The organism is Mesorhizobium sp. M1066 (genome assembly GCF_040318635.1).
Classification (GTDB): domain Bacteria; phylum Pseudomonadota; class Alphaproteobacteria; order Rhizobiales; family Rhizobiaceae; genus Mesorhizobium.
The window spans coordinates 55,476-112,358 of sequence record NZ_JAMYMR010000016.1; the positions used below are offsets into that span (position 1 = coordinate 55,476).

The following is a 56,883-nucleotide window of genomic DNA, read 5'->3' on the forward strand; positions in this document are numbered from 1 at the left end:
TGGCAGCTCGCGCAGACGGGGCGCCTCGGCGACTTCGACCGGGCTGCGGTCGAAACGCTCGACACGCTGTTCACGGCGCCGGTCTTGCCTCATTCCGGAACAATGTTTTGACAGGCGGAGCTAACATAAAATGTATTTTGAAAGTCTGTTTGAAAAATGGGTAATTTTATCTCAAAATTATGCTCGCTAAATGCAATGGTATTTTGAAGAATTATTTATAATCGGAGAGAAGTAATGACAACACATGTTGCGCGTAAGTTATTATTGGGAATTGCAGGCGGCATTCTGTCGATTTCTGTTCTTGGTTCATCAGCGCAAGCGGAGGATCTGAAACATGGCGGGGTCCTGCGGATTGCTTCGATCCAGTCCGATCTCGATGCGTTCGATCCACTCACCGGCTACAGCATCGATTCCTGGGAAATCCTGCGCGCAACAACGCGCCAGTTGGTGACCTATCCCGGCTCGCCAGCCGGCCTCAAGGAGGACACCACGCTCGTGCCGGATCTCGCCAAGTCCTGGGACATCAGCGACGACGGCAAGGTATATACCTTCCATTTGAAGGACGACGTGTTCTTCTCCGGCAGCCTCGAGCGCAAGATCGTCGCCAGTGATTTCGTCTATGGCGTCAAGCGCTTCTGCGATCCCAACAAGCAGGTCGCCGCCATCAACTATTTCAACCTCGTGATCTCCGGCTTCGTCGACTATTGCAAGGAATTCGCGAAAGTGCCGACAGGCGATCTCGCTGCGACCAAGGCTTTCACCGACACGCATGAGATTGCCGGCGTCTCGGCTCCCGACGAGCACACGCTGGTCATCAAGTCGGACACCAAGAACTACGACTTCCTCAACATCCTTTCGATGAATTTCGTGTCGCCGGTGGCGCCCGAGATCGCGTCCAAATATTTCCCGGACTCGCTGGAGTCGCGCAAGAACCTGCCGTCCAGCGGCCCTTACTATGTCGACACCTACGAGCAGGGTCAGAAGCTGGTTCTGAAGAAGGCAAAGAATTTCAAGCCGGAGTCCGACCAGGCGCGCAAGGCCTATGCCGATGAGATCGACATCGATTTCACCGCCAACAGCGAGGACAGCGTCGTCCAGAAGATCATCGCCGGTGAGGCCGATCTGTCGCTGTATCTCGACATCCCGCCCATTCCGACGATCCAGCGCTTCCTGTCGCAGAAGAGCCCCGACATCCATGTGACGAACAGTGGATCGGCGAACTTCATCACCTTCAACCAGCGGCCGGAGGTCAAGAGCGACGGGGCCGAGGCGCTGCGCAAGCTAAAGGTCCGGCAGGCGCTGACCTATGCGGTGAACCGCGAGCATCTGGCGCAGACGCAGGCCGGTTCGATCGGCGCTGTGCCGCTCACCCAGATCATCACCTCGACCATCCTTGGTTTCGAGAAGTTCGATCCGTACCCAACCGAGAGCTACAGGGGCGATCCGGCCAAGGCCAAGCAATTGCTTGCCGAGGCAGGCTATCCGAACGGCATCGCCTTCGACGCCATCTATCGCGGCAACGCGCAGTTCGAAGCGATTGCGGTGACGCTGAAGGAGGATCTGGAAGCAGCGGGTATCACGCTCAACCTGATCCCGATCCCGCCGACGCAGTGGTACGCTTTCATCCAGGATCCGAAGAGCCGCTGGGACGTGTCCCTCGGCGGCACATTCTCCCCGGACTGGCAGGGACCGAGCACGCGCATGCTGCTTGGCGGCTGGCTGAATTCGGACGCGGCACCTTGCGGCACCGGCAACGTCCACGCCATTTGCTACAGCAATCCGGAACTCAACAAGCTAGCGGCGCAGGCTTATCCGTCGGACGATCCGGGGCCGATCTGGACCAAGGCCGACAAGCTCGTCTCCGCCGACCTGCCATGGATCCCGTTGTTCGAGAAGCGCAAGGTCGTGGTCACTTCCGATCGCCTCGCCAACTGGGTGTGGTCGTCGCTGGCGGTCAATGCCGACATCACCAACATCGCTCTCAAGCAGTAGCAAGGCCGGACCGGCAAAAGGAGGCGCGCGTGCCCATCTTCTCTGTCGCCGATCTGCGCGTCGCGTTCGGCGGCGTGGACGTGGTGCATGGCGTCTCGTTTTCCGTCGAGTCGGGCAGGACGCTTGCCATCGTCGGTGAATCGGGCTCGGGCAAGAGCGTGTCGCTGCTCGGCGCCACCGGCCTTCTGCCACCGGCGGCGAGTGTTCGCGGCAGCGTGCTGCACAAGGGCGATGAGATACTGGGCCTCTCCGCCGGCGACCTGCGCCGGCGGAGAGGCGCCGATATCGGCTTCATCTTCCAGGACCCGCTCAGCAACCTTCATCCGCTAAAGACCATCGGCCAGCAGATCGCCGAAGCGATCACCGCCCACCGCAAGGTGGGACGCGGGGAGCTGCGTCAGCGCGTTCTCGATCTTCTGGCCGATGTCGGCATCCCCGACCCTTCGGCCCGCGTGAACGACTATCCCAGGCAGTTCTCGGGCGGCATGCGCCAGCGCGTGATGATCGCAGCGGCGATCGCGCTCAATCCCGGTCTGATCATCGCCGACGAACCGACGACGGCGCTCGACGTGACCGTGCAGGCGTCGATCCTTGATCTGCTGAAACGAATCCAGCAGGACCACGGCACGGCAATGATCTTCGTCAGCCACGATCTGGCCGTCGTTTCGGACATTGCCGACGATGTCCTGGTGATGCGCGCGGGGCACGTCGTGGAGCAGGCGCCGGCCGAGCTGATTTACAGGGCACCGCGCCAGGCTTACACCAGGGAGTTGCTCGGTGCGGCGCGGCTTGGCGGCCTTGTTGCACGCGCGGCGCGATCATCGCTACTCCCGGCGCTGCCGTCGATGCCCGATTTGCTCTCCGTCTCGGCAATCGCGCGTTCGTTCGCAGGCCGCTCCGCCGCAGGCGGTCTGATCAGGCCGGTGCTCACGGATATCTCGTTCACCGTCCGCGAAAACGAGATCGTCGGCCTCGTCGGCGAATCCGGTTCCGGCAAGTCGACAATCGGCCGGCTGATCGCCGGGCTCGACCGGCCGGACGAGGGCAGCATCTCCCTGCGGGAGCGTATCTATTCGCGTCCGGGTGTCGGCGGCATCGCCATCGACCGGCAATTGCGGTCGGACATACAGGTTATCTTTCAAGACCCCTATGCAAGCCTCAACCCGCGGCGGCGCATCCGGTCCATTCTGGCGGAACCCTTCATCATCGGCACCAGACTGGACGCCGCGGCGATACGCCGGCGCGTGCAGGATCTGGTGCGCGACGTGGAACTTCCCGACGACGTGCTGGATCGTTTCCCGGCCCAGCTTTCAGGTGGCCAGCGGCAGCGTGTCGCCATTGCGCGCGCCATCGCGCTCGAACCCTCGTTGATCGTCGCCGACGAGCCGGTATCGGCACTCGACATCACGACGCAGGCGAAGATCATCAGGCTGCTGCAGACCATTCGCCGGCAGCGAGGCCTGTCGCTGCTCTTCATCTCGCATGATCTCGGCGTCGTGTCGGAACTGTGCGACCGCGTCATCGTGCTGGAGAAGGGCGTCATCGTGGAAGCCGGCGAGACAGGCCGTGTCTTCGGCGCTCCCCGGCATCCCTACACGGTCAGGCTGATAGACGCGATCCCCGGCAAGGTCCTGCGGCGCAACCCGGTTCCCGAGCGGATCGCCGCGCATGCCTGAGATCCGTGCCCTGGCGTCCGTCCAGGACCACGTCCTGCTGGGGCACGGCGAGGTGGTGAATTCCTACAGGTCGCTGCTTGTGCGAGCGCTGCTGCGCGAACGGTCCTTTCGCATCGGCGCGCTGATCATAGGCTTCGTCACCGCCGGTGCGCTGCTGGCGCCAGTGGTCGCATGGCTGCTGGGGCACGGGGTGACGGAGCAGTTCCGCGATACGGCGTTGACCGAGATGGGACTGCCGACTGGCCCCACGTTCGAATTTCCACTTGGCGCCGACGGCAACGGCCGCGACGTGCTGGTCAGAACGCTCTACGGCGCGCGCGTATCGCTGGCCATCGCCATCCCGGCGACCACGCTTGCCATGATCATCGGCACCGCCATCGGCCTCGTCAGCGGATTTCTTGCCGGTCGCGTCGACCGCGTCATTTCGCAGGCGGTGGACGTCGCTTTGTCGTTCCCGTTCATCGTCACCGCGCTCAGCCTCCTGTCGCTGAACCGGGGCGTCGATGGCAAGCCGTTTGTTGCGCCCTCCCTGGTTGTGGTGCTGATCATAACCCTGTTTTCCTGGACCTACTTTGCCCGGCTGACGCGCGGCCTGGTGTTTGTCCTGCGCCGCAGCCCGCTGGTGGAAGCCGCGCAGACGATCGGCGCCTCGAAGGCCAGGATCATCATGCGCGAGATCCTGCCCAACATCGCGCCGGTCATCCTGGTCTACTGGGCGGTACAACTGCCGACCAACATCATCGCCGAAGCGACGCTCTCCTTCCTCGGCGTCGGCGTGCAGGCGCCGCAGCCGAGCTGGGGCAATATGATCGCCGAGGCGCAGCGCTCATCCCTCTACCAGTTGCAGCCATGGTTCCTGCTCGGACCCGGCATCGCGCTGTTTCTGACCGTGGCCGGCTTCAACACGCTGAGCGCTGGCCTGCGCAACGTCCTCGATCCCCATCGCCGCAGCGGGTGATGCCATGATCCGGCATACAGGCAGGCTGATCTTCCGGGCGCTCTCGACGCTGCTGATCGTGCTGGTGATTGCATTCTTCATCACCCGCATAGCCTACCGCAATCCGGCCGCCATGCTGGCGCCGCGCAACGCCAGCCAGCAGGCGATCGATGCCATAGCGCACGCGCTTCGGCTCAACGAGCCATGGTATCTGCAGTTGTGGTACTATCTCTACCGCGGCCCCGACATCCAGGGCGCGCCGATGGGGATCGCTCACTGGCCGCCGGCGCTGGGCTACTCCTTCCGCAAGCAGACACCGGTGACAGACCTCATCCTGTCCAAGGTGCCGGTGACGCTTTCGCTCGCCCTTGGTGCCGTCGTCATCTGGATGACGCTGTCGATCCTGCTTGGCGTGATTGCCGCGCGCCGGCAGGGCTCCTGGCTGGACAGGCTGATATCGGGCTTCGCCTATGCGAGCCTGTCGGTGCCGACGTTCCTCTCCGGCATCCTGATCTCCTATTTCCTGTTCTTCCAGCTCTCCAACTATGGGGTCTTCTGGTTTCCAAGCAGCGGTTATGTGCCGCTGACGAAAGATCCGTTCGAATGGGCCCGGCATCTGGCCCTGCCGTGGCTGACGCTGGCACTTGCCGAGATCGGCATTTTCCAGCAGCTGATCCGCGCAAGCATGCTTGAGGTTCTGGGCGAGGACTACATAAGGACGGCGCGCGCCAAGGGTGTTCCGGAATGGCGGGTCTATTACGATCATGCGTTGAAGGCCGCGCTCAATCCGGTGATCACGCTGGGTGGCCTGGAGCTTGCCGTCATCATGGGTGGGGCGATCGTCACGGAGACGATCTTCGGATTGGACGGCGTCGGCCGGCTGGCGATCAACTCGGCGCTTGAAGGCGATTTTCCGGTCGTCATCGGGACGACGATCTTCGCCGCGGCATCGTTCGTGTTCTGCACCTTCGCCGTCGACATCACAACCAGATGGCGCGATCCGGCGAGCCAGTCGTGACCGGTCGCCATCGGGCAATTCGCTCTCATTTCAGCACGGATATTGGGAAAAATATCCGCTCTTGCTGAAATCGATGAAGCACGTTCCCTTATCATAACCCCTTTTGTCTATAATCTTAGTACACAATTCGCACCGCAATTCGCAAGCAGATCGGCCGCGTCATTCGGTGGAGCCACACTCTCCTGCGGAGCGACATCTCAGGCTCCGCGATCAATTACTCGACAAGGTGAATTCACGATGATCTCCCGCCTGTTGCGAACCATCGTGCTGTCTCTGGCAGCCACGCTTCTGACGCTGACCGGACTTGCGGCACAGGAGGCGGGCGGGACGCTCAACCTGATCGTCCAGCCTGAGCCGCCGACGGTCAATATCGGCGTCAACCGTCTCGGGCCGACGACCTATGTCGGCAACAAGATCTACGAGAGCCTGTTGACCTATTCGGCCGATCTGAAGCCGCTGCCGCGCCTGGCGCAAAGCTGGTCGATTTCGGATGACGGCCTCGTCTACACCTTCAACCTGCGCCGCGATGTGAAATGGCATGACGGCCAGCCGTTCACGGCCAAGGACGTGGTGTTCAGCTTCCAGAAGTTTCTGCCGGCACTTCAGGCCCGCTCGCGACTCAACCTGGCGGAGGTGAAGGACATCGCCACGCCGGACGACCACACCGTGGTGTTCACGCTCAAGGCGCCGTACCCAGCCTTCATCTACGTCCACAACACCGCCGTGCTGCCGGCCCATCTCTATGAAGGGGTGAGCGACTTTCGCACCGCCGAGGCAAACAGCAAGTTCATCGGCACCGGGCCGTTCAAATTCGCCGAGTGGAAGAAGGGGTCCTTCATCCACCTTGTCCGCAACCCTGACTATTGGGATGCCGGCAAGCCCCATCTGAACGACATCTTCTTCCACGTCATCCCTGACGCCAACAGCCGCGCCATCGCTTTCGAAACCGGTCAGGTGGATGTGCTGCGCGCAGGCGACGTCGAGAACTTCGACATCACGCGGTTGGCCGGGCTCGATGCCGTGCAACTGACCGAGGCAGGCTGGGAATTTCTTCAACCGGTCGGCTACATCCACCTCAACAACCGCCACAAGCCGCTCGACGATGCGCGGGTGCGCCGGGCGATCGCGCATGCGATCGACCGCCAGTTCATCATCGACACGATCTTTGGTGGATTCGGCCACGAGACCAACGGCCCGCTGTCGCGCCTGTCGCGGTTCAAGGACACATCGGTCGAAACGAAATATGAATTCGACCTGACCAAGGCGAACGCCATCCTCGACGAGGCCGGCCTGAAGCCCGACGCCAACGGCGTGCGCTTCGAACTGCAGTTCGTTCCGCTGCCCTATGGCGAGCTGTGGCAGCGCGAGGCGGAATATATCCGGGAGGCGCTGGCGTCTGTCGGCATCAAGGTCAACATCGTGGCGACCGACGTGCCGGGCTGGTTCAAGCGGCTGACCACCTTCGACTATGATCTTGCCGAAAACTTTGTCTACACCACCCCCGACCCGGCAATCGGCATCAGCTATGCCTACACCACGCTCGAAGGCGACAATGCGGGCACGACCGGCGGCAATGTGCATGGCTATTCCAACCCCGAGGTCGACAGACTGCTGGCCGACGCCGCCCATGAGAACGACTTCGACAAGCGCAAGGCGCTCTATTCGCAAGCCCAGAAGATCATCTCCGCCGACGTGCCGCTGATCTGGACGCACGACATCGTCTTTCCGACGCTCTACCGAACCAAGGTTCACAATCTGATCGCGACCGGTCTCGGCACAGATGAAAACTTCGCCGATGTCTGGCTGGCGAAATAGCTGGCGGGCTGGGTAGGATGGATCGTCTTGGCTTCCTGACGGGACGGGCCGCCCGCGCGGTTCTCATCCTGTTTGGGGTTATCGTGCTCAACTTCGTGCTGCTGCGCCTCGCACCGGGAGATGCGGCATCCCTCCTGGCCGGGGATCAGGGCGCGGCCGACCCGGCCTTTGTCGCGGAACTGCGCCACGATCTCGGGCTTGATCGCTCCGTGCCCGAGCAATTGTGGATCTACACCAAGTCGCTGGCGCGTCTCGACTTCGGCCAATCCTACCGCGACCAGCGTCCTGTTATCGATATCATCGCGGAAAGGCTGCCGGCCACACTGCTTCTGACATTGACCGCCTTTGGCTTTGCGTTGGGGACCGGCATTGCGCTCGGGTCTATCGCCGCCCGGCACGCCGGCAGTCTGCTCGACACCGTGCTGACCGGCATTTCGGTGATGTTCTTTGCCATGCCGCTGTTCTGGACCGGCCTGATGGCGATCCTGCTGTTTTCGGTCTGGCTGAACTGGCTGCCGTCCTACGGCATGCAGACGGTAGGCGAGGGCGGGTCGGATCTCTCGCTTATCGGGGATGTCGCCGTTCATCTCATTCTTCCGGCTCTGACGCTCGGCCTGTTCTACATGGCCATCTACATGCGCGTGACGCGCGCCTCGGTGCTCGACGTGCTCGATCGCGATTTTGTCCGTACCGCCAGGGCCAAGGGCCTGAAACCGGGATTGATCTGGCGCCAGCATGTGCTGAGGAACGCGCTGCTGCCGATCATCACCTTCGCCTCCTTGCAGGCCGGACAACTGATCGGCGGGTCGATCCTGATCGAGACGGTGTTCGCCTGGCCGGGCGTCGGGCGTCTCGCCTTCGATGCCCTCATGCAGCGGGACTACAACCTCTTGCTGGCGATCTTCTTCATCACCTCGACAATCGTGGTCGTCATCAACCTGGCCGCGGATTTTCTCTACGTTGCCGCCGATCCGCGCATCGAAATGGGAGCTTGAGGCGATGGCCTTGCCGCGAACCCCGTTCCTCAGGCATCCGGGCGCCGTCGCCGGCGCGCTGATCCTGATCGCGATCCTCCTGATGGCGATCTTCGCCGGTATCCTCTTTCCGGGCGATCCCTGGCGCATGGTTGCGCGCCCGAACCTGCCGCCCTTCAGCCCGGGTCATCTGTTCGGCACCGACATGCTCGGCCGTGATCTTGCGGCCGGCATCGCCCACGGGGCGCAGGTCACGCTGCTGATCGCTCTGGCGGTGACGCTGCTCGCCGTCGCCTTCGGCACGGCGATAGGTGCTGTCGCCGGCTATTTCGGCGGCTGGGTCGACGACGTCGCCATGCGGTTCACCGAGTTCTTCCAGACCATCCCGAGCTTCCTGCTGACGGTCGTCATCGTTGCGATCGTCGCGCCTTCGCTGGCTTCGATCATCCTGGCCATCGCAATCGTCAGCTGGCCGCAGATCGCCCGGCTGGTCCGGGCCGAGGTGCTGAGCCTCGTCAACCAGGACTTCGTGCGGGCGGCACGGGTTGGCGGGCTGTCGACTGCCCGGATCATCTGGGGGCACATCCTTCCCAACGTGCTGTCGCCGGTGATCGTTGCCGCTTCGTTGATGACGGCGACCGTCATCCTGATCGAATCGGGCATCAGCTTCCTTGGTCTGGGCAATCGCGAGTTCGTCTCCTGGGGCTATCTGCTCGGCACCGGCAGGACCGCCTTTCGCGTCAACTGGTGGCTGTCGACCATTCCGGGCCTGGCGATCTTCCTCACCGTTCTTTCCCTGAACCTCGTCGGCGACGGCCTGAACCATTGGCTCAACCCTCGCAACAGCAATCGCGGTGGGCGCGCATGACGGCTCTGGTCGAGATCGCGGGTCTCTCCATCGCCTTGCCGGAGCACGCCGATCGAGCATTGGCCGTCGAAGACGTGTCGTTGCGTATCGATCGTGGCGAAGTGCTCTGCCTGGTCGGCGAATCCGGGTCCGGCAAATCGGTATTGGCCGCGGCCATTGCCGGCCTGTTGCCTGCCAAGCAGCTCCGGATCGCCGCCGGTACGATCCGTTTCGATGGCCGCGACATTGCCGGGATCAGCGAGGCTTCGTTCCGCCTGCTGCGCGGCAAGCGCATTGGCTTCATCTTCCAGGAACCGATGAGTGCGCTCAATCCGGTGCTGACCATCGGCCGCCAGATCGAGGAAGCGCTCGCCGCGCATGATGGCGGCGACCGCAAGGCGCGCACCGCTCGCGTGCTGGAACTGGCGCGGGCAACCAGGCTTCCGGATCCCGAGACGATCATTCACCGCTACCCGCACCAGCTCTCGGGCGGACAGCGGCAACGGGTGATGATCGCCATGGCGATCGCCAACGATCCGGACCTGCTGATCGCCGATGAACCCACCACCGCGCTCGACGTCACGACGCAAGCGGAAATCCTGCGGCTGATCCTCGAAATCCGCGAAAGGCTAGGCCTCGCCGTTCTGTTCATCACCCATGATATCGGCGTGGTCGCCGATATCGCCGATCGCGTCATGGTGATGAAGGAGGGCCGGGTGATTGAGAGCGGCAGAGCAGACGACGTCCTCGAAGCGCCATCGCAGCCCTACACACGCCGCCTGATCGAAGCCGTTCCGGTTCTTCATACCAGTGCAATTCAAAGACGGGACGCAGGGGATCCGTTTCTCGTTGTCCGCGGGCTGAGCAAGACCTATCGTGATCGCCGCGCCCCTTGGCGGCGGCAGGCCTCCGCCACCAGGGCGCTGGACGGTGTCAATTTGACGATTGGGCGCGGCGAGACGGTTGCCCTCGTCGGTGAATCCGGTTCGGGCAAGACGACGCTCGGCCAATGCGTCGTCGGACTGGCCGACTGGGATGAAGGCAGCCTGAACTTCGACGGTGGCGATCTCGCCGGCACGACACGGGAGCGCACTTTACGTCCGCGTATCCAGATGGTGTTTCAGGATCCGTTCGCCTCCCTCAATCCGCGCCATCGCGTCCGCCGCATCCTTACCGAAGCCGCCATAGTCAACGGCCTTTCACGCGAGAGGGCGGAGGAGAGCATGTCCCGCCTCCTTGTCCGCGTCGGACTTGACCCCGGTGCGGCCGATCGTTTCCCGCATGCCTTTTCAGGCGGCCAAAGGCAGCGTATTGGCCTGGCGCGAGCACTCATGCTTGAGCCCGACCTGCTCGTCGCCGACGAACCGGTCTCGGCCCTGGATGTCTCGATACAGGCGCAGATTCTCGACCTTCTGGCGGAAATCAAACGCGATCTTGGCCTGTCGATGCTGTTCATCACGCACGATCTTCGTGTCGCCTCGGCGATCGCCGACCGCATCGTCGTCATGCAGAGCGGCAAGATCGTCGAGGACGGTCCCGCCGAACAGGTTTTGACACGTCCCGGATCCGACTATGCGCGTGCGTTGCTGGCGGCGGTCCCAGGCCTGTCCTGGGAGCGGAGCCGCAGCCAGATCGACCGGGCCGCCGCGGAATAGAGGCGTGATACCGGTCGCAGGGCAAAATCTACCAATCTTGTAGAATTAACAAAAACGCGCTGTCCGTCTTGCCCGAGCGATACTGGAATTTCCCCACCTGCCACCGAAAGGGATGGCGTTTTCTTTGTTTCCATCGCCTGCGGTGCGACGCTTCGATCACCAAACAAGAGGTCGAAATGAGCAGTTCTGCTGGCAAACAAACGATTCCGGTGCTGGATTTTTCCCGCTATGAAGCCGATCCGGCATCTCGCAAAGAATTCATCGAGGGACTGCGGCGCGCTGCACGCGATGTTGGCTTTTTTTACCTGACCGGACATGGCATCGCACAATCGCTGATTGACGATGTGCTTGGCGCGTCACGACGTTTCTTTGCCTTGCCGGACAAGGACAAGCTCCAGATAGAGATGGTCAACTCGCCGCATTTCCGCGGCTATAACCGGATTGGACAGGAACTGACGAAAGGCCAGAGGGACTGGCGCGAGCAGGTCGACATCGGCTCGGAGGCACCGGCGCTGCCGCGCAATGCCTCGCTGCCGGCCTGGACGCGCCTGCAGGGACCAAACCAATGGCCGACCGCCTTGCCCGAGCTGAAGCCGCTTCTGCTGGAGTGGCAGGATCGCCTCACCGATCTTTCGACGCGCCTGCTGAAAGCCTTTGCCGTTGTCCTGGAGCAGGATGAGGGTGCTTTCGAAGCCATTTATGCCGGCACGCCGAACCACCTCATCAAGATCATCCGCTATCCCGGCCGTGACGCGACCGAAAGCGAGCAAGGCGTCGGTGCGCACAAGGACAGCGGCTTCCTGACGCTCCTGCTGCAGGAAAGGCAGAAGGGGCTGCAGGTCGAAAGCGCCGATGGCGATTGGATCGACGCCGAGCCGCGCGCCGGCACCTTTGTCGTCAACATCGGCGAACTGCTGGAAATGGCGACCGATGGCTACCTGAAGGCCACCGTGCACCGGGTCGTAACGCCGCCAGCCGGCACCGACCGGCTGTCGGTCGCCTTCTTCCTCGGCGCTCCGTTCGATGCCGAGATTCCGCTCCTGGATCTGGCGCCGCACCTGAAGGCGCAGGCGAACGGGGTCACCCGCGATCCGCAGAATCCGCTCTACCGCAATTCCGGGCAAAACGCGCTGAAGAGCCGGTTGCGCTCGCATCCCGACGTCGCGCGGCGCCATCACGCCGATCTGCTGGCCGCCCAGGCACGCGCCGAAGCTGTCCCGGTCGCTTGACCGCCACAACCATCAGGAAGGAACGATAAATGACCCTGGAAAATCTTTCTCCCGAGACCCTTGCCCTTCACGGCGGCTCCTGGCGCGCCGATCCCGCCACCGGCGCCGTTGCCGTACCTATTTACCAGACCACGTCTTACCAGTTCCAGGACACCGGCCATGCCGACCGGCTGTTCGCCCTCGATGAGATCGGCCATATCTACACGCGCGTCTCGAACCCGACGCAGGATGCGCTGGAGACCCGCATCGCGGCGCTGGAAGGGGGTGCTGCTGCCCTTCTTGTGTCCTCCGGCCAGGCGGCCTCAGCCTATTCGGTGCTGAACCTTGCCGGCGCCGGCGACAACATCGTCTCCGCCACCGATCTCTATGGCGGCACCTGGGCCCTTTTTGCCGCGACCCTGAAGCACCTGGGCGTGGAAGTACGGTTCGTCGATCCGTCCGACCCTGAGAATTTCCGCCGTGCCACCGATGCGCGGACACGCGCCTACTATGCGGAATCGCTGCCCAATCCGAAGCTGCAAGTCTTCCCGATCAAAGAGGTCGCCGACATCGGTCGGTCGCTCGGCGTGCCGTTGATTATCGACAACACAGCCGCACCACTGATCATCAGGCCGTTCGACCATGGCGCGGCGGTCGTGATCTATTCGGCGACGAAATACATTGGCGGCCACGGAACCTCGATCGGCGGCATCGTCATCGATGGCGGCAACTTCCCATGGGAAGACCATGCCGAACGCTTCCCGACGCTGAACCAGCCCGATCCAAGCTATCACGGCAAGGTTTGGGTTGAGGCGGCCAAAGCGCTTGGACCGGTGGCGTATGTACTGCGCATCCGCACCGTGCTTCTGCGCGACGTCGGTGCCGCGATCAGCCCGTTCAATGCCTTCCAGCTGCTGCAGGGCCTGGAGACGCTGCCCTTGCGCATCCGTCAACACAATGAGAACGCCATCAAAGTGGCGGAGTTTCTGCGCGGTCATCCAAAGGTAAGCAACGTCATCTTCCCACGCTACCAAAGCGGCGAGAGCAAGCGCCGGGCCGACGCCTATTTCCGTCAGGGCAGCTACGGCGCGTTGGTCGGGTTCGAACTCAAGGATGGCCGCGAGGCTGGACGTTCCTTCATCAACGGGTTGAAGCTGCTCTATCACGTCGCCAACATCGGCGATGCGCGCTCGCTGGCTATCCATCCATCGACCACGACCCACTCGCAGCTTTCGCCGGAAGAGCAGCTCGCGACCGGCGTGACGCCCGGCTATGTCAGGCTTTCCGTCGGCATCGAGCATCCCGACGACATCATTCGCGATCTTGAACAGGCGCTCGATCAGGCCGTCGGCGATCGCGAATTGAAGGCCGCCTGAGGCATTTCTGCTGACGAACAAATCGTCGGCTCCACATCGATCCGGTCACAGGAGGGTACAATGACTTCCAGCAGGAAAATCGGGGCAACATCGAAGATCTCGCGGCGCGGCGTGTTGCGCGCCGCCGGCACACTCGGTGTTGGCGCCGCGGCTGTGGCCCTGCTCGCCAGGCCGACCAGCTACGCCATAGCCGGCAATGCGACCAAGGTGCGGTTATCATGGACCGAGTTCGCGGCCTGCCATTCGCCGATCGCCTTCGCCCTTTCGAAGGGCATCTATGCCAGGCATGATCTCGACATCGAACTCTACTATCAAGGTGCCAGCGGCCAGACGCTGATCCAGTCGATCGCCACCAACAAGACGGATGCCGGCGCCGGCTTGCTCTATGACTGGGTCAAGCCGCTGGAGCAGGGGCTGGACGTCAAGCTGTTCGTCGGCTCACATGGCGGCTGTACAAGGCTGCTGGCGTCCAAGGCCTCCGGCGTCACCACGCTCGAAGGTCTGAAGGGCAAGACCATCGTCTCCTACGACGTCGCCAGCCCGCCAAAGCACTCCTTCCAGGTTGCGCTGGCCAAGGCAGGCCTCGATCCCGAAAATGATGTGAACTGGCTCAACGTGCCGTTCGATCTGGTCGGCGAAACGGTTGGTAAGGGTCAGGCCGATGCGCTGGCGCATCTCGATCCGTGGGCCTATTCCCACAAGAAGAAGTTCGACCTTGTGGAAGTCGCCAACACGCAAACCGGCTCGTTCGAAGGTGCAGTCTGCTGTGTGCTTGGCGTCAATTCGGCTTTCCTGGATGCCAACAAGGATGCCATCCGGCGGTTGGCCGAGGCCGACATCGAGATCCACGAATATGCCGCGGCGCATCCAGATGAGGTGGCAAAGTGGTTCGTCGACAATCTCAACCCGGGCTTCCCCTTTGAAGATATCCGCGACGAGATTGCGTCATGGGTGTTGCACAACCATCCGGTCGGCAAGGACCTGCAGGATCAGGTGAAGCATGCGGCCGCTGATCTGTCGCTGATCAAGGTGCTCGATCCCACCACCGACCCGGCGGAACTCGCGCAGCGGGTGACGGTCGACATTCTGGCCTGACGGTTGCGGTGATGAGCGCAGCGATCGACGAGGACGCAGGCGAAAAGAGTGTTTCTTCCGCTTCTGCCGGGCCCGTGTGGAAGCACGGGCTCTATGCCGCCTCGGCTTGGCTGCTCGCTGCCGTTGTCACGATTGCCTTCCCCGATGTCGTTCCGTGGGGTAGCCGCGATGTCTTCGTCGCCCTGCTGGTCGCCGGAGCGATGATCCTGGCCGGTCTTGCATTCAGCGTCGAAAAGCTTGGCGGATTTGGCCGCGGGCTGATGCACTACGGTCCATGGCTGATTGTGCTGGGCCTTTGGTTCGCGGTCTGGGAGTTGATCACCGCCAAGCTCGGCTGGATGCCGAAACCATTCTTCACGCCGCCGCACGGCCTCCTGCATGTCTATATCGTCGACTGGCAACGCATCCTCATCTGCATCGCTTACACCGCGCGGCTGTGGACCATCGGCTTCTTCAGCGGCATCATTGTCGGCTTCATCGGCGGCGTGGCGCTAGGCTGGTCCAAAAACTTCGCCTATTGGGGCATGCCGGTGCTGAAGCTGATCGGCCCCGTGCCGGCGAGCGCCTGGATCCCGGCAACCTTCTTCCTGTTCCCGACGACGTTCCAGGCCAGCCTGTTCCTGGTCGCGCTTGCATCCGGCATACCGGTCGCGATCCTGACCGCGTCGGGCGTCAACTCGGTCAACCGCTCCTTCTACGACGTGGCGCGTACGCTTGGCGCCAGCAGCCGCTATCTGGTTCTTCGCGTGGCGATACCGGCCGCTCTGCCGCATGTCTTCGTCGGGCTGTTCATGGGGCTGTATTATTCCTTTGCCGTGCTGGTGGTCGCCGAAATGCTCGGCGCGAAATACGGTCTGGGCTGGTATCTGCAGTTCCAGACGGCCTATTCGGCCTACGCCAACGTCTACGCGATGCTGATCGTCATGGCATTGCTCTGCTCGGGTCTGGTCAAGCTGCTGTTCGTCGCGCGCGACCGGCTGCTCGGTTGGCAGAAGGGTGTCGTACAATGGTAGCCTTCGGCACCACTCGCGTCGCGGTCGATAACTCTGCCGGTCTTTCCGTCGACTTTCACGGCGTCTCGCATCAGTACGATCTGGATGGGCAACCCTTGCCGGTGCTGCGCCAGATCGACCTGGCCGTGGCGCCAGGCGAGTTCGTGGCGCTGCTCGGTCCGTCCGGCTGCGGCAAGTCGACCCTGCTGCGGCTGGCGGCAGGGCTGGAACGGCCAAGCAGCGGTGAGGTGCTGGCAAACGGGACAATCGTCACCAGACCGGATCCGTCGCGCGTCCTGGTATTTCAGGACCCGACGCTGTTTCCGTGGCGGACCGTTCGCGACAATGTCGCCATCGGGCCTGAAGCGCGCGGCGTTCTGGCCGGCAGTCAGAAGCGGATCGATGGTGCGCTTCGCCTGGTCAAGCTCGAGGCTTTCGCCTCCGCCTTTCCGCACCAGCTGTCCGGCGGCATGGCGCAACGCGCCGCGCTGGCGCGTGCCCTGATCAACGACCCGCGCCTGCTGTTGCTCGATGAGCCGCTGGGCCGGCTGGACTCACTCACCCGGCTGACCATGCAGGAGGAGCTTTTGGCGCTCTGGCGGCAGGCCGGATACACGGTCATTCTGGTCACCCACGATGTCGAAGAGGCGCTGCTGTTGTCCGGGCGCGTCATCGTGCTGACCGAGCGCCCGGCATGCATCAAGGCCGAGGTCGCGGTCGATCTGCCCTACCCCCGTCGGCGTGACGATCCGCGCATCGTAGCCCAACGCCAGCACATCCTCGAGATTCTCGGGTTCTCGGCATGACCGAAAATACGTCGGCATCGGTCAGAAAACTGTTTTCGCCGCGCTGGCTGGAAGCGGCGGGAATTGTCCTGACGCTCATTGCTCTCGTCTGGTGGGCGATCGTCTACGCACAGGTCATGTGGAACACCGGATTTCCAATCGAGCGCACCCTGCCATGTCTGCTGCAGACGTCTGACCGCTGCTCGCTAGCCATGTCGTTGTGCAAGACTTGGCATTTCCTCGGCATCCGGCGCTATTCGCCCGAACTGTTGTGGGCCGGAGCGATCATTTCCAGCTTCGCGCTTCTGTGGGGGAGCTTCATGCAAGATCCAAAGCAGAAAAAAGAAGGAACCTGACCATGCCCAGAATTGTGCCGGTGCTCGATCTGAGCCGTCTCGAACAAGGTGCCTCCGAATATCGTACCTTTCTCCTGGACCTGCGCACGGCGGCGCGAGACGTTGGCTTCTTCTACCTCAGCGGCCACGGAATTTCCGCCTCGGAGATCGACGACGTGCTCGATGCCTCGCGCCGGTTCTTCGCGCTGCCGGAGGCCGACAAGCTGGCGATCGAAATGGTCAAATCCCAGCAGTTCCGCGGCTACACCCGCGCCGGCGGCGAACTGACCAGGGGCGCGGCCGATTGGCGTGAGCAACTCGATTTAGGCGTCGAGCGCCAGCCCATAGCGCAGGGACCTGGAATTGCACCATGGACAAGGTTGCAAGGACCCAACCAATGGCCGTCGGCATTGCCGGAACTCAAGCCGGCACTGCTTGCATGGCAGGCCAATGCGACCGCGGTGGCGATTCGGCTGTTGAAAGCCTTCGCACTATCGCTCGATCAGCCCGAGGACGCTTTCGACGCGATCTACCGGGACTCGCCCAACCATCGCATGAAGATCGTGCGTTATCCCGGCCGTGACGCGACAGAAGGCGACCAGGGCGTCGGCGCGCACAAGGATGGCGGTTTCCTGACACTGCTGCTGCAGGACGACAACAAGGGGCTGCAGGTCGAATATGACGGAAGCTGGGTGAATGTGGATCCGCTGGCGGGAACGCTGGTCGTCAACATCGGCGAACTGCTCGAACTGGCATCGAATGGATATCTGCGGGCCACCGTGCACCGCGTCGTGACGCCGCCTGCCGGCGTCGAGCGGATTTCCGTCCCGTTCTTCTTCAGCGCGCGGCTCGATGCGACCATCCCGCTTCTCGGCCTTTCCGAGGAACTGGCGGCGCAGGCGCGCGGTCCGGCAAGCGATCCCGACAACCCATTGTTCCGCGATGTCGGCACCAATGTGCTCAAAAGCCGGCTGCGTTCCCATCCCGACGTGGCGCGCCGCCACTATGCCGATATTCTTGAGATCGGAACGGCGGGTTCGTAACGGTCGCGTAGCACGAATTTTTGCCGTTTGGGATGTTTTTGGAATGCCATTTGTCGCAAAGGCTTGGAAATAAGCTCAAAAAGGTAAAATCGTTCGGCGGTTTCCTCCCATTTCGCCGAACGGTGTTCCCCTCTGAAGGTTTTGACCTTCTTTTTGGCCGGGCCGTATTCGAGCCCGGCCATTTTTTGCCGCGCGATCTCCATCTTCAGCGGTGCGAACACATCCTTCGCATAAGCAATCCATTCGGGAACAGCGCGGTTCGCATTCGCCGCCAATGTGCATTTTCGAAGCAATCTGCTTTCCGGACAGGCAAAAAAATGGATTGCCGTTCCTTAGTATACAAAAATTATAGAGTTAACTTCGGGGCAGTCGAACAGAGCGGGGGACGTTCCGCGATCGGCTGACAACAATGAACCTCAGGAGTTGACTGACATGACGATTGCAATGCGGCTTGGCGCCGGTTGGAGGACGGCACTGGCGACGACGCTGGTGGTGGCGGCGGGATTGTTTTCGACCGCGACCTATGCAGGCCCGACGCTCGACAAGATCAAGGAGCGCGGCTCCATCAAGGTCGGCGTCGGCACGACACCCGGTTTCTTCTCGCCGGACAGCAACGGTCGCTGGCAAGGCTTCTTCGCCGACTATGGACGCGCCTTGGCGATCACTGTCTTTGGCGACCCGGACAAGGTGGAGTTCACCAACTCTTCGCCGCAGCAGCGCCTGCCGGCGCTCCAGGCCGGCGAGTTCGACATTCTGCTGTCGGGCGTGACGGTAACGATCACGCGTGCCTTCCAGCTCGGCTTCCATTTCGGTCCGACGGTTTTCTACGACGGCCAGGGCATCCTTGTGCGCAAGGACCTCGGCGTCACCAAGGCTGCCGACCTGGACGGTGCCACGATCGGCGTTCAGAGCGGTACGACCGGCGAGTTGAACATCGCCGATTTCTTCCGCAAGACCGGCAAGAAGTTCACACCGGTGACGATCGAGGATACCGGCGAATTCATCAACGCGCTGGAGACAGGGCGCGTCGACGCCATCACGCAGGACTCGTCCGATCTCGTTGGCAAGCGCACCCAGCTGAAGAAGCCCGATGACTACATTATCCTGCCCGAGCGGCTGTCGAAGGAGCCGCTCGCACCGGCAATCGCCGGTGGCGACGACCGCTGGCTCGAAATCGTCAACTGGACGGTCAACGCAACCATCCAGGCCGAGGAATGGGGCATCACCAGCAAGAATGTCGACGAGTTCCTGAAATCGCCGGATCCGGCCATCCAGCGCTTTCTCGGCGTCGACCCGTCGCTCGCCCAGGCGATCGGCCTCGATCCGAAGTGGGCCTATAATATCGTCAAGACCGTCGGCAATTACGGCGAAATCTATGACCGGAACCTGAAACCGCTCGGTTGGGAGCGCGGCTACAACAGCCTGTGGACCAACGGTGGTCTGCTGTACTCACCGCCGTTCCGCTGAGACCCTTCAGCCAATGTCATTGACGGACGAAACCGTGCCGGGTCCAGACGGACCCGGCATGTTACGCAAGTTGTCCAGGTGGTGGGGCGACTGGCCGCTGACCCAGATCGCGGTGATCGCGGCTGTCATCGCCCTGTTCTGGCTGCTCGGCCACAACACCGCCGCGACCATGGCGCGTATCGGCATCACGCCGGGGTTCGACTTCCTCGGCAGGCCGGCGAATTTCGAGATCGGCGAGGCGCCGATCGCCTTCAGGGCGGGCGACCCCTATGCGCGCGCGATCCTGGCCGGTCTTCTGAACACGCTGACGGTGGCAGCGCTTGGATGTCTGCTCGCCACGATCCTCGGCGTTGCTCTCGGTGTTGCCGGCCTCTCAGGCAATCTGTTGCTGGCCGCGCTCGTGCGCTGGTATGTCGAGATCGTCCGCAACACGCCGCTTCTGCTTCAGCTGTTCTTCTGGATTTCGCTGGCAAAATCGTTTCCCTCGCCACGCCAGGCGCTCTCGGTCTTCGGCAGTTTCTTCCTCACCAACCGGGGCGTGTTCGTTCCTGGGCTCGCCTTTCATAGTGTGTCGGCGCCGACGCTCTGGCTGCTTGTCGGCCTCGCCTTGGCCTATATGGCTTTCCTTTGGAGGGCGCGGCGCGAGGGCAGCTTGCCTGCCAGGCGGCTGGGCATCGCAACCGCGGGGCTGCTGGCTGGCGTTGTGCTGACCTTTCCTCTAACCGGAGCCGGTGCGAGCTGGGAGATACCGGCGCTGGCTGGCTTCAACATTCGCGGCGGCTACAATCTGACGCCGGAATTCACGGCACTGTTGACGGGCCTGGTGGTCAAGTTTTCGGCGGCAATCGCCGAGATCGTGCGAGCCGGCATCCAGTCGGTCGACCGTGGCCAATGGGAAGCGTCCCGGGCGCTTGGCCTGCACAGCGGCCAGATCATGCGGCTCGTCGTGCTGCCGCAGGCCTTGCGCGTCATCACGCCGCTGACAACGTCCAGCTACCTGGACCTGACCAAGGATTCCAGCCTTGCGGTTGCCATCGGCTACCCTGATCTCGTCAGCATCATCAACACCACCGCCAACACGACCGGGCAGTCGCTGGAAGCGCTGACACTGCTGATAGGCATCTATCTGGCGATCAACCTGTCCGTATCGGCCGCCATGAACCACTACAACCGGCGTGTCGCTCTCAGAGGAATTGCGAGGACATGAGCATCTCCGACGCTGTTTACCTACGACCGTGGCGATCGTCGGCAACGCTGCGGACGTTGAAGATCGGGCTTTTCGGCACCCCGCTCAATTCAGTCATCACCCTGGTTACGGTGGCGTTGCTGGGCTGGATCGTACCGCCACTGCTGCGCTGGGGCGTATTCGACGCGACATGGACCGGAACCTCAGCCGACTGTGCACTCGCCAACGGCGCATGCTGGGCGTTCGTGGGGGCGAAATTCCGCTTCATCCTGTTCGCCTTCTATCCGCCGGCGCTGCAATGGCGCCCGCTCGTCGTCATGGTGCTGCTGCTGGGGCTCCTCGTCATCACCGCTCAGCCGCGATTTTGGCGCAAGGGATTGCTCGTCGCCTGGCCTGTCGTCGTCGTCGCCAGCTGGATCTTGATGTCCGGCACGCTGGTGCCTCCCGCCGTCCCATCGAACCAGTGGGGCGGGCTGGCCGTGACGCTGTTCGTATGGTCGGTCTGCTTTGGACTGGCGACGCCGCTGGCGATCCTGCTTGCCCTGGCGCGGCGTTCCGGCATGGGCGGGCTGCGCACGCTTGCGATCGCCTTTATCGAACTTATGCGTGGCACGCCGATGGTGGCCATCCTCTATGTGGCGATGCTCATCCTGCCAATGGCCATCCCGAATGGCCAGCTGATCGACAAGAATGTCCGGGCGATGATCATGATCACGCTGTTCTGGTCGGCCTATGTCGCCGAAGTCGTTCGCGCCGGCCTCCAGGCGATCCCGGCGGGCCAGCACGAAGCCGCGACCGCACTTGGCCTCGGCTATTGGCGCACGATGCAGCTCGTTGTCCTGCCGCAGGCGCTGCGTCTGGTCATTCCCGGCATGGTCAATCTGGCGATCGGCTTCCTGCTGGCGACATCGCTGCTTGCCGTCATCGGCATTTTCGACCTGCTCAATGCGGCCCGATCCTCGGCGGCCGATCCGCAGTGGCTCGGCTACTACGACGAGGCCTATCTGTTCGCTGCGCTGATCTATTTCGTGCTGTGCTTCGGCGGCTCACGCTACAGCCTCTGGCTGGAGACATATCTGCGCCGGTCGCAGCGACACTGAGCCCATAAAGCTCGCCGGCGGAGCGCTGTGCCATTTTGCGCTGGCGGCGGGGAAGCGAATGCTGCGGAAGCGCGTGGCGGGGGAACGCAATACCTTCCCCGTGCCTTGATGGAGGTCGATCCTCGTCGAGATTTGTTCAATCTCCAACGTCCGAGATATCCGCCACATGACACGAAAACAATTGCGCCTCGGCGCCTTCATGCGCCCCGTTAGTCTGCACACCGGCGCCTGGCGTTACCCGGGCGCCTATCCCGATGCCAATTTCAATTTCGCGCATCTGAAACGCTTCGCCCAGACGCTGGAGGCGGCGAAATTCGACGCGTTCTTCATGGCCGACCATCTGGCCGTTCTCAACATGCCGATCGAGGCGCTGCGGCGCAGCCACACTGTCACGTCGTTCGAGCCGTTCACGCTGCTGTCGGCGCTGGCCGCCGTCACCGACCATATCGGGCTGGTCGCTACCGCATCGACGACGTTCGACGCGCCCTATCATGTTGCCCGCCGCTTCGCCTCGCTGGACCATATCAGCGGCGGACGCGCCGGCTGGAACATCGTCACCACGTCCAACCCTGACGCGGCGCTGAACTTCGGCCTCGACGAGCATGTCGAGCATGACGAGCGTTACCGGCGGGCGCGGGAATTCTATGATGTCGTCACCGGCCTGTGGGACAGCTTCGCCGACGATGCCTTCATCCGCGACGCCGAAAGCGGGTTCTATTTCGACCCGGCCAGGCTGCATGTGCTCGACCATAAGGGCGAACATCTCTCGGTGCGTGGGCCGCTCAACATTGCCCGGCCAATCCAGGGCTGGCCGGTCGTCGTCCAGGCCGGTGCGTCGGAGGCAGGACGCCAGCTGGCGGCGGAGACAGCGGAGGTCATTTTCGCCGCCCATGCCGATCTCGCGGCGGGGCAGCGCTTCTTCGCCGATGTCAAAGGCCGTGCGGAGAGGCTTGGCCGATCGCGTGACGATATCAAGATCCTGCCCGGCGCCTTTGTCGTTGTCGGCGACAGCGTCGAGGACGCGCAGGCCAGGCGGGCGAAGCTCGACAGCCTCGTCTATTACGAGAGCGGCATCGCCTCGCTGTCGATCGCGATCGGACATGATGCGTCCGGTTTTGATCCCGACGCGCCCTTGCCGGAGATTCCCGAAACCAATGCCAGCAAGAGCGGCCGCGAGCGCGTCATCGAGCTGGCGCGCCAGGAGAACCTGACCGTCAGGCAGCTTGCGCAAAGGCTGGGCGGCTATTCCGGCCTTGCTTTTGTCGGCACGCCTGAAACAATCGCCGACGAAATGGAGGAATGGCTGGTTGCCGAGGGCTCCGACGGGTTCAACATCATGTTTCCCTACCTGCCGGCAGGGCTCGATGATTTTGCCGAGAAAGTGGTGCCGGAATTGCAACGGCGAGGCATCTTCAGGCGGCAATATGAGGGGTCGACACTGCGCGAGAATCTCGGCCTGAAGCGGCCGCCCAACCGGTTTTTCGAGTAGAACATCCTTCGCGGAGAGGTCTCCATGTCAATCCAGTCCAACACCCGCATCGTGCTCGCGGCGCGACCGCAAGGCCGGCCGAAGCCGGATCATTTCCGCATCGAGACGGTCGACCTTGACCAGCCGGGAGAGGGTGAATTGCTGCTGCAGATCCTTTATCTGTCGCTCGATCCCTATATGCGCGGGCGCATGAACGCCACGAAATCCTATGCCAAGCCGGTCGATGTCGACGGCGTGATGGAAGGCGGTACCGTTGCGCGCGTCGTTAGGTCCCGCCACGCCGACTTCGCTGAAGGCGACATCGTCCTGTCCCACTCCGGATGGCAGAGTTTCGCCCTGTCCGACGGTGTCGGGCTGCGCAAGCTCGATCCCGCGGCGGCGCCCATCACGACCGCACTGGGTGTGTTCGGAATGCCGGGCTTCACGGCCTATGCCGGTCTGCTCACCATCGGACAGCCGAAGCCTGGGGAAACGGTCGTCGTGGCGGCCGCCAGCGGTGCGGTCGGGTCGGCCGTCGGCCAGATCGCGCGCATCAAGGGAGCGCGTGCCGTCGGCATTGCCGGCGGTGCCGAAAAGTGCGCCTTCGTGCGAGACGAGCTGGGCTTTGACGCGGTCGTCGATCACCGGGCCGACGATTTTGCCGAGCAGTTGAAGGCAGCTTGCCCCGGCGGCATCGACATCTATTTCGAGAATGTCGGCGGTCCTGTCTGGGACGCGGTGTTTCCGCTGCTGAACGAGTTTGCGCGTGTGCCGGTCTGCGGGCTGATCGCGCAGTACAACGTCATCGCGGATGCCGGCACCGACCGGTTGCCGACATTGATGCAGCAAGTGCTGCACCGCAGCCTGACGATCAGAGGTTTCATCCAGCGCGAATTTGTCGACCAGCGCCCGGCCTTCTACCGCGAGATGGCCGACTGGATAGCATCCGGCCGGGTTCGATACAGGGAAGATATCGTGGATGGCATCGAAAATGCGCCACAGGCCTTTCTTGGCCTTCTCGAAGGCAGGAATTTCGGCAAGCTGATCGTGCGTATCGCGGAATAGTTGCTGCGTAACAATCAGTCGGGGCTGCCTCGAGCAATCTCAGGAAAAGTGTGAAACGCTTTTCCGTCCGGAATTGCGTAAAAACAAGGAGTTAGAGCGGGTCGCCGTTTCCGTGAAACGGTGAACTGCTCTAGGCAATTTCTGCCGCAGCCGTGGCTGCGCCTTTCTGTTCACCACATCATGAAGGAGGCGACGTCCGCGTCCGAGACCTCGCCGGCGTTGACGTCGGCGATCGCCTGGTCGACGATCGCCACGCCCTCCGCCACTTCGTCTTCCGTCAGCGTCAGCGGTGGCATGAACTCCAGCACATTGGCCTTCAACCCGACATAGGTGAAGGCTGCACCCAGCTCATAGCCGCGATAGATGATCTTGGCCGTGGTCGCCGCCGCAACCGGCTCACGTGTCGTGCGGTCCTTGACCAGGTCGACGCCGATGGCAAGGCCGCGCCCGCGCACATCACCGATGATCTCATGCCTGGCGGCAAGGGCTCGCAGCGCGTCGGAAAACAGCATGCCGATCCGCGCCGAGCGCTCGACCAGGCCGTCCGTCTCGATCGTCTTCAGCACCGCGTTGCCGGCCGATGTCGCCACCGGATTGCCGGCGGTTGTCTGCAGCGCGAAGGCCGGCGCATGGTCCATGATCTCCTTAGGGCCGATCACGGCCGACAACGGCAAGCCACCGCCGATGCCTTTGCCGAAGACGACGAGGTCCGGCGTCAGTCCTTCATGCTGGAAGCAGTGCATCATGCCGCTGCGAGCGAGCCCGACCTTGACCTCGTCGACGACAATCTTGATGTCGTGCCTGCGGCAACGCTCCTGCAATGCCTTGAGAAAGCCAGGCGGCGGCACGATCAGCCCGCCATCCGACATCAACGGCTCGATGAACACCGCCGCGACCTGATGCGGCGGGCAGGTGGTCTCGAACTGGTAGTCGAGCAGGGTAAACACGTCCTCGCTGCTGAAATTCGGGCGGTACGGATCGGGATAGGGCAGCAGAAGCACGCCCGGCCGGGGTAGCGTGTGGGTCATGGCGGTATGGCCGCTGATGCCCATCGAGCCGGAGAGATTTCCGTGATAGGAGCCGATGAACGAGATGAAGCGCGAACGGCCGGTGGCCGCCTGCAGCACGCGCACCGCGCAGTCGTTGGCATCCGACCCGGAATGGCCGAACCAGACGCGCCGTTCGCCTTCTCCGGGCGTAATCGCCAGCAGCCGCTCCGCCAGCGATACGGCGGGCTCGTTCGGGTAGAGCAGCAGGCTGGCGCCGGCCATGTTGCGGATCGACGTCTCGACCGCCTCGACGACAGCCGGATGGCCGTAGCCGAGCACCGCCGGACCGGCCGATCCCGATAGGTCGAGCAAGGAGCGGCCGCCTTCCTCGATCAGCCGGTTGCCCTGGCCGCCGACGACGCTGAGCGGCGAGAACCGCAGCTTGCCGATCTGAGCGATGGTCGCGGCATCACGTTCGCGCAGGCTGAGATTGCTCACGGCACTGCTTCCGTCTCGAGGGCCGGCAGTGCCGCCGCCAGGCGGTCGGCCCATTTCTCGATGCCGGACCGGGTCGACAGCAAATCCTGCCGGATCTCGACGAGGACGGCGGGGATACCGCGATCGTCGCCGTGGATGGGCACGGCGTAGTCGGCGTCGCGGCTGATCACATAGGGCACGTTGGCCGCGACATTGAGCGCCGCGTCGGTGCGCAGGCCCGAAAGGATCGCTTCGGCGAGATCTCTTGCTTGGTCGTGCAGCACGCCGGCATGCCAGGGCCTGCTGACACCGAGGAAGACCGGCGTGAAGGAATGGATCGTCACGATCCGCGTCTGCCGGCCTGCTTGCGCCCGTTGGTCGAGATACGCGGCCACCCGGGCATGAAACGGCGAAAACATGATCTCGGCGCGCCGGGCGCGTTCGGCTGCATCGATGCCGACATTGCCGGGAATGTCGGTGTCTTCCGACAGAACCGGAATGCTGCCTTGGCTATGAAGCGGTCGGTTGAGGTCGATCAGCAGCCGGGAATAGCCGCTGAGGAAGGCTGGTGCATCGAGCTTCGACGACAGCAGGCGGGTCACCTCGGCGGCGCCGATATCCCAGGCGATGTGGCGCTGCAGATGCATGGCATCGAGGCCGAGCTGCCGATACTCGGCCGGCATGAAGTTGGAGGCATGCTCGCACAACAGCACGATATCGGAACGGCCGTGCTCGTTGAGGACCTCGACGGCCTCCGGCCAATCTTTTCCGGTCTGTGCGGTCATCAATAGAGCGTCCGGTAGAGATCGCAGATGGAGGCCGGATCGAGACCGGCAAGACGCTCGGCTTCATGTCGTTTAAGGCCGAGGAAGGTTTCGATGAAGACAGGCGCGAACCACCCCATCACGGTGCCGTCCGCCAGCAGAGCGTCTAGCGCCGCCGGCAGGGTTTCGGGCAGGCGCACCAGACCGAGACTTGCGCGCTCCGCCTCGCTCATCAGTGTCGGGTCGCCGGTGACCAAAGGTGGCGACGGCAAGCCCGCCTTCAGCCCTTCCAGCCCGGCGCGGATGATCGCCGCCAGCGACAGATAGGGATTGCCGGTGGCGTCCGCCGCCCGGTACTCGATATTGTACTGCCGCGCCGGATCGCGCCCCCCCATCGTCACCGTCGGGCAGATGCGCAACGACGCCTCGCGGTCGCGGTCGGCAAGCCAGGTGTAGGACGAACTCCAACTGTGCGGCTTCAGCCGGTAGTAAGACGACACGCTCGACGCCGTCATGGCGGTCATCCCAGGCAGGTGACGCAGCACGCCGGCGCAGAAGGCGCCGGCTTTGGCGGAAAGGCCGCCGGGCTGCGCCGGGTCGTAAGTTGCCGGCTTGCCGGCCTCGTCGACGAAGCTGAAATGGATGTGGACGCCGTTGCCGACGGCAGTTGGCGCGGTTTTGGGCGCGAAGCTCGCACGCCAGCCGGCATTGCGCGCCAGTTCGCGCGTGATTTCGCGGATGGCGACGGCGCGGTCGGCTGCCGTCAGCGCGTCCGCCGGCTCGTGCGTCACCTCGAACTGTTCGTCGCCGAATTCGGCGATGACCACTTCGGGTGCGACGCCGGCCTCCTCGAGCGCCGCCATCAGGTTGGGCGCGAAGGGGTCCGTGCGGCGCAATGCGGCGAAAGACATCGAATGCGCCGGCGCGAAGCCGCCGTCGGCGACATTGAATTCATGCTCGAAGGCGGCGATGACCGACAGGCCGGTTGCGGCTTTCAAATCGGCCGACGCCTCTTTGAGCATCGTGCGGGTGCAGCCGAGCCATGGGCTGCCGTCGAGCTCGACGATGTCGCCGGCGACCATGTCGAACGGCGTCGCCGATCCGGTGCGTGTCGTGCGAAAGCGCGCCTTGAGATCGGGGATCAGCCGCAGGTCGCCCGACGAGCCCCAGGGGTTGGGATCGACGATCGAGTTGAACGGCGTCAGCGACAGATTGGCCTGCAGCCAGCCGACACCGGTCGTGGCGGTCTTCTGCAGCTTGCTTTCGGCAACGAAACGGCCCCGCGTGACGGCGGAGAGATCCGTGGTGACGACGGCAACCAGGGGCTCGACGGGCGATGTCATGCCGTTTTTCCCAAAGCGTTGAAGCGGTCGACGACCGTGTCGGTGTCGGCCACCCAGCAGTAGCCGCCGAAGGCCTTGAGCGCGATGTCGTGGCGTTCTTGGGTAATGGTGGCGCAGGCATCCGATACGCAAGTGACGAGATAGCCGCGGTCGGCGCCGTCGCGCACTGTCATGTCGACGCATTGATCGGTCAGCACGCCGACCACGACGAGATAGCGGATGCCGAGGTTCTTGAGGAGATAGTCGACATTGGTCGAATTGAAGATGCCCGACGACGTCTTCGGCAGCATGATCTCGTCGCCAACCGGCGCCAGCGATGCCACCGGCAGTCCCTCGGGGAGGCTGGGTGCAATATGGATCGGTGTCAGCTTGTGGTCGAGCGAGCGGTCGCGGCCGTCTTCGGTCAGGCTCTGGATGATGGTGTGCAGCACCTCGACGCCATTGGCCCGCGCCGCGGCCAGCAGGCGCTCCTGGTTGGGGATCGTCCGCGAGGATGTCTGCCGGTAGAAATAGTGATCGGGGCCACGCTCCGGATGCGACGGATCGGCGCCCGGCTCCAGCCAGATGCGCTGCATGTCGACGAGCAGCAGTGCCGTTTCGCCGGCACGGAAGGCTTCGTCTCGTTTGGGTAGGGCCTGGGTCATGCTTTGTCGTCCTGCTTTGCTGATTTGGGTCCCGGCGTCTTGCGGGGTCCGGGTATCTTGCGCGCGCCGTTCTCTTGCGGGTCGCTGTCGAGCGTCACGGCATTGGCATGTCGCACCCTTTCGAGCCGCTCGATGCGGGCGCGGGCCTCGTCGCCCAGCGTCGAAACGATATGGGCGACCAGCGCCTCCATCTGGGCGATCGCCGGCGCCAGCGTGTCGTAGGGCGAGGCGACTTCGAGCGGGCTGACGATGGTGACTTCGGCGAGATCTGATATCGGCGACAGCCATTGGTCGGTGAACAGGACGATGCGCACATTGAGCGCTGCCGCTTGGCTCGCATAGGCCATCACATCAAGCTGATAGCGGCGATAGTCGAACACGACGAGCACGTTGCGGCGGTCGAGGTCGGCGAGCGTGTCGAAGGTCTGCGGAGAAAGCACGCCGAGATCGCGAACCCCGGAGCGGAACTGCACGAGATAGCCGGCCAGCATGCCGGCGATGTGGCGGCTGAACCGGCCGCCTACCATGACAATCTCGCCCTTGACCTCCATCAGCAGGCGGGCCGCCCGTTCGTATGTCTGGATGGGTGTCGCGGCAGTGGCTTTCTGCAAGGCCGTGGTGACGCTATCGAGGTATGCCAGCACGGCGCTGTCGTTGGAACCGCTCTGTCGCTTGGCCTCCATCATCAGCAGCGGCGAGTGCAGTCTTGCCTCGACTTCGGCCAGAAGCTTCGCCTGGAAATCCGGAAACCCCTCATAGCCGAGCTTCATCACCAGCCGCACCACGGTCGGGTCGCTGACACCGGCGCGCCGCGCCAGCGACGAAGCGGTGCCGAGGCCGGAGGTCGGATATTCCGTCAACAGCAGCCGGACGATCTTCTCTTCCGACGGGGTCAGCGCAAGATCCCCGCGCATCAGAACATCGCGTATCGCCATGGGCCTCCCCGAAATCCGTGTTCTCTTGTTTTGTCGAGTTTATTACAGAGATTTAAATCTCGGTCAACAATGAAGAGATGTTGACATTGTGCAATCGCTGGTCCTACCTTGTCGAAAAGCAGCCAAGAGACTGTGGGGAACAGCCATGCGAAACGGAAGCGACGTCATTGTCGTCGGTGCCGGTATTGTCGGATCGAGCGCCGCCTATCATCTGGCCAAGGCCGGTGTGAAGGTCACGTTGGTCGAGCAGACCCACCCCGCCGGCGGCCCGTCGGGCAAATCGTCGGCGCTGCTGCACGCCTTCTACCTGATGCCGGAACTGTCGCAGTTGTCCATCCGCGGCCGAGAGATCCTGGTGTCGCTGCCGGAAATCGCGGGCGAAGGATCCTTTGTCACCGAAATCGGCATGATGTGGGTCTGTGGCAACGACAACAAGGTGAGCTGGACGGCGGCCGCTGAGCGCATCCGCGGCGAGGGCGCGCGCATCGAGACATTGTCACCGCAGGCCTTTGCCGACGCGGCCCCCGGCTTTGTTCTGGACAATGTCGCAATGGCCCTGTGGGAGCCGGAATATGGCTATGCCGATGCCTTCGGCGCCACCAACGCCATCGCCCGTGCTGCCCGCACCAGTGGTGCGAAGATCATGCAGAACACGCTGATCGAGAGCCTCCAGCGGCAGGGCGACCGCATCACCGGCGTCATCTTGACCGATGGAACGGTGTTGGAAGCCGATACGGTCGTCCTGGCCGCCGGGCCGTGGACGCGCCGCCTGCTGGCGACGGTGGGCCTGGATCTGCCATTGCATGTCGAGCGCCATCCGATGGCCGTGCTCGACGCTGCCGGCAAGGCAAGGCAGGTCATGCCGTTCGCCTGGTGCGACGACATTTCCTGCAACTATGCTCGGCCCGACAATGACGGCGTCATCCTGGCCGGCACCTGGGCCGGCGGCGGCACCGGCCTGCGCCACGAACATGCGGGCCGTCCGCGTTTGGTCGAAAATCCCGATGATTACATGGAAGGTGTCGCGGAAGCGGAATCGGTCGAGATCCTGGAGACCTTCGCCACTCGCGTGCCGGCCATGGCCGAACTTGGCATCCGGCCAGGCTATGCCGGGCTCTACGACATGAGCCCCGACGACCTGCCGGTCATCGGCGCCATGCCTGGTGTTGAAGGGCTGGTCGTTTCGGCGGGGTCGTCCGGCCACGGCTTTAAGACCGGGCCGGCCGTCGGTGAGGCCGTGGCCAGGCTGGTCACCGAGGGCGCGCAGCCGATCCTGGCGCCGTTTTCACCCGATCGCTTCAGGGCCGCGTGATGGCGCCGGTGACGATGAGCGAGAGCAAGCCACGTAGCTTCATGCCGGCCGCGTTTCGCAACGCCACCGCCGATGCCCTGTGCATGGTCGCGGTGCTGCTGCTGGTGGCGCTTGCCGCCTTCATCTTTGGCGGCGCCGCCATGCAACGTGTAGTCACCTATGCAGCGATCATGCTGACGGCGGTGCTTGGCCTGCAGATATTCTCCGGCAACAGCGGCATCGTCTCGTTCGGCCAGGCCGCCTTTGTCGGCCTCGGCGCCTACGCTACGGGCATCCTCACCATGCCGACCGCATTGCAGCGAACGGCGCTGCGCGACCTGCCGCAATTCCTCGCCGGCCATCAACTCTCCTTCCTCGCGGCGCTGGCCGTCGTCCTGGTCCTGGCGGTCGTCATCGGCCTGCTGACTGGCACGCCGCTGCTCAGGCTTTCCGGATCGAGCGCTTCGATCGCAACGCTTGCCATGCTGATCATCGTCTACACGCTGCTGGTGGCCGGGCGCGAGATCACGCGCGGCAGTCAGCCATTCTATGGCGTGCCGCGCGAGGTCGGGCTGTGGACGGCTGCCGCTGTCGCTTCGATGGCGCTGGTGGCGGCGAGGCTGTTTCGCGAAACCTCCTTCGGCCTTGCCACCCGCGCCGCCGCCAATGACGAGAGTGGTGCGGCCGCCGTCGGCGTCGACCAGCGCACGGCGCGTCTGGCCGCCTGGGTGGCGGGCGTCGTCGCCGCCATGGCCGCCGGCGCCATGATGGCGCAATTCCTTGGCGCGTTTTCGCCGCGCGATTTCTATTTCGACCTAGGCTTCACCATGCTCGCCATGCTGATCGTCGGCGGCATGACCTCGTCGCTCGGCGCTTTCGCCGGCGTCATCGTCACCATCGTTTTGGTCGAGGTGGTGCGCCGCTTCGAGGGCGGCGGCGAGGTGCTCGGCCTGCATCTGCCTGTCCTGTTCGGCTTGACCCAGGGCGTGCTCGCCATCGCCATGATCCTGGTCATCTGGCGGCGCCCGACCGGTCTGTTCGGCGAGCGTGAACTGAACCTGCTGCGCCGGCCCGGACGTCAGGCCGTGATGGCTTCAACGGCACCACCGCGGCATGTCGAGAGTGACCGGCTCACCGCCGACCATCTGTCGCGCCGTTATGCCGGCGTTGTCGCCGTCGACGACGTCAGCCTGAACTTCGAGACCGACAGCATCACCGGCATCATCGGCCCCAATGGCGCCGGCAAGACCACGCTGCTCAACATGCTGGCCGGTGATATCAAGCCAAGTGCCGGCACCGTGTCGGTGGGTGGCGTGGCCCGGCAGGCTTCGGCCTTCCGCTTCGCCCGCTCCGGCGTTGCCCGCACCTTCCAGAACATCCGCGTCTTCCCGCACATGACCGTGCTCGAAAATGTCGTCGTCGCCGCCCGCCAGGTGGAGCCGGATCTCGGCCATGCCGAGGCGGCGGCAATGGGTGAACTTGCGCGCATGGGGCTGGAGAGATTTGCCGATCAGCCGGCCGCCAGGCTTGCCTATGGCCAGCGCCGCCGGCTCGAAGTGGCGCGCGCCCTGGCGTTGAAGCCGCGCTTCCTGCTGCTCGACGAGCCGGCCGCCGGCATGAACGCCGTCGAGACCGCCGAACTGGTTTCGATTCTATCGACGGTTCGTGCTGAGCGCCGCATCGGCGTCGTGCTGATCGAACACGACATGCGGCTGGTGATGAATTTGTGCGAGCGCATCGTCGTCATCGATCATGGCCGCGTCATCGCCGACGGCACGCCGGGCGATGTCCAGAAGAACCCCGCCGTGATCGCAGCCTATCTCGGCAGCCGCACGGCGCGGGCCAAGACCGCAACGCCTGAAAACCAGACCGCATAGACCGCAACGACCAACGATAAAAATCCAGAAGGAGAACCGACATGCCAAGCCTCTATCGCCTTCATCGCGCCGCCCTGTGCGCTGCCGTGTTCGGCATTGCCGCCATTTCGACGGCATCCGCCGAAGAAATCATCATCGGTGTCGCGACCGCGCAGACCGGCGGCCTTGCTCCCTACGACCAGCCGGCACTTGCCGGCCTGCGCATGTCGCTCGACGAGCTCAACGCCAAGGGCGGGCTTGGCGGCAAATACACCGTCAAGCTTTTGATCAAGGACACGCGCTCTGACACCGCGCAGACCGCCACTGTTGCCCAGGAACTGATCGACGCCGGCGCCAAGATCATGATCACGCCGTGCGATGCCGATCCCTCGATTTCCGCCGGCCAGCTCACCCAGCCGCTCGGCATTCCGACCTTGACGCTGTGCGGCTCCGCCCCGGTGCTCACCGGCGCGGTCGGCGACGTCATGTTCGGCACCTATCCGGCCGACAATGTGCAGGCGACGGCGGTCGCCGACTTCGCCGTCTCGGAAGGCAAGAAGAAGGTGTTCCTGCTGACTTCGCCGGACTCCACCTACACCGCCAATCTGCCGGAATATTTCGGCAAGGTGTTCGAGAAGAAGGGCGGCGCCGTTGTCGGCCGCGGCACCTTCAGCATGGGCCAGCCCGACTTTTCCGCCGAGATCACCAACATCAAGGGGCTGGCCGACAGACCGGACCTGATCATGACGGCGGCCTACGAGCCGGATTTCCCGGCCTTCATCCAGCAATTGCGTGGCGCCGGCGTCACCATCCCGGTCTATGGCGCCGATGCCATCGGCACGCCGACCATCAAGGCGCTCGGCAAATTGGTCGACGGCGTCGTCTACACCGCGGCCGGCTATGCCGAGCCGGGCAGCAAGCTCGAGGCCTTCAACGCCGCCTTCACCAAATATGCCGGCCACGCACCGGAATCGACCTATGAGGTCAATGGCTACGAGATCGGCCTGATCCTCGACCAGGCGGTCAAGACGGCCGGCTCCGACGACCCGAAAGCGATCCGCGACGCCATCGCTGGCCTCAAGGATTTCGAAGGCATCACCGGCAAGATCACCTATGCCGGCACGGACCGCATGCCGCTGCGGCCAGTGGCGCTGATGCGCTACGAGGGCGGCGAGGGCAAGCATGTCCAGACCCTGATTCCCGACGCCGCCGACGTTCCGGCGCCGTGATATCATGCTGAGCGTCGAAGCCATGAAAATCCGGTACGGCGAAGTCGAGGCGGTGCGCCGCGTCGACCTCACCGTCGGCAGCGGCGAGATCATCGCGCTGGTCGGTGCCAACGGCGCCGGCAAGAGCTCGACGCTCGGTGCCGTCGCCGGGCTGGTGCCGGCGGCGTCTGGCAAGGTGATCTTCGACGGTGTCGACATCACCGGCCTGGCGCCGGAGGCGATCGCCCGCAAGGGCGTCGCGCTGGTGCCGGAAGGCCGCCGTATCTTCGCCAGCCTGACGGTGGCCGACAATCTGCGTCTCGGCGGCGCGGTGCACCAGCCGGCGGCCGAAGCCCGGCTGCGCGAGGAGGAGATGCTGGAGTTGTTCCCGATCCTGCGCCGCTATCATCGCATCAAGGGCGGCAATCTGTCGGGCGGCGAACAGCAGATGCTGGCCATCGCCCGCGCGCTCATGGGCAAGCCGCGCATGATCCTGCTCGACGAGCCCTCGCTCGGCCTCGCCCCCCAACTGATCGACACCGTCTTCGACCTGATCGCCGAACTGCGCCGCAAGGGCCTGACCATCCTGCTGGTCGAACAGAATGTGGCCCTGGCGCTCGAAATCGCCGACCGTGCCGTCGTGCTCGCCAATGGCGAGGTGGTGCTGTCAGGCACGGCAAAAGAACTCGCCTCCTCGGACCTCGTCCGCCAGGCCTATTTGGGAGCTTGAGAAGCATGATCGCGCAGCAGATCATCAATGCGGTGAGCCTGGGCGGCGTCTATGCCCTGCTGGCGCTCGGGCTGGCGATCGTCTTTTCCATCGTCGGCCTCATCAACTTCGCCCATGGCGAGCTGATGACGCTGTCGGGCTACGTGCTTCTGGCCTCGCTGGTGCTCGGCTTTCCCTTCCCGGTCGCCGTGCTTGTCGCCGTCTCCTGCGGCGCGCTCGCCGCTGTCGCCATGGAGCGTATCGCCTTCAGGCCGATGCGCGGCGCCAGCGTCACCAGCCTGCTGTTGACCAGCTTTGCCGTCTCCAGCCTGCTGAAGGTCGTATTCCAGAACGGCATTTCGGCGCGGCCGCAAGCTGTCGCCATGCCCGGTTGGATGACCGGCGCCTTCTCCTTTGGCGATTTCACCATCGGCGTCGGTCCCAGCATCTCCATCGTCGTCTCCGCACTGGCGCTGATTGCGCTGGAAGTCTTCCTTCGCCGCTCGGTGACCGGCACGGCGATGCGCGCCGCGGCGGAAGATTTCGACGTCGTGCGCCTGATGGGCATTCCGGCCAGCCGCATCATCGCCACCGCCTTCCTGCTCTCCGGCCTGCTTGCCGGGCTGGCGGCCATGCTGTGGGTGGCGCAGCGTGCCTCAGTCGATCCGCTGATGGGCTTCACGCCGGTGCTGAAGGCGTTCATCGCCGCCGTCGTCGGCGGGCTGGGCAGCCTGCCCGGTGCTGTCGCCGGCGGTTTTCTGCTCGGCATCATCGAGGTTTTGTTGCAGGCGACGCTTCCGGGAGCGATCGCGCCCTACCGCGATGCCATCGTGCTGTCGGGCGTCATCGCGGTACTGCTGGTTCGCCCGCAAGGCCTGATCCCGGCGGTTCGCGCTCAGCGAAGCTGACCTGATGTATACCAAGCCTGAATTTGCGCCGCTGTCGTCGGGCGAGGTGTTCGGCCTGATCGAGGCTGCGGCCTTCGCCACGGTGGTGACAGCGGGACCGCAGGGCCTTGTCGTCTCGCATCTTCCCTTCGTGCTCGATCGCGACCGTGGTGAAAACGGAACGCTGGTCTCGCATCTCGCCAGAGCCAATCCGCACAGCACCTTGATCAGCGAAGGCAGGGAAACGGTCGCCATCTTCCACGGCCCGCATGGCTACATCTCGCCGTCCTGGTATCCGCGCAATCCGGTGCGCGACAGCGCGCCGACCTGGAACTTTGCCGTCGTGCATTGCCATGGGCATCCGGTTCCGCTCGACGATCACGCCACCGCCCGGCATCTCTTGCAGCTTGTCGACGTGCTGGAAAAGGAGCGCGTCGACCGCTGGCGCATGCGCGAGCTGGGACCAGGCGGCATGGAACGGCGCATACCTGGTATCATAGGGTTTGACCTGCCGATCGGGCGGCTCGAAGCCAAGTTCAAGATGGGACAGGATGAGCGCCTCTACGACACGAGCGGAGCCATCAAGGCGTTGGAGCAAAATGATCCGGCGCTGGCAACGATGATGAAGGCGCACAACGCGCATCGCCAGGACTGACCGCCTGCATGCGGCAAGGATAAGAAAAAAATGATCCCCAATCTCAACATCGTGCCCTTCGTCAGCGTCGATCATATGATGAAGCTGGTGCTGAAGATCGGCGTCGAGCGCTTCCTCGTCGAACTCGCTGGCTACATCGAGGATGATTTCCGCCGCTGGGAACTGTTCGACAAGACGCCGCGCGTGGCCTCGCACAGCGCCGAGGGTGTCATCGAGCTGATGCCGACCAGCGACGGCGAGGTCTACGGCTTCAAATATGTCAACGGCCACCCCAAGAACATGCGCGAGGGCCGCCAGACGGTGACCGCTTTCGGCATGCTCGCCGATGTCCACAATGGCTATCCGGTATTGCTGTCTGAAATGACCATCCTGACCGCGCTGCGCACGGCGGCGATGTCGGCCTTGGCCGCCAAGTACCTGGCGCCGACCGGCTCGAACTGCATGGCGCTGATCGGCAACGGCGCCCAGGCCGAATTCCAGGCGGTGGCCTTCAAGGCGCTGCTCGGCGTCGACAGGCTGAGGCTTTACGACATCGACCGCAAGGCCACCGAAAAATGCATCCGCAATCTGGCCGGACTCGGCTTCGACATGGTCGCCTGCGGAACCGCGCAGGAGGCGGTGGAAGGGGCCGACATCATCACCACCGTCACCGCCGACAAGCAGTACGCCACCATCCTCACCGACAACATGGTCGGCTCCGGCGTCCACATCAACGCGGTCGGTGGCGACTGTCCCGGCAAGACCGAACTGCATCGCGACATCCTGCTGCGCTCCGATATCTTCGTCGAATATCCGCCGCAGACGCGCATCGAGGGCGAGATCCAGCAGCTTGCGCCGGATCACAAGGTGACCGAGCTGTGGCAGGTCATGTTAGGCGCCGTGCAAGGCCGGCGCGATCCCGGGCAGATCACACTGTTCGATTCGGTCGGCTTCGCCATCGAGGATTTTTCGGCACTGCGCTATGTCAGGGATCAGCTGAAGTCGACCGGCCTCTATCAGGAACTCGACATGCTGGCCGACCCCGACGAGCCGCGCGACCTGTTTGGCATGCTGCTCAGAGCGGCCCAGCACGGTTGAGGGATAGTCGGGTTATTCAGCCAGCCGAACCCCACATCGCATCCGGCACCACCACCAGTTTGCCGACGAAATCCTTGGCGATGAAATCCGCCTGCGCATGGTGGAAATCGGAGAGCTTGTAGACGCCGCCGACCAGTGGCCGGATTTTCTTCGCTTCGATATATCCAACGATGCGGCGGAAATCGGCGCGCGTGCCCTGGCTCGAGCCATGCAGCTGCAACTGCTTCAGATACATCGTCCTGAGATCAAGCTGCACGACCGGGCCGGCAATCGCGCCGGCGGTGGTGTAGCGGCCCTCGGGCCGCAGGATGCGCAAGAGGTCGTTGAAGATGGCGCCGCCAACGAGGTCGGCCACAACGTCGATCGGCTGGCCGCCGGTCGCCTCGTTCACGGCATGCGGCAGGTCGGCAATGCCACGGGTGATGACAGCCTCTGCGCCGATGTCGCGGACCGCCTGCTCCTTGCCCTTGCCGACGACGGCATAGGGGATGGCGCCCCGCGCCCGCGCCAGCTGCACGATGCCGGAGCCGACGCCGCCCGAGGCGCCGGTGACCAGCACGCGCTCGCCGGCCTTGAGCGCGGCGCGCTCCAGCATCTGTTCACCGGTCAGGTAGGCGCAGCAGAAGGTGGCGAGTTCGATATCGCTCATGTCGGTGTCGACGACATGAGCGTTCTCGGCCGGCACCGCCTGGTATTCGGCGTAACCGCCATCGCGGCCGTGGCCCATATAATCGATGTCGGCGAGCGAATCGTCGTCGCGATTGTAGATCGAGAAATCGACCATCACCCGTTCGCCGATACGGTCCGGCGATACGCCTTCGCCGACAGCGGCGACGATACCGACGGTGTCCGTGCCCTGAATGCGTGGGAAGCTCAGCGTGTTGCCCTGACGCCGCCACGTCGACACGGCGGCAGCATCCTCTTCCGTGCCATAGGCGCCCTGGCGCACCCAGACATCGGTGTTGTTCATCCCGCAGGCGCTGACTTTCACCAGCACTTCACCGGGCGCGGGCGCAGGCACTTTCACATCGCTGCGGTAGAGGAGCTTTTCCGGTCCGCCGTGCCCGGTGAGCAGCACGGCGGCCATGGTGGCGGGGACGGTTCTGGTCATGGCATTCATGTGTCGATCTCAGAGATTGGAAAACACGCTTTTCACCGCATCGGCCGTCTTCGAAACGACGATGTCGGCTTCCTCGCGGGTCAGGCAGAGCGGCGGCGCAAAGCCCAGAATGTCGCCCTGCGGCATGGCGCGGCCGATGACGCCGCTTGCGGCAAGCGCCGTCGCCACCTGCGGCCCGATCTTTTGCGAAGCGTCGAAGAACACCCGGTCGTCCTTGTCGGCAACGAACTCGACCGCCGCCAGCATGCCGTCGCCGCGGACGTCACCGACATTCCTGTGGCCGCCGACCGCCTTGGCCAGTTCGGCGCGGAAATTGGCGCCGGTCTCGCGGGCATTGCTCACCAGGTCCATCTCGTCGATCAGTTCAAGGTTGGCGACGCCAGCGGCAACGCAGATCGGATGCGCGGAATAGGTCCAGCCATGGCCGAGCGAGCCGAGCTTGTCGGAGCCCTCAACCAGCACCTGCCACATCTTGTCGGCGACGATGACGCCCGACAGCGGCGCATAGGCCGAGGTCAGGCCCTTGGCGATGGTGATCAGGTCCGGCTTGATGCCGTAATGGTCGGAGCCGAACATGGTGCCCAGACGGCCGAAACCGGTCACGACTTCGTCGGCGACCAGCAGCACATCATACTTCTTCAGCACCGCCTGGATCTTTTCCCAATAGCCGGCCGGCGGCGGCACGATGCCGCCAGTGCCCAGGATCGGCTCGCCGATGAAGGCAGCGACCGTCTCCGGTCCCTCGGCCAGGATCATCTCCTCGAGCTTGTCGGCGCAATGCTGCGAAAATTGCTCCTCGCTCATCGAGCGGTCGGCGCGGCGGAAATAATACGGCGCCTCGGTGTGCAGGATCGGCGCGCGCGGCAGGTCGAAGGCGTTGTGGAACAGGTCGAGCCCGGTCAGCGAACCGGTCATCACGCCCGAGCCGTGATAGCCGCGCCAGCGCGAAATGATCTTCTTCTTCTCCGGCCGGCCGAGCACGTTGTTGTAGTACCAGATCAGCTTGATGTTGGTTTCGTTGGCATCCGAACCGGAGAGGCCGAAATACACCCGCGACATGCCCTCCGGCGCACGGTCGATGATCATCTTGGCAAGCGTGATCGAGGCCTCGGTGCCGTGGCCGACATAGGCGTGGTAGTAGGCGAGGTTTTTCGCCTGGGCAGCGATGGCATCGGCGATCTTCTGCCGGCCGTAGCCGACATTGACGCAATAGAGGCCGGCGAAGGCATCGAGGCTCTTCCTGCCATTGTTGTCCCAGACGGTGACGCCTTCACCGCCGGCCATGATGCGCGTCGGGCTCTCGCCGCGCGCGTGCGTGCCCATATGGGTCGAGGGATGGAACAAGTGATCGCGATCCCAGGCGGCGAGTTCGTTGGACTGGTCGAGCATTCTTTTGACTCCTGACAAAAGGGTGATTCCGGTGCAGCTTAAGCTACATCGAGGCAGAGATATTTGAGATCGGTGAAAGCCTCGAGTCCGTGGCGCGAGCCTTCGCGGCCGATGCCGGATTGTTTGACGCCGCCGAACGGGATCGGCGCGCCGGTGATCTTGACGCGGTTGATGGCGACCATGCCGTAGTCGAGGGCGCGGCCCATGCGTTGCTGCCGGCCACCATTCTCGGTCACGACATAGGCGACGAGGCCATATTCGGTGGCGTTGGCGCGGGCGATCACTTCGGCCTCGCTGTCGAACGGCGTCACGGCGGCCACCGGACCAAACGTCTCCTCACGCATGATCTGCGCTTGGTCACTGACATCGGCCAGCAGCGTCGGCTGGTAGAACAGGGGGCCAGCCAGGTGCCGCTTGCCCCCGGTGAGGCAGCGCGCGCCATGAGCGATGGCATCGGCGACCTGTTCCTCGACCTTCTTGACGGCGCGCTCGTGCATCAGCGGGCCGATGTCGGTGCTATCAGCAAGGCCATTGCCGGTCCGCAACGTCTCGATGCGCTTGGCGAAGGCGGCACAGAACCGATCGTAGATCGGACGCTGGACATAGATACGGTTGGCAGCGAGGCAGTCCTGGCCCGACGTGGCGAATTTGGCGTCGATGGCGATATCAACCGCTTTGTCCAGATCGGCATCGGCAAAGACGATCAGCGGCGCGTGGCCGCCTAGCTCCATCATCAGCCTTTTCATGGTCGGCGCACTTTGCGCGGCGATCAGCCTGCCGATCTCGGTCGAGCCGGTGAAACTCATGGCACGGACGCGCGGATCTTCGCACATCCGCCCGACGATGGTCGAAGCCTTGCCGGTGACGATGTTGAAGGCGCCTGCGGGCAGGCCGGCGCGCTCACCGAGTTCGGCCAGCACCAGCGCCGACAGCGGTGTTTCCGAGGACGGATGCGCAACGATGGTGCAGCCGGCGGCAAGGGCTGCCGCAGCCTTGCGGGTCAGCATCGCCGACGGAAAGTTCCACGGCGTGACGATGCCGACGACACCGAGCGGCTCGCGCCGCACGATCATTTCGGCGTTCGGCAGATGGCTGGTGACGCTCTCGGCGTTCAGGCGTTTTGCTTCCTCGGCATACCACTCGATGAAAGAGGCGGCGTAGTCGATCTCGCCCAGCGATTCCTGCAGCGGCTTGCCCTGTTCCAGCGTCATCAGCAGAGCCAGATCATCCTTGGCGCCGATGATCAGCTCAAACCATTTGCGCAGGATTTTCGAGCGCTCCTGCGGCAACAGCGACCGCCATGCCGGAAAGGAGCGTGCGGCGGCATCGATCGCCTTTGTCGTCTGCCGTGCATCTAGCGCGGCGACGAAAGCAACAGTCGCGCCGGTGGCCGGATCGGTGACCTCGAAGCTTTCAGCGGCTTCGCTTGCCGTCCAGTGGCCATCGACATAGGCGAGTTCACGCAGCAACCGGCGGTCGGTCAGGCGGTCGAGCGCTTCGTGGCGATGCGAGCGGGCGAAATGCGCGGACATGGTCAAAGCCTCCCGGTTCGGACTGATGCGGGAAGACTATCCGCCCGATACAGATAGAGAGGCTGTTTGGATGCCTCGAAGGAGAGAGACTCTCTCTTTTGTCCCGCCCCGACAGATGATCTCTCCGGCCTTAAGCCGACGCCGGCAGCAGGTCGGCTATGGGCAGCGCGATCTCGTCCTTCACCGTCTTGGTGACGATGTAGGTGAAGTAGCGGTCGATGCCGATTTCGCGTTCGAGCAAGCCATCGACCAGCCGCTGATAGGCGTCGATGTCGCGCGCCATCACCTTCACCACATAGTCGACGCCGCCGCCGACAGACCAGCAGGCGACGATCTCGGGAACATCGCGGATGACGCGCTCGAAGCGGTCGAAATCGGCCTGGCGGTGGTTTGCCAGCGTCACCTCCATCAGCACGGTGGCGACCGGTGCCACGACGCGCATGGCGATCCTGGCGTGATAGCCCGAGACGATGCCGGCCTTCTCCAGCTTGCGCAGCCGCATCCAGCACGGCGTCGGCGACAGGCCGACCTGCTCGGCCAGCGCCAACTTGGTGATGCGTCCGTCGCGCTGGATGGCGTCGAGGATTTTCAGGTCGATCGGGTCGAGTTTCGCGGATGTCATCAGAGCTCACTTTTCGTCCGAGTACCATGACGGCGCATTATTTCGATTGTCAATTGCACTGATTTCGATCTCTAATAAGTCATGACATTGTGGCAACCCGATCCCGCGCTCATCCGGCGCCCGGCCTATCAATCGCTGGCCGACCAGTTCGCGCGCGCCATCCATGACGGGCGCCTCGCCAATGGCGCGCGGCTGCCGACCCATCGCAGGCTGGCCGACGACCTCAAGCTTTCGGTGCAGACGGTCAGCCGCGCCTATGAGGAACTGATCCGGCGCGGCCTGATTTCGGGCGAGATCGGCCGCGGCAGCTTCGTCCAGACGCAGCGCCGCGAGCCGGAGCCGCCCTATTTGCCGGAGCGCCTCGGCGAAGTCATCGACCTGTCGATCCTGAAACCGGTTTGTGAGCCGATGCATCTGGAGCGGCTGAAACAGGCACTGGGCTGGCTGGCCGAGAACCTGCCGTCGAGTTCAGCACTTTCGTTCCGGCCCAACATGGTGTTTCCGCGCCACCGGGCCGTCGCCGTCGAATGGCTGAAACTGTGCGGCCTTGATGCATCCCCGCAGAACGTCAGCCTGACCAACGGCGCCACCGCCGGCATGACCGTGGCGCTGATGAGCGTCGCGCCACCGGGCTCGACGGTCGCCACCGAGGCGATCGGCCACCATACGCTGGTGCCGTTGGCACGCTATCTCGGCTTCAACCTGGAAGGCCTGCCGATCGACGACAACGGCCTGATCCCGGAAGCGCTGGACGAAGCCTGCCGGCTTTCCGACATCCGCGCCGTCTTCGTGCAGCCCTCGGTGATAAACCCGACGGCGACTCTGATGGATGCGGCGCGGCGCGAGCAGATCGCGGCGGTTGCGCGCAAGCACGACATCGCCATCATCGAGAACGATGTGCTCGGTCCGCTGGTCGAAGACCGGCCGCCGCCGGTTGCCGCGTTCGCGCCGGAGCGCACGCTCTACGTCACCTCCTTCACCAAGATCACCGTGCCCGGGCTGCGCATCGGCTATCTCGTCGCACCCGACCGCTATGTCGCCGCCGTCGCCAACCGGCATCTGGTTTCGAACTGGATGGCGACGCCGCTGGTGGCCGAGATCGCCACCAAATGGGTGACCGACGGCACGGCGATGGAGCTTGTCAACTGGCAGCGCGCGGCTTTGCGGCGCCGGCAGGATATTGCAGCGCAAGTGCTGGCGGGGGTCGGCTATCGCGCCCGTCGAGACGGGCTGCATGTCTGGCTGCAACTGCCGGCCGACCGGGCCGAGGAAAGCTTTGTCGCCCAGGCTCGCCTGCAGGGTGTGGCGATTGCACCCGGCACGTCCTTCCGTATTTCGGCTGCGCCCTGGCATCCGGCGGTGCGTATCTCGCTGGGTTCGACCACCGAGGGGGAACTGCGCGCCGGCCTCGGCGTTGTCACCAAGCTGCTGCTTGGCGATCCGGAACACCTGCTGCTCGCTATCTAGGCTGGGTTGCTCGGAAATTGTGCGGAATCAGAAATAATTGTCATGATATTATTTTCTCAATTGACATGATTTGGCGCGTTCCGCATCGTTAAGAGCATAGACCTCTCCAGGACGGGGAACTGCAGTGCCCACGCCCATCATCAAGATCGACGCCATTTCAAAAAGCTTCGGCACTTTCAAAGTGCTGGACGGTCTGTCGATGCAGGTCATGCCTGGCGAAAAGCTGGCACTGATCGGCCCGTCGGGCTCGGGCAAGACGACAATCCTGCGCATCCTGATGACGCTTGAGCGCATCGATGGCGGTCATATCCAGATCGACGGCGAGCAACTCTACCACATGGAGCGCAACGGACAGTTGCTGTCCGCTGATGAGCGGCATCTGACAAGGATGCGCCAGAAGATCGGCATGGTCTTCCAGCTGTTCAATCTGTTCCCGCACAAATGCGTCATGGACAATGTCACATTGGCGCCGATGCTGACCAAGGGCACGCCGCGTGCCGCCGCCGAAAAGCGGGCGATGGAACTGCTCGAAATGGTCGGCATGGCCGACAAGGCCAAGAGCATGCCGGCGCAGTTGTCCGGTGGCCAGAAGCAGCGCGTGGCGATCGCCCGGGCGCTGGCGCTGTCGCCAAAGATCATGCTGTTCGACGAGGTGACGTCGGCGCTCGATCCGGAGCTGGTCGAGGAGGTGATGAACGTCATGCGCAAGCTTGCCGCCGAGACCGACATGACCATGCTGCTGGTCACCCACGAGATGGGTTTCGCCCACGATTTCGCCGACCGGGTGCTGTTCTTCGATCGTGGCAGGATCGTCGAGGAGGGCAAGCCCGACGAGATTTTCCGCAATCCCAAGCAGGAGCGCACGCAAGGCTTCCTGAAGAAGATCATCGCGGCCGGACATCGCGTCTGACCGCAATGCCCAAGGCGACGAAGTCGTCCCGAGGTGGCGAGAGCCGCCTCGTAACAAAGCAAGACAAGAAACAAGGAGTTGGGAACAATGAAAAAACTTGGCATTCTGGCTGGCGTCGCCAGCCTTGCGTTGGCGGCGGTGCTGGCCGCCTCGAACGTGGGTTCGGCCGATGACAGCAAGCTCGAACAGCTCAAGGCGCAAGGTTTCGCCCGCCTCGCCATCGCCAACGAGCCGCCCTATACGGCGGTCGCCGCCGACGGCAAGGTTTCGGGTGCCGCGCCTGATGTGGCCCGCGAGATATTCAAGCGGCTCGGCGTCGCCGACGTCGCCGCTTCGATCTCCGAATATGGCGCCATGATCCCCGGCCTGCAGGCCGGTCGCTTCGATGTCGTCACCGCGGGCCTGTTCATGAAGCCGGAACGCTGCGCCGCCGTCGTCTATTCCGAGCCGGTGCTTTGCGATGCCGAGGCGATGTTGGTGAAGAAGGGCAATCCGAAGGGCTTCAAGAGCTATGAGGATGTCGCCAAGGATACGACTGCGACCATCGGTGCGCCGGGCGGCGGCACCGAGGAGAAGCTCGCGCTCAATGCCGGCGTGCCACGCGATCGCGTCATCGTCGTGCCGGATGGCCAGAGCGGCGTGAAGATGCTCCAGGATGGCCGCATCGACGCTTATTCGCTGCCCGTCCTGTCGATCAATGATCTGGTCAAGAAGGCCAACGATCCGAACCTCGAAGTCATCGCTCCGGTGCAGGGCGCACCGGTCTATTGCGACGGCGCCGCCTTCAAGAAGGGCGACGAGGCACTGCGCGACGCCTTCGACGTAGAACTGGCCAAGATGAAGAAATCGGGCGAGTTCGCCAAGATCATCGAGCCTTACGGCTTCTCGGCCGCAGCCGCAATGTCGACCAGCCGCGACAAGCTCTGCGCGGCGAAGTAGGCGCCTTTTGCCTTCTCCCCGTTTACGGGGAGAAGGTGTCACGAAGTGACGGATGAGGGGCGGCGCCAAGTTCTGAGAGTCTAGTGCCGCCCCTCATCTGCCTGCCCGTCCTCCGCAGCAGCTGCGCTGCAGCTACGGAGGGAGGACCGGCATCTTCTCCCCGTAAACGGGGAGAAGGAGCTAAACCCAACGTTGGAACGTAAATGACCCAGTGGTCCGGCTATTTCGGCCTGATATTGCAGGGAGCGCTTGTCACCATCGAGCTGACGCTGATGGGGTCGGTGCTTGCGCTGTTCATGGCCTTCCTCGCCGGAATGGGGCGGCTGTCGCGTTTCTTCGTGCTGCGCGCGCTGGCCACCGCCTATATCGAATTTTTCCGCGGCACCTCGATCTTCGTGCAACTGTTCTGGGCCTATTTCGTGCTGCCCTTCATCGGCATTTCGCTGACCCCGTTGCAGGCCGGCGTGCTGGCGCTCGGCCTCAATGTCGGCGCCTATGCCGCCGAAGTGGTGCGCGGCGCCATCCAGTCGATCGGCCGCGAACAGTATGAGGCCTGCACCGCACTCAATCTCGGCCGCTGGCAAGGCATGCGTCACATCATCCTGCCGCAGGCGCTGCTGGTGATGCTGCCCACTTTCGGCAACAACGCCATCGAATTGCTCAAGGCGACCGCCGTGGTGTCGCTGATCTCGCTCACCGACCTGACCTTCCAGGCGCAGGTGGTTCGCGCCCAGACCGGCAACACCCTGGTGCCGTTCACCACCATCCTGGTCATCTATTTCATCCTCGCCCTGCTCATCTCGTGGGGCGTGCGCTCGCTGGAACGACGCATGGCGCGCGGCCTCGATGGGGTGCGTGCCTGATGGCCAATTCCCTTCTGATAAATTGGGCTTGCTGATGGAGTGGGATTGGAACTTCGTCTGGGAAATCATGCCGACGCTGATCCAGGGGGTGAAGATCACCATCCTGGCGACGCTGCTCGGCTCGGTGCTGGCGGCGATCGTCGGGCTGGGTATCGCGCTGGCGCGCCGCTCGCCCAACAAGGCGCTGTCGCGCACGGTCGGATTTCTCGCCGAATTCATCCGCGGCACGCCGCTGCTGGTGCAGCTCTATTTCATTTTCTACGTGCTGCCCGACATCGGCATCCTGCTGCCGCCGTTGGTCGCCGGTGTCATCGGGCTCGGGCTGCATTACGGCACCTACACGGCGGAAGTTTATCGCGCCGGCATCGACAATGTGCCGCGCGGCCAGTGGGAAGCGGCCAAGGCGTGCAATCTGAGCGCCACGCAGACCTGGACCAACATCATCATTCCGCAGGCCATCCCGCCGATGATTCCGGCGCTCGCCAATTACTTCATCGCCATGTTCAAGGAAACGCCGCTGCTGTCGGCAATCACCGTGCTGGAATTGATGAACCAAGCCAAAAGCGTCGCCAACACCTACTATCGCTATATCGAGCCGATCACCCTGGTCGGTGCTTTCTTCCTGGTCATCAGTCTGTTTTCGGTCGTGCTGCTGCGCTGGCTGGAACGCCGCTACGGCAAGATCGAGAGGTAGCCGATGAAACCCTTGCCCGAGATCAAGGTCTATCCGAAACGGCCGGCGCTGGATGCGCGCCCGCTGGAGCGGCGCATTGGCCTGATCATCCTGGCCACCGACCACACCAGCGAACCGGATTTTCGCCGCATGGTGGCGAGCGAACGGATCGGCGTCTATGTCGCGCGCATTCCCTATGCCAACCCGACGACGCCGGACAATCTGCGCAAGATGCAGCCGGCGCTGACGGCAGGCGCGGCGCTCATCCTGCCGGACGAGAAGCTCGATGCCATCTGCTATTCCTGCACTTCGGCCTCGGTGGTGATCGGCGATGCCGAGATCGAGGCGGCGATCCAGGTCGCAAAGCCCGGCGTGCCGGTAGTCACACCGCCGATGGCGGGCGTGCGCGGCCTGCGTGCGCTGGGCGCAAACAAGCTCAGCATCCTCACCCCCTACACGGTCGAGACATCCAGGCCGATGGCCGCCTATTTCGCGGCGCGCGGCTTCGAGATCGTTAGCTTCACCTGCCTCGGTTTCGAGGACGACCGCGAGATGGCGCGCATCGCACCGGCAACGCTTGTCGATCTGGCGCGGGAAGCGACCGACGCCAGCGCCGACGCGTTGTTCGTGTCCTGCACGGCGCTGCGTAGCGCCCTCGCGGTCACCGGCATGGAAAATTCTATTGGACGCCCCGTAGTGACCAGCAACCAGGCGACCGCCTGGAACTGCCTGAGATTATGCGGGGATGAGGCGCCGCATCCTGAGTTCGGGCGGCTGATGACGTTGCCGTTGGTTCAGTAAGATTATGTCCAGTGTGAGCGAGCACCCCCCTCTGGCCTGCCGGCCATCTCCCCCTCAAGGGGGGAGATTGGCAGTTCATGCGTCACCGCTCTTCCTGCACCATCGACAATTGGCGAAAGTGTTGCAGCCGCTAATCTCCCCCCTTGAGGGGGAGATGGCCGGCAGGCCAGAGGGGGGCGTTTCGTGATGCCCGCCGTCATCCTCACCGACATCCGTACCGCCCGTGAGCGTATCGCCAACAAGATCGAGCGCACGCCAACAGTTTTGTCCCATAGCCTTTCGGAATGCTGCGGCGTGTCGGTTCACCTCAAGCTCGAACACCGGCAGACCACCGGCAGCTTCAAGCTGCGCGGCGCCTCGAACGCCGTCGCCTCGCTCAGCGCCGAACAGAAGGCGCGGGGCGTGGTCGCGGCCTCGACCGGCAATCACGGCCGCGCGCTGGCGCATGCGGCGAAGCTTGAAGGCATGCGCGCGGTGATCTGCATGTCGAAGCTGGTGCCGGGCAACAAGCTCGACGAGATCCGCCGGCTTGGCGCGGAGGTCCGCATTATCGGCGACAGCCAGGACGATGCCCAGCAGGAGGCCGATCGGCTGGTGGCGCAAGAGGGGCTGGTCATGCTGCCGCCCTTCGACCATCCCGACATTATCGCCGGGCAAGGCACGCTCGGGCTGGAGATGATCGAACAGGTCCCGGATGCCGCCCTCGTTCTGGTCCAGCTCTCCGGCGGCGGGCTCGCCTCAGGCGTTGCCGCGGCGATCAAAGGCGTCAGCCCCCGGACAAAAGTCATCGGTGTCTCGATGGCGCGTGGCGCGGCGATGAAGGCCAGCCTCGATGCGGGCCAGCCGGTGCTGGTGGAAGAATTGCCGACGCTTGCGGATTCGCTCGGCGGCGGCATCGGCCTCGACAACCGGCTGACCTTCGCCATGTGCCGCGACCTGCTCGACGATGTCATCCTGCTCAGTGAAGACGAGATCGCCGCCGGTATCCGCCACGCCTATGCGCAGGAGCGCGAGATCGTCGAGGGCGCCGGCGCGGTCGGTATCGCCGCGCTGCTCTCCGGCAAGGTCAGGTCGGACGGGCCAGTGGCTGTTCTGCTGTCCGGCCGCAATATCGATATGAACGCGCACCGCAGGATCGTCTGCGGCGAGGCGCCATCGCCCGGGGAGCGCGCCGCATGAGCCGGATGACCATCCTAACCGAGCAAGAATTGCGCGCGATCGTGACGCTAGATCTCGACGCCGTTGCCTGCGTCGAGAACGCCTTCCGCGCGCTTGCCACCCTGCCGGTGGCGATGCCGCCGATCCTGCGGCTCGACATTCCCGAGCATCGCGGCGAGGTCGACGTGAAGACCGCCTATGTGCCCGATATCGACGGTTTTGCCATCAAGATCAGCCCCGGCTTCTTCGACAATCCGAAGCTCGGCCTGCCCAGTGTCAACGGCATGATGGTGCTGCTGTCGGCCAAGACCGGCCTGGTCGAGGCGCTGCTGCTCGACAATGGCTATCTCACCGATGTCCGCACGGCTGCCGCCGGCGCCGTCGCGGCCAAACATCTGTCGCGGCAGGACTCGTCCATTGCCGCGATCTTCGGCGCCGGCGTCCAGGCCGGATTGCAATTGGAAGCCCTCATGCTGGTGCGGCCGATTGCCGAGGCGCGCATCTGGGCGCGCGATGCGGCAAAGGCCGAGGCGACCGCCGGAGCCCTGCGCGAAAAGCTCGGCATCGCCGTGCGCGCCGAGCCCGACGCGGCAAACGCGGTTGCCGACGCCGATATCATCGTCACCACCACGCCGTCGACCGAGCCGCTGATCAAGGCGGGCTTCGTCTCCGCCGGACAGCACATCACCGCGATGGGCTCTGACGCCGAGCACAAGAATGAGATCGCACCGGCAATCCTGCGCATGGCCGATCTCTATGTCGCCGACAGCGCCAGCCAGACAAAGCGGCTGGGTGAACTGCATCATGCCATCGCGGCGGGTGTGATGGCTGGAGATGCGGAGGTGACCGAACTCGGCCAGATCATCGCCGGCGCAAAACACGGCCGGCGTTCGGCTGGCGACATCACCATCGCCGACCTGACCGGCACCGGCGTGCAGGATACGGCGATAGCCACACTCGCCCGCGACCGGGCGCGGGCAGCCAATTCCGGGACCATTTTCGAAAGCTGATGCTGGCCGCGAGGCCCAACAAAACGAGGACCAAGAACAATGCAACCGAACCTGAAATTTTCGCGCGGCGAATATGCGGATCGTCTCGCCAAAACGCGCAAAGCCATGGAGGTGAAGGGCGTCGATCTTCTTGTTATCAGCGATCCTTCCAACATGGCCTGGCTGACCGGCTATGACGGCTGGTCGTTCTATGTGCACCAGGCCGTCATCGTGCCGCCATCGGGCGAACCGGTCTGGTACGGGCGCGGCCAGGACGCCAACGGCGCCAAGCGCACCGCCTATCTCGCGCATGACAACATCGTCGGCTATGCCGACCACTATGTGCAGTCGACCGAGCGCCACCCGATGGATTTTTTGGCCAGCGTGCTTGCGGATCGCGGCTGGGGCAAGCTGACAGTCGGCGTCGAAATGGACAATTACTGGTTCTCGGCGGCCGCCTTCGCGTCGCTGCAGAAGCATTTGCCCAATGCCCGCTTTGTCGATGCCACCGCGCTGGTCAACTGGCAGCGTGCGGTGAAGAGCCCGACCGAGATCGACTATATGCGCAAGGCGGCCCGCATCGTCGAAGCGATGCACCAGCGCATCTTCGACAAGATCGAGGTCGGCATGCGCAAATGCGATCTCGTTGCCGAAATCTATGATGCCGGCACGCGCGGCGTTGACGGTATCGGCGGTGATTATCCGGCGATCGTGCCGCTGCTGCCGTCGGGTGCCGATGCCTCGGCGCCGCATCTGACCTGGGACGACCAGCCGATGAGGCGGGGCGAGGGCACCTTCTTCGAAATCGCCGGTTGCTACAACAGGTACCATTGCCCACTGTCGCGCACCGTTTTCCTCGGCAAGCCGACCCAGGAATTCCTCGACGCCGAGAAGGCGACGCTCGAGGGCATGGAAGCGGGCCTTGCTGCGGCGAAACCCGGCAACGCCTGCGAGGACATCGCCAACGCCTTCTTCGGTGTCCTCAAGCGATACGGCATCATCAAGGACAACCGCACCGGCTATTCGATCGGGCTGTCCTATCCGCCGGACTGGGGCGAGCGCACGATGAGCCTGCGTCCCGGCGACCGCACCGAACTCAAGCCCGGCATGACCTTCCATTTCATGACCGGCCTGTGGCTGGAAACGATGGGACTGGAGATCACCGAGTCCATCCTGATAACCGAAACCGGTGTAGAGTGCCTGGCCAATGTGCCGCGTAAGCTGGTGGTGAAGGATTGAGCCCGATGTCCAGCACCCGCCCGTCGCCGATCGCGCCGACCGTCGATTTCAACCGCGACGGTATCCAGCACGGTTTCCTGCGCTTGCCCTACAGCCGCGACGATTCCGCGTGGGGCTCGGTGATGATCCCGATCTGCGTCATCCGCAACGGCAACGGGCCGGCAGCGCTGCTGACCGGGGGCAACCATGGCGATGAGTATGAGGGACCGCTGGCCCTTTACGATCTCGCCCGCACGCTCGACCCGAAAGATGTCAGCGGCACGGTGATCATCGTGCCGGCAATGAACTATCCGGCCTTCCGTGCCGGCACGCGCACCTCGCCGATCGACAAGGGCAACATGAACCGCAGCTTTCCCGGCCGGCCGGACGGAACGGTGACCGAAAAGATCGCCGACTATTTCCAGCGTGAGCTGCTCCCCCGCGCCGACATCGTGTTCGACTTCCATTCGGGCGGCAAGACGCTGGACTTCGTGCCGTTCTGCGCCGCGCATACTTTGCCCGACAAGGCGCTGGAACAGAAAGCCTTCGACGCGGTCGCGGCCTTCGCCGCCCCGTTCTCGATGCGCATGATCGAAATCGACGCCGTCGGCATGTATGACACGGCAGCCGAGGAGATGGGCAAGGTCTTCGTCAGCACCGAGCTTGGCGGCGGCGGCACGTCGCGCGCGCAAACCGTGCGGATCGCGCGGCGCGGCATTCTCAACGTGCTGCGCCACGCCGGCATTGTCGCCGGTGCGGTGGAGAAGACCTCAACCCAGTGGTTGGATATGCCATCGGGCGATTGTTTCTCCTTCGCCGAAGATGACGGCATGATCGAAACCATGGTCGATCTCGGTGAACCCGTCGAAAAGGGCGCGGTGCTGGCGCGCATCCATTCCACCGGCCGCACCGGCATCGCCCCGCAGGAGATCCAGGCAAAAATGTCGGGCATGCTGGCGGCGCGGCATTTCCCCGGGCTGGTCAAGGCCGGCGACTGCGCGGCGGTGGTGGCTGTGCACGTCTGAGCGATTCCGCCGAGGCTTGCTCCACCCCGTTCGCGTCCATCGTCACTTGCTCTTGGTCCGTTGCGGAGCCTTCGGCGCGGCGGAAAGAAGCAGCATGGCGAGCGGAGTCGACATTGCAGGAGGATGTCACTATATAGCGGCGGCTTCGACCTGCGCGCCCGAGGGCCGCACCTCGAAGCAACTGTGAATGTGTAGTGTGTTGCGCCATCTATTGTGACGGAAATCGGCTCGGAAACCGGAAAAGCAAATAGAAACAGTGGCGCAGCGCTGGGCGTGACCCAGCCAACGGTACCGACCCCTCCAGAATCAGAAAATGCTCTTGACCCCTCGATTTCCTATGGCTCTGTGGACCTTGGACGGCATTGGCTTGCCGGCCGACCGCGACTCGGCTGGAATGGGGACATGCATCCTTTGCGGGATGTCGACGTTTATGATTACCAACCGGCTTTGCCGCCAGGGAACAGCAGTATGAGTGAACACGCCATCGAATTCTTGCGGGGATGGATCGGCGAAAAGGTCCATTGCCAGTCCTCCCAGGCAAGGATCGACAAGCAGGCCGAAACCCTGGCCAAGGAGTGCGCTGCCGAGGCGGCCGAGGTCGGCATCCCGCTGGAGGACATCCAGGAAGAAGTCGGCGATATCCAGGAACTTATCGCATCCCGGCTTGAGGAAGCGGCCGAGGCCGAGGAAAGCCAGCAGGCTCCGAGAAAAGCCGCGGAATGATCACTAGAGAAGTTCACCGTTTCACGGAAACAGTGAACTTCTCTAACTCTTTGTTTTTACGCAATCCCGGACGGAAAACCGTTTCACACTTTTCCTGGGATTGCTCTAGCGGCGTCGTTGTTTCAGCGCGGGCTTCTGGCCCGCGTTTTTGTCTTCAGCCAAACTTCTCCTTCAGCCACGCCTTCGGCAGCGCCGGCACGAAATTTCCGTCGCGTCCGGTCATGTCGTCATTGGCGACCAGCGCGTTGAGGATTGCTTCCTCCACGATCTGGATCACCGCATCGAAAAACGGATCGATATCGGTGTCCGGAATAAAATCGGCGCTGGCGATGCGGCCGGAGGGCGCCAGCGCTGCGCTCGCATTGGCGGTCGAGAAGGCGATAAAAATGTCGCCTGAGCTGTGATAGCCGAAGCCGCCGGTCATGGCGACGCCGAGCGGCACCCGGCGGGCCAGCCGCTTCATCTGATGCGGCAGGAACGGTGCGTCGGTGGCGACGACGGCAATGATCGAGCCCTTTTCAGCACGCGGTGTGCCTTCGCGGACCGCCGGTTCGACAAGCTCCGGCCCGGCGCGCAGGCCGCGAATGGTGATATTGCGCCGTTTTCCAAAATTAGACTGCACGAAGGCGCCGACGGTGTAGGCACGGCCGTGCCATTCGACGATGCGTGATGCCGTGCCGGAGCCGGCCTTGAAGCCGAAGGTGATCATGCCGGTGCCGCCGCCGACGCTGCCTTCCTCGATCGGTCCGCCGGCGGCGCCGTCGAGGGCCTGCGCAACATGCGCTGACGTCAAATGGTGACCGTTGATGTCGTTGAGGAAGCCGTCATAGGTCTCCGCCGCCACCGGCAGCCCCCAGCCGCTGTCGAGCGCTGCCGGCAGCACGCTTTGCATCCAGCGCAGCGTGCCGTCGCGTGAAACACCGCAGGAATGCGTGTTGGTGATGGTGATCGGGAAGTTGAAAGCGCCGGTTTCCTCGACGATGTGCGAGCCGGTCAGTTCGCCGTTTCCGTTCTGGCTGAAGATGCCCGCGAAGACCGGGGTGGCGAGGTCGGCGAGCGGCCTGGGCAGGATCGCGGTCACGCCGGTGCGCACTGGTCCCTCGCCGACGACAAGCGCGCCATCGCCCGAGATCAGCGTCGCATAGCCGACCGCCACGCCGGGCACATCGGTGATCGCGTTAAACGGTCCGGGCCGCCCGTCGAAGCCGATGCCGAAATTTCGCGCGCGCGGTTTGCCTGAGGGCGTTGTCAGATGATGCGGATTGTCGGTCATGGTGTCAGAACAGGGATCCCTGATTGCCGGGCTCTTTGGCCTTGGCCGCCGGCTTGGCCACGGCTTTCGGTTTTGCCATGCCGCTGATCGCCACCGCATCGGCGATGCCGTCGGCGAACTCGAGCGAAAGCGCCATTCCCGACGCCACATCGGCAGCCTGCTTGATCACCGCGCCATCCGCATCCCTCACCAGCGCAAAGCCGCGCGCCAGGACGGCCTTGTGCGACAGTGTTGCCATCAGCCTGTCGGCCTGGACGACACGGCCGCGCAAACGCTCCAGCCTGAGCACCACTGCTTGCGTGCCGCGTCTTGTCAAAGCTGTCAGCAAATCCCTCTGCACGCGTTGCCGCCGTGCCGTCGGCTCAATCGTGATGCGGCCTTGCAGCATGGCCAGTTGCTGCTTGTGCCGCTGCAGCGATGCCCTGGCACATTTTGGCAATTGATCCGCCGCTCGGTTAAGCTCCGCACGCCGGGCTCTTGCCAACGTGCGCAATGCCCCTTGTGCTCGCAAAAGATTGCGTTCGTTGGTGCGCCGCGCCTCGGCAATGCGCTGCGACAGCATTGCCGGTGTCAGCTTTACGGCAAAAAACCTTGCACGCTTGCGTTCGGTGGAGACCAACAGGCCCCGGCCGAGCCTGGATGTCGCCTCATCGAGGCGTCGGCGCGGCAGCGCCAGCAATTGATCGGGCGAGGGCAGAGCCCGGGCAGCGGCACGGGCAGCCTGCCGTTTGCGCTCGAAATTGCGCAGGACCGCCGCTTTCAGCCGTGCACCGAGGCTGGCAAGCGTTGCTTCGAGATCGGCCTTCACCGGCACGGCGATTTCGGCTGCACCCGTTGGTGTCGGCGCCCGCACATCGGCAACGAGATCGATCAGCGTCCAGTCGGTCTCGTGGCCGACAGCCGAGATCACCGGAATGCCGGAAGCGGCAACCGCGCGGGCGAGCGCCTCGTCGTTGAAACCCCAGAGGTCTTCGAGGCTGCCGCCGCCACGCGCCACGATCAACAGATCGGGACGCTGGATGGCGCCATCCCATGCCAGCGCGTTGAAGCCGTTGACCGCAGCAGTCACTTCCGCGCCTGACGTCTCGCCCTGAACACGCACCGGCCAGACCAGGATGTGCAGCGGAAAGCGGTCCTTGATGCGGTGGATGATGTCTCGGATGACGGATCCTGTCGGCGAGGTGACGACGCCGATGATGCGCGGCATGAACGGCAGCAACCGCTTGCGGCCGGCATCGAACAGCCCCTCGGCCTGTAGCCGCCGCTTGCGCTCCTCCAGCAGCGCCATCAGCGCGCCGGCGCCGGCAGGCTCCAGATTGTCGATGACGATCTGGTAGTTGGACTTGCCGGGATAGGTGGTGAGCTTGCCGGTGGCGATCACCTCCATGCCCTCTTCGGGACGGAATTTCAGCCGGCTCATCGTGCCTTTCCACACCACGGCGTCGAGCCGGGCGCGGTCGTCCTTCAGCGCGAAATAGGCATGACCTGAGGAATGCGGCCCGCGATAGCCTGATATTTCGCCACGCACCCGCACATTGCCGAAAACGTCCTCGACCGTGCGCTTCAGCGCGCCGGAAATCTCGCTCACCGTATATTCGGCGGCGTTGGTGCGTGATTCGGATGCTGCTTCGCTCATCGGCCGATTGGGGAACGGTTGGGCGCCGGCGTCAAGGCGGTTGCGTCGGGCCAGCCGTTCATAACCCGCATACCTGACCCTGCCTACCAGCCGGGCAGAATCTGGTTCGGCTTGGTTCGCCGCAGCTTGGTGAAGGCCAGTGCCGCGAAATCGAACGACCCGGGGTCTTCGCCGACCGGCACGGAGATATTGTCCAGGCTTTCCGAAATATGGCGGGCGAGCGCATCGACGATCTCCGGCCGCGACGTCTGGCCGCGCATGATACCGATGCGGCAGTCGGGCAGGGCGCCGAAGCCGTCGGCTTCGCTCAGCACCCGCATGCCGGGCCGCAGCGCGCATTCCGGCAGCACCGAGATCGCCAGCCCGGAAAGCACCGCGGCGGTGATGACGGTGGCGGAGAAACTGGTGAACAGGATGCGATAGTCGCGGTTCTGCTGGTCGAGCACATCGACGGCGGCGCGCCGCCAGATGCAGTTCGGCCGGCCAAAGGCCATCGGCAGCGTTTCCTGCTCATGCGTCGCATGGTTGGCCGAGGTGACCCACAGCAGCGGTTCGCGCCGCACCACCTCCGACTGGCCGCGTACGTCGTTGTGAGTCACCAGCGCGAGGTCGAGATTGCCGCGCTTGATATGCTCGACCAGCCCCGGCGTCGGCTCGCAGATGACGGTCAGTTCAACGCGCGGATTGGAGCGCGTGAACCGCGCCATGATCTCGGGCAGGAAACGATCGGCATAGTCGTCGGGCGTGCCGATGCGGATCGTGCCTTCGAGCCGCCGGTCATCGAAGGCAGCCAGCGTCTCACGGTTGAGATAGAGCAGCCGCCGCGCATAGGAGAGCAGCTTGTCGCCTTCCTCGGTCAATCTGTTGGTGCGCCCGTCCTTTTCGAACAGCGGCTTGCCGAGCCGCTCCTCCAGCCGGCGCATCTGCATCGAAACCGCCGACTGGGTCCGGTGCACCTCTTCGGCCGCCCTGGTGAAGCTGCCGGTATCGGCAATCGAGATGAAGGTCTGCAATTGATCGAGATCGAGCGGCGATTTCATCGACATGATCCATCACTGGTGTTGATGGTAAAGATTAGAAACATTCGTTGGATTAATCAATCACTCGATGGCAGATTGCTATTGTCCACATGAAGGCATGTGAATCGAAGCCGGAACGGCCGCTGTCGCCAGCGCCGATAGCAAGGCTTTGCCCGTTCGAGTCTGAAGGAGACCGACAATGACCACGTTCGATTTCGCCACCGAGACCTCGCGCATCACCTCGCGTCCGGCCGTTGCGACTCGCGTGGCCAACACCGTCTCCAACGTCTACCGCGCCTGGAAAAACCGCCGCGCCTTTTATCGCCTTGGCGAGATGTCGGACGCCGAACTCGCCGATATCGGCCTGACGCGCGCCGACCTGCATGTCGCCATCGACGTGCCGTTTGGCCGCGACCCGACGGCGATGCTGCGCGAAATCGCCAGCGATCGCGTCGAAACGATCGAGGACATCGCCCGCAAGGTGGCCTGATCTGTTGCTTGTCGTTTGGGTTGCCGTGAACCTTTTCGAGGTTCGAGGCGACTGACGAGTATGCAGGCTCCCACTCCCTGCCGGATCCCCCCGGCCCGCCTGCACTCTGCCCGGTCCTCCCAGGACCGGGCTTTTCTCTTTCTACCTCAGCGAAGACCGCCTATCGT

The 56,883-nt window shown here is 63.7% G+C and carries 54 protein-coding genes (2 of these 54 running past the window's edge); 40 read left to right on the forward strand and 14 right to left on the reverse strand.

The window, feature by feature from the left end; all coding sequences use genetic code 11:
* The 16 genes from NKH52_RS20235 to NKH52_RS20310 all read left to right on the forward strand — a co-directional run.
* Window positions 1-111 carry the final stretch of a GNAT family N-acetyltransferase gene (locus NKH52_RS20235; RefSeq protein ID WP_352734182.1) on the forward strand. 1,107 nt of this gene lie to the left of the window's left edge, so the window shows 111 of its 1,218 coding nt (coding positions 1,108-1,218); its start codon lies beyond the left edge, outside the window; its stop codon occupies window positions 109-111.
* A 123-nt stretch (window positions 112-234) separates the two neighbouring features.
* Window positions 235-1,992, forward strand: a complete 1,758-nt coding sequence (locus NKH52_RS20240; RefSeq protein WP_352734184.1) for an ABC transporter substrate-binding protein — start codon at window positions 235-237, stop codon at window positions 1,990-1,992.
* Window positions 1,993-2,021: 29 nt separating this feature from the next.
* Window positions 2,022-3,668 (forward strand): dipeptide ABC transporter ATP-binding protein, encoded by a 1,647-nt coding sequence (locus NKH52_RS20245; protein ID WP_352734186.1) that lies wholly within the window; start codon window positions 2,022-2,024, stop codon window positions 3,666-3,668.
* A complete protein-coding gene (locus NKH52_RS20250) occupies window positions 3,661-4,626 on the forward strand; it encodes an ABC transporter permease (protein WP_352440730.1) in 966 nt (321 codons plus the stop codon). The genes NKH52_RS20245 and NKH52_RS20250 overlap by 8 nt, the downstream gene beginning before the upstream one ends.
* Window positions 4,627-4,630: 4 nt before the next feature.
* On the forward strand, window positions 4,631-5,623 hold the full coding sequence (locus NKH52_RS20255) for an ABC transporter permease (protein ID WP_352734188.1): 993 nt from the start codon (window positions 4,631-4,633) through the stop codon (window positions 5,621-5,623).
* 237 nt (window positions 5,624-5,860) lie between these two features.
* A complete protein-coding gene (locus NKH52_RS20260; protein ID WP_352734190.1) occupies window positions 5,861-7,438 on the forward strand; it encodes an ABC transporter substrate-binding protein in 1,578 nt (525 codons plus the stop codon).
* Between the two features lie 17 nt (window positions 7,439-7,455).
* Window positions 7,456-8,433, forward strand: a complete 978-nt coding sequence (locus NKH52_RS20265; RefSeq protein WP_352734192.1) for an ABC transporter permease — start codon at window positions 7,456-7,458, stop codon at window positions 8,431-8,433.
* A gap of 4 nt (window positions 8,434-8,437) precedes the next feature.
* Window positions 8,438-9,280 carry an ABC transporter permease gene (locus tag NKH52_RS20270; protein ID WP_023809081.1) on the forward strand — a complete coding sequence of 281 codons (843 nt, stop codon included), beginning with the start codon at window positions 8,438-8,440 and terminating at the stop codon, window positions 9,278-9,280.
* Entirely contained in the window at window positions 9,277-10,914 is a 1,638-nt protein-coding gene (locus NKH52_RS20275) for a dipeptide ABC transporter ATP-binding protein (protein ID WP_352734194.1), read from the forward strand. Before NKH52_RS20270 ends, NKH52_RS20275 begins: the two co-directional genes overlap by 4 nt.
* Before the next feature lie 176 nt (window positions 10,915-11,090).
* Window positions 11,091-12,143, forward strand: a complete 1,053-nt coding sequence (locus tag NKH52_RS20280) for an isopenicillin N synthase family dioxygenase (RefSeq protein ID WP_352734196.1) — start codon at window positions 11,091-11,093, stop codon at window positions 12,141-12,143.
* Between the two features lie 29 nt (window positions 12,144-12,172).
* On the forward strand, window positions 12,173-13,498 hold the full coding sequence (locus NKH52_RS20285) for an O-acetylhomoserine aminocarboxypropyltransferase/cysteine synthase family protein (protein ID WP_352734198.1): 1,326 nt from the start codon (window positions 12,173-12,175) through the stop codon (window positions 13,496-13,498).
* A 60-nt stretch (window positions 13,499-13,558) separates the two neighbouring features.
* Complete coding sequence (locus NKH52_RS20290; protein ID WP_352734200.1) at window positions 13,559-14,593, forward strand: ABC transporter substrate-binding protein; 1,035 nt, start codon at window positions 13,559-13,561, stop codon at window positions 14,591-14,593.
* A gap of 11 nt (window positions 14,594-14,604) precedes the next feature.
* Window positions 14,605-15,606 (forward strand): ABC transporter permease, encoded by a 1,002-nt coding sequence (locus NKH52_RS20295; RefSeq protein ID WP_352734202.1) that lies wholly within the window; start codon window positions 14,605-14,607, stop codon window positions 15,604-15,606.
* On the forward strand, window positions 15,600-16,391 hold the full coding sequence (locus tag NKH52_RS20300; RefSeq protein WP_352734204.1) for an ABC transporter ATP-binding protein: 792 nt from the start codon (window positions 15,600-15,602) through the stop codon (window positions 16,389-16,391). The genes NKH52_RS20295 and NKH52_RS20300 overlap by 7 nt, the downstream gene beginning before the upstream one ends.
* On the forward strand, window positions 16,388-16,726 hold the full coding sequence (locus tag NKH52_RS20305; protein WP_352734206.1) for a hypothetical protein: 339 nt from the start codon (window positions 16,388-16,390) through the stop codon (window positions 16,724-16,726). Before NKH52_RS20300 ends, NKH52_RS20305 begins: the two co-directional genes overlap by 4 nt.
* 2 nt (window positions 16,727-16,728) lie before the next feature.
* The gene (locus NKH52_RS20310; RefSeq protein WP_352734208.1) at window positions 16,729-17,748 is read left to right on the forward strand and encodes an isopenicillin N synthase family dioxygenase; all 1,020 of its coding nucleotides are present in this window, start codon (window positions 16,729-16,731) and stop codon (window positions 17,746-17,748) included.
* On the opposite strand, the gene NKH52_RS20315 is transcribed toward NKH52_RS20310, so the two are convergent.
* Entirely contained in the window at window positions 17,709-18,023 is a 315-nt protein-coding gene (locus NKH52_RS20315; protein WP_352734210.1) for a hypothetical protein, read from the reverse strand. The genes NKH52_RS20310 and NKH52_RS20315 overlap by 40 nt on opposite strands.
* 169 nt (window positions 18,024-18,192) lie before the next feature.
* Between NKH52_RS20315 and NKH52_RS20320 the strand changes: the two genes are divergently transcribed.
* The 5 genes from NKH52_RS20320 (at window position 18,193) to curA (ending at window position 24,034) form a co-directional block, all read left to right on the forward strand.
* The gene (locus NKH52_RS20320) at window positions 18,193-19,215 is read left to right on the forward strand and encodes an amino acid ABC transporter substrate-binding protein (RefSeq protein ID WP_127293017.1); all 1,023 of its coding nucleotides are present in this window, start codon (window positions 18,193-18,195) and stop codon (window positions 19,213-19,215) included.
* Between the two features lie 58 nt (window positions 19,216-19,273).
* Window positions 19,274-20,422, forward strand: coding sequence for an amino acid ABC transporter permease (locus NKH52_RS20325; protein WP_352734212.1), 1,149 nt, complete (start codon window positions 19,274-19,276; stop codon window positions 20,420-20,422).
* Entirely contained in the window at window positions 20,419-21,501 is a 1,083-nt protein-coding gene (locus NKH52_RS20330; protein ID WP_032908639.1) for an amino acid ABC transporter permease, read from the forward strand. Before NKH52_RS20325 ends, NKH52_RS20330 begins: the two co-directional genes overlap by 4 nt.
* Window positions 21,502-21,667: 166 nt before the next feature.
* Window positions 21,668-22,990 carry an LLM class flavin-dependent oxidoreductase gene (locus tag NKH52_RS20335; RefSeq protein ID WP_352734214.1) on the forward strand — a complete coding sequence of 441 codons (1,323 nt, stop codon included), beginning with the start codon at window positions 21,668-21,670 and terminating at the stop codon, window positions 22,988-22,990.
* A gap of 24 nt (window positions 22,991-23,014) precedes the next feature.
* Complete coding sequence (gene curA, locus NKH52_RS20340) at window positions 23,015-24,034, forward strand: NADPH-dependent curcumin/dihydrocurcumin reductase (protein WP_352734215.1); 1,020 nt, start codon at window positions 23,015-23,017, stop codon at window positions 24,032-24,034.
* Window positions 24,035-24,204: 170 nt separating this feature from the next.
* On the opposite strand, the gene NKH52_RS20345 is transcribed toward curA, so the two are convergent.
* From NKH52_RS20345 to NKH52_RS20365, 5 genes are read right to left on the reverse strand one after another with little or no spacing between them, the layout of a single operon-like run.
* The gene (locus NKH52_RS20345; protein WP_352734217.1) at window positions 24,205-25,521 is read right to left on the reverse strand and encodes an aspartate aminotransferase family protein; all 1,317 of its coding nucleotides are present in this window, start codon (window positions 25,519-25,521) and stop codon (window positions 24,205-24,207) included.
* Window positions 25,518-26,285 (reverse strand): N-formylglutamate amidohydrolase, encoded by a 768-nt coding sequence (locus tag NKH52_RS20350; RefSeq protein ID WP_352734218.1) that lies wholly within the window; start codon window positions 26,283-26,285, stop codon window positions 25,518-25,520. The genes NKH52_RS20345 and NKH52_RS20350 overlap by 4 nt, the downstream gene beginning before the upstream one ends.
* Complete coding sequence (locus tag NKH52_RS20355; protein WP_352734220.1) at window positions 26,285-27,607, reverse strand: type I glutamate--ammonia ligase; 1,323 nt, start codon at window positions 27,605-27,607, stop codon at window positions 26,285-26,287. Before NKH52_RS20355 ends, NKH52_RS20350 begins: the two co-directional genes overlap by 1 nt.
* A complete protein-coding gene (locus NKH52_RS20360) occupies window positions 27,604-28,251 on the reverse strand; it encodes a cysteine hydrolase family protein (RefSeq protein ID WP_352734222.1) in 648 nt (215 codons plus the stop codon). Before NKH52_RS20360 ends, NKH52_RS20355 begins: the two co-directional genes overlap by 4 nt.
* Entirely contained in the window at window positions 28,248-29,186 is a 939-nt protein-coding gene (locus NKH52_RS20365) for a MurR/RpiR family transcriptional regulator (protein WP_352734224.1), read from the reverse strand. The genes NKH52_RS20360 and NKH52_RS20365 overlap by 4 nt, the downstream gene beginning before the upstream one ends.
* 145 nt (window positions 29,187-29,331) lie before the next feature.
* On the opposite strand from NKH52_RS20365, the gene NKH52_RS20370 reads away from it, so the two are divergent.
* From NKH52_RS20370 to ocd, 7 genes are read left to right on the forward strand one after another with little or no spacing between them, the layout of a single operon-like run.
* Entirely contained in the window at window positions 29,332-30,498 is a 1,167-nt protein-coding gene (locus NKH52_RS20370; protein WP_352734226.1) for an NAD(P)/FAD-dependent oxidoreductase, read from the forward strand.
* 14 nt (window positions 30,499-30,512) lie between these two features.
* Window positions 30,513-32,354 carry a branched-chain amino acid ABC transporter ATP-binding protein/permease gene (locus tag NKH52_RS20375; protein ID WP_352734228.1) on the forward strand — a complete coding sequence of 614 codons (1,842 nt, stop codon included), beginning with the start codon at window positions 30,513-30,515 and terminating at the stop codon, window positions 32,352-32,354.
* A 41-nt stretch (window positions 32,355-32,395) separates the two neighbouring features.
* Window positions 32,396-33,562: an ABC transporter substrate-binding protein gene (locus NKH52_RS20380; protein ID WP_352734230.1), complete on the forward strand. Its 1,167-nt coding sequence runs from the start codon at window positions 32,396-32,398 to the stop codon at window positions 33,560-33,562.
* Window positions 33,563-33,566: 4 nt separating this feature from the next.
* On the forward strand, window positions 33,567-34,271 hold the full coding sequence (locus NKH52_RS20385; RefSeq protein WP_352734232.1) for an ABC transporter ATP-binding protein: 705 nt from the start codon (window positions 33,567-33,569) through the stop codon (window positions 34,269-34,271).
* A 5-nt stretch (window positions 34,272-34,276) separates the two neighbouring features.
* The gene (locus NKH52_RS20390; RefSeq protein ID WP_352734234.1) at window positions 34,277-35,158 is read left to right on the forward strand and encodes a branched-chain amino acid ABC transporter permease; all 882 of its coding nucleotides are present in this window, start codon (window positions 34,277-34,279) and stop codon (window positions 35,156-35,158) included.
* Between the two features lie 4 nt (window positions 35,159-35,162).
* Entirely contained in the window at window positions 35,163-35,792 is a 630-nt protein-coding gene (locus tag NKH52_RS20395; protein WP_352734236.1) for an FMN-binding negative transcriptional regulator, read from the forward strand.
* Window positions 35,793-35,822: 30 nt separating this feature from the next.
* Complete coding sequence (gene ocd / locus NKH52_RS20400; RefSeq protein ID WP_352734238.1) at window positions 35,823-36,869, forward strand: ornithine cyclodeaminase; 1,047 nt, start codon at window positions 35,823-35,825, stop codon at window positions 36,867-36,869.
* 16 nt (window positions 36,870-36,885) lie between these two features.
* On the opposite strand, the gene NKH52_RS20405 is transcribed toward ocd, so the two are convergent.
* The 4 genes from NKH52_RS20405 to NKH52_RS20420 form a co-directional block, all read right to left on the reverse strand.
* Window positions 36,886-37,989, reverse strand: coding sequence for an alcohol dehydrogenase family protein (locus NKH52_RS20405; RefSeq protein ID WP_352734240.1), 1,104 nt, complete (start codon window positions 37,987-37,989; stop codon window positions 36,886-36,888).
* 9 nt (window positions 37,990-37,998) lie between these two features.
* Window positions 37,999-39,378 (reverse strand): aspartate aminotransferase family protein, encoded by a 1,380-nt coding sequence (locus tag NKH52_RS20410; RefSeq protein WP_352967698.1) that lies wholly within the window; start codon window positions 39,376-39,378, stop codon window positions 37,999-38,001.
* Window positions 39,379-39,416: 38 nt separating this feature from the next.
* On the reverse strand, window positions 39,417-40,910 hold the full coding sequence (locus NKH52_RS20415) for an NAD-dependent succinate-semialdehyde dehydrogenase (protein WP_352736347.1): 1,494 nt from the start codon (window positions 40,908-40,910) through the stop codon (window positions 39,417-39,419).
* Between the two features lie 130 nt (window positions 40,911-41,040).
* Window positions 41,041-41,532, reverse strand: a complete 492-nt coding sequence (locus tag NKH52_RS20420) for an Lrp/AsnC family transcriptional regulator (protein WP_023809051.1) — start codon at window positions 41,530-41,532, stop codon at window positions 41,041-41,043.
* 81 nt (window positions 41,533-41,613) lie between these two features.
* Here NKH52_RS20420 and ehuR point away from each other — a divergent pair, with 81 nt between their 5' ends.
* From ehuR to NKH52_RS20475, 11 genes are all read left to right on the forward strand, one after another.
* Window positions 41,614-42,999 (forward strand): MocR-like ectoine utilization transcription factor EhuR, encoded by a 1,386-nt coding sequence (gene ehuR, locus NKH52_RS20425; RefSeq protein WP_352736348.1) that lies wholly within the window; start codon window positions 41,614-41,616, stop codon window positions 42,997-42,999.
* A 124-nt stretch (window positions 43,000-43,123) separates the two neighbouring features.
* Entirely contained in the window at window positions 43,124-43,909 is a 786-nt protein-coding gene (gene ehuA / locus NKH52_RS20430; RefSeq protein ID WP_127292802.1) for an ectoine/hydroxyectoine ABC transporter ATP-binding protein EhuA, read from the forward strand.
* A gap of 87 nt (window positions 43,910-43,996) precedes the next feature.
* On the forward strand, window positions 43,997-44,848 hold the full coding sequence (gene ehuB / locus NKH52_RS20435) for an ectoine/hydroxyectoine ABC transporter substrate-binding protein EhuB (protein ID WP_023809048.1): 852 nt from the start codon (window positions 43,997-43,999) through the stop codon (window positions 44,846-44,848).
* A 203-nt stretch (window positions 44,849-45,051) separates the two neighbouring features.
* Window positions 45,052-45,711 carry an ectoine/hydroxyectoine ABC transporter permease subunit EhuC gene (gene ehuC, locus NKH52_RS20440; protein ID WP_352736349.1) on the forward strand — a complete coding sequence of 220 codons (660 nt, stop codon included), beginning with the start codon at window positions 45,052-45,054 and terminating at the stop codon, window positions 45,709-45,711.
* A 34-nt stretch (window positions 45,712-45,745) separates the two neighbouring features.
* Window positions 45,746-46,405, forward strand: a complete 660-nt coding sequence (ehuD, locus tag NKH52_RS20445) for an ectoine/hydroxyectoine ABC transporter permease subunit EhuD (RefSeq protein ID WP_352440712.1) — start codon at window positions 45,746-45,748, stop codon at window positions 46,403-46,405.
* A gap of 3 nt (window positions 46,406-46,408) precedes the next feature.
* Complete coding sequence (gene eutA / locus NKH52_RS20450) at window positions 46,409-47,185, forward strand: ectoine utilization protein EutA (RefSeq protein WP_352736350.1); 777 nt, start codon at window positions 46,409-46,411, stop codon at window positions 47,183-47,185.
* A gap of 186 nt (window positions 47,186-47,371) precedes the next feature.
* Window positions 47,372-48,364 (forward strand): hydroxyectoine utilization dehydratase EutB, encoded by a 993-nt coding sequence (gene eutB, locus NKH52_RS20455; RefSeq protein WP_352736351.1) that lies wholly within the window; start codon window positions 47,372-47,374, stop codon window positions 48,362-48,364.
* Entirely contained in the window at window positions 48,361-49,353 is a 993-nt protein-coding gene (gene eutC, locus NKH52_RS20460) for an ectoine utilization protein EutC (RefSeq protein ID WP_352736352.1), read from the forward strand. Before eutB ends, eutC begins: the two co-directional genes overlap by 4 nt.
* Window positions 49,354-49,392: 39 nt before the next feature.
* A complete protein-coding gene (doeA, locus tag NKH52_RS20465; RefSeq protein ID WP_352736353.1) occupies window positions 49,393-50,571 on the forward strand; it encodes an ectoine hydrolase DoeA in 1,179 nt (392 codons plus the stop codon).
* A 5-nt stretch (window positions 50,572-50,576) separates the two neighbouring features.
* Window positions 50,577-51,575, forward strand: coding sequence for a N(2)-acetyl-L-2,4-diaminobutanoate deacetylase DoeB (gene doeB, locus NKH52_RS20470; RefSeq protein ID WP_352736354.1), 999 nt, complete (start codon window positions 50,577-50,579; stop codon window positions 51,573-51,575).
* A gap of 213 nt (window positions 51,576-51,788) precedes the next feature.
* Window positions 51,789-52,298, forward strand: a complete 510-nt coding sequence (locus tag NKH52_RS20475; protein WP_352736355.1) for a hypothetical protein — start codon at window positions 51,789-51,791, stop codon at window positions 52,296-52,298.
* A gap of 154 nt (window positions 52,299-52,452) precedes the next feature.
* Here NKH52_RS20475 and NKH52_RS20480 read toward each other — a convergent pair whose 3' ends face one another.
* The 3 genes from NKH52_RS20480 to NKH52_RS20490 form a co-directional block, all read right to left on the reverse strand.
* A complete protein-coding gene (locus tag NKH52_RS20480) occupies window positions 52,453-53,571 on the reverse strand; it encodes a DmpA family aminopeptidase (RefSeq protein WP_352736356.1) in 1,119 nt (372 codons plus the stop codon).
* Between the two features lie 4 nt (window positions 53,572-53,575).
* Window positions 53,576-55,207: an exodeoxyribonuclease VII large subunit gene (gene xseA / locus NKH52_RS20485; protein ID WP_352736357.1), complete on the reverse strand. Its 1,632-nt coding sequence runs from the start codon at window positions 55,205-55,207 to the stop codon at window positions 53,576-53,578.
* Between the two features lie 83 nt (window positions 55,208-55,290).
* Window positions 55,291-56,247 (reverse strand): LysR substrate-binding domain-containing protein, encoded by a 957-nt coding sequence (locus NKH52_RS20490; RefSeq protein WP_352736358.1) that lies wholly within the window; start codon window positions 56,245-56,247, stop codon window positions 55,291-55,293.
* 178 nt (window positions 56,248-56,425) lie between these two features.
* Here NKH52_RS20490 and NKH52_RS20495 point away from each other — a divergent pair, with 178 nt between their 5' ends.
* The gene (locus NKH52_RS20495; protein ID WP_023809037.1) at window positions 56,426-56,716 is read left to right on the forward strand and encodes a DUF1127 domain-containing protein; all 291 of its coding nucleotides are present in this window, start codon (window positions 56,426-56,428) and stop codon (window positions 56,714-56,716) included.
* 160 nt (window positions 56,717-56,876) lie between these two features.
* On the opposite strand, the gene NKH52_RS20500 is transcribed toward NKH52_RS20495, so the two are convergent.
* A protein-coding gene (locus NKH52_RS20500; protein WP_352736359.1) for a DUF937 domain-containing protein crosses the window boundary here: on the reverse strand, window positions 56,877-56,883 show its 3' end. 1,025 nt of this gene lie beyond the right edge of the window; only the last 7 of its 1,032 coding nucleotides appear in the window; its start codon lies off the right edge, out of view; its stop codon occupies window positions 56,877-56,879.

Excerpts from the sequence above, each read along its gene's own strand:
- NKH52_RS20240 (WP_352734184.1), top strand. The coding sequence starts at position 235 with ATGACAACACATGTTGCGCGTAAGTTATTATTGGGAATTGCAGGCGGC.
- NKH52_RS20250 (WP_352440730.1), top strand. The coding sequence starts at position 3,661 with ATGCCTGAGATCCGTGCCCTGGCGTCCGTCCAGGACCACGTCCTGCTG.
- NKH52_RS20255 (WP_352734188.1), top strand. The coding sequence starts at position 4,631 with ATGATCCGGCATACAGGCAGGCTGATCTTCCGGGCGCTCTCGACGCTG.
- NKH52_RS20260 (WP_352734190.1), top strand. The coding sequence starts at position 5,861 with ATGATCTCCCGCCTGTTGCGAACCATCGTGCTGTCTCTGGCAGCCACG.
- NKH52_RS20265 (WP_352734192.1), top strand. The coding sequence starts at position 7,456 with ATGGATCGTCTTGGCTTCCTGACGGGACGGGCCGCCCGCGCGGTTCTC.
- NKH52_RS20270 (WP_023809081.1), top strand. The coding sequence starts at position 8,438 with ATGGCCTTGCCGCGAACCCCGTTCCTCAGGCATCCGGGCGCCGTCGCC.
- NKH52_RS20275 (WP_352734194.1), top strand. The coding sequence starts at position 9,277 with ATGACGGCTCTGGTCGAGATCGCGGGTCTCTCCATCGCCTTGCCGGAG.
- NKH52_RS20280 (WP_352734196.1), top strand. The coding sequence starts at position 11,091 with ATGAGCAGTTCTGCTGGCAAACAAACGATTCCGGTGCTGGATTTTTCC.
- NKH52_RS20285 (WP_352734198.1), top strand. The coding sequence starts at position 12,173 with ATGACCCTGGAAAATCTTTCTCCCGAGACCCTTGCCCTTCACGGCGGC.
- NKH52_RS20290 (WP_352734200.1), top strand. The coding sequence starts at position 13,559 with ATGACTTCCAGCAGGAAAATCGGGGCAACATCGAAGATCTCGCGGCGC.
- NKH52_RS20295 (WP_352734202.1), top strand. The coding sequence starts at position 14,605 with ATGAGCGCAGCGATCGACGAGGACGCAGGCGAAAAGAGTGTTTCTTCC.
- NKH52_RS20300 (WP_352734204.1), top strand. The coding sequence starts at position 15,600 with ATGGTAGCCTTCGGCACCACTCGCGTCGCGGTCGATAACTCTGCCGGT.
- NKH52_RS20305 (WP_352734206.1), top strand. The coding sequence starts at position 16,388 with ATGACCGAAAATACGTCGGCATCGGTCAGAAAACTGTTTTCGCCGCGC.
- NKH52_RS20310 (WP_352734208.1), top strand. The coding sequence starts at position 16,729 with ATGCCCAGAATTGTGCCGGTGCTCGATCTGAGCCGTCTCGAACAAGGT.
- NKH52_RS20320 (WP_127293017.1), top strand. The coding sequence starts at position 18,193 with ATGCGGCTTGGCGCCGGTTGGAGGACGGCACTGGCGACGACGCTGGTG.
- NKH52_RS20325 (WP_352734212.1), top strand. The coding sequence starts at position 19,274 with ATGTTACGCAAGTTGTCCAGGTGGTGGGGCGACTGGCCGCTGACCCAG.
- NKH52_RS20330 (WP_032908639.1), top strand. The coding sequence starts at position 20,419 with ATGAGCATCTCCGACGCTGTTTACCTACGACCGTGGCGATCGTCGGCA.
- NKH52_RS20335 (WP_352734214.1), top strand. The coding sequence starts at position 21,668 with ATGACACGAAAACAATTGCGCCTCGGCGCCTTCATGCGCCCCGTTAGT.
- curA (WP_352734215.1), top strand. The coding sequence starts at position 23,015 with ATGTCAATCCAGTCCAACACCCGCATCGTGCTCGCGGCGCGACCGCAA.
- NKH52_RS20350 (WP_352734218.1), bottom strand. The coding sequence starts at position 26,285 with ATGACCGCACAGACCGGAAAAGATTGGCCGGAGGCCGTCGAGGTCCTC.
- NKH52_RS20355 (WP_352734220.1), bottom strand. The coding sequence starts at position 27,607 with ATGACATCGCCCGTCGAGCCCCTGGTTGCCGTCGTCACCACGGATCTC.
- NKH52_RS20360 (WP_352734222.1), bottom strand. The coding sequence starts at position 28,251 with ATGACCCAGGCCCTACCCAAACGAGACGAAGCCTTCCGTGCCGGCGAA.
- NKH52_RS20365 (WP_352734224.1), bottom strand. The coding sequence starts at position 29,186 with ATGGCGATACGCGATGTTCTGATGCGCGGGGATCTTGCGCTGACCCCG.
- NKH52_RS20370 (WP_352734226.1), top strand. The coding sequence starts at position 29,332 with ATGCGAAACGGAAGCGACGTCATTGTCGTCGGTGCCGGTATTGTCGGA.
- NKH52_RS20375 (WP_352734228.1), top strand. The coding sequence starts at position 30,513 with ATGAGCGAGAGCAAGCCACGTAGCTTCATGCCGGCCGCGTTTCGCAAC.
- NKH52_RS20380 (WP_352734230.1), top strand. The coding sequence starts at position 32,396 with ATGCCAAGCCTCTATCGCCTTCATCGCGCCGCCCTGTGCGCTGCCGTG.
- NKH52_RS20385 (WP_352734232.1), top strand. The coding sequence starts at position 33,567 with ATGCTGAGCGTCGAAGCCATGAAAATCCGGTACGGCGAAGTCGAGGCG.
- NKH52_RS20390 (WP_352734234.1), top strand. The coding sequence starts at position 34,277 with ATGATCGCGCAGCAGATCATCAATGCGGTGAGCCTGGGCGGCGTCTAT.
- NKH52_RS20395 (WP_352734236.1), top strand. The coding sequence starts at position 35,163 with ATGTATACCAAGCCTGAATTTGCGCCGCTGTCGTCGGGCGAGGTGTTC.
- ocd (WP_352734238.1), top strand. The coding sequence starts at position 35,823 with ATGATCCCCAATCTCAACATCGTGCCCTTCGTCAGCGTCGATCATATG.
- NKH52_RS20405 (WP_352734240.1), bottom strand. The coding sequence starts at position 37,989 with ATGAATGCCATGACCAGAACCGTCCCCGCCACCATGGCCGCCGTGCTG.
- NKH52_RS20410 (WP_352967698.1), bottom strand. The coding sequence starts at position 39,378 with ATGCTCGACCAGTCCAACGAACTCGCCGCCTGGGATCGCGATCACTTG.
- NKH52_RS20415 (WP_352736347.1), bottom strand. The coding sequence starts at position 40,910 with ATGTCCGCGCATTTCGCCCGCTCGCATCGCCACGAAGCGCTCGACCGC.
- NKH52_RS20420 (WP_023809051.1), bottom strand. The coding sequence starts at position 41,532 with ATGACATCCGCGAAACTCGACCCGATCGACCTGAAAATCCTCGACGCC.
- ehuR (WP_352736348.1), top strand. The coding sequence starts at position 41,614 with ATGACATTGTGGCAACCCGATCCCGCGCTCATCCGGCGCCCGGCCTAT.
- ehuB (WP_023809048.1), top strand. The coding sequence starts at position 43,997 with ATGAAAAAACTTGGCATTCTGGCTGGCGTCGCCAGCCTTGCGTTGGCG.
- ehuC (WP_352736349.1), top strand. The coding sequence starts at position 45,052 with ATGACCCAGTGGTCCGGCTATTTCGGCCTGATATTGCAGGGAGCGCTT.
- ehuD (WP_352440712.1), top strand. The coding sequence starts at position 45,746 with ATGGAGTGGGATTGGAACTTCGTCTGGGAAATCATGCCGACGCTGATC.
- eutA (WP_352736350.1), top strand. The coding sequence starts at position 46,409 with ATGAAACCCTTGCCCGAGATCAAGGTCTATCCGAAACGGCCGGCGCTG.
- eutB (WP_352736351.1), top strand. The coding sequence starts at position 47,372 with ATGCCCGCCGTCATCCTCACCGACATCCGTACCGCCCGTGAGCGTATC.
- eutC (WP_352736352.1), top strand. The coding sequence starts at position 48,361 with ATGAGCCGGATGACCATCCTAACCGAGCAAGAATTGCGCGCGATCGTG.
- doeA (WP_352736353.1), top strand. The coding sequence starts at position 49,393 with ATGCAACCGAACCTGAAATTTTCGCGCGGCGAATATGCGGATCGTCTC.
- doeB (WP_352736354.1), top strand. The coding sequence starts at position 50,577 with ATGTCCAGCACCCGCCCGTCGCCGATCGCGCCGACCGTCGATTTCAAC.
- NKH52_RS20480 (WP_352736356.1), bottom strand. The coding sequence starts at position 53,571 with ATGACCGACAATCCGCATCATCTGACAACGCCCTCAGGCAAACCGCGC.
- xseA (WP_352736357.1), bottom strand. The coding sequence starts at position 55,207 with ATGAGCGAAGCAGCATCCGAATCACGCACCAACGCCGCCGAATATACG.
- NKH52_RS20490 (WP_352736358.1), bottom strand. The coding sequence starts at position 56,247 with ATGAAATCGCCGCTCGATCTCGATCAATTGCAGACCTTCATCTCGATT.
- NKH52_RS20495 (WP_023809037.1), top strand. The coding sequence starts at position 56,426 with ATGACCACGTTCGATTTCGCCACCGAGACCTCGCGCATCACCTCGCGT.